Raw genomic sequence first — 55962 nt, forward strand, 5'->3', positions numbered from 1 at the left:
TCTGGCCGCACTTGAGGAAGAGCGGCATAGTGGCTTACGTCGGTGACGCCCCCGGCGCACCCCGCAAGAAGTAGAGACCCCGCAACCAGTGCCGCGCTTGCCAGGCGAGTTACCTTGTGAGCTACGAATTCCAATGAAGTAAACATGTCGATCCAGTCATCGGCACTGTCGTGCCGTCAATTGTCGAAAAGATGTCGCCGACAATCATTCGATCCACTGGATCATCAACTATCGGAGATCACACGCGCACGGGATGCGGCTTGTCTGCTATCTGTGCGAGCCGCAACACGCTGACGCGAGTATGGGAGGAACCGGCTTCGAACGCCACGCGGGAATTATGTCGAACCATGTCACCGAAGCGCTGCTGCGCGGGCATACCGCTCGCGTTTTACCGCCTGATGGGCGAGCAGCGCGTAGAGTTCAGGCCTGCGCGCTTTCAGCCCGCGCTGTCCCTCGCTGTGGGCGACGCGCGTCAGATCGAGGTCTGGCAGGCCACCCGCGACGATCCGGCGCTCGACCGGTTCGTCGACCTCGTGCGCGAGGAGCTCAGCGTGCCGCGTCGCCCATCCGGTATTCGACAGTCGCGTCGTCGAGTTGAGCCTTGAGCTGCCCGTCGAGCGCGAGATCCGCCGCGGCAAGCGTATCGGTCAGCTGATCCGGACGGCTTGCGCCAATGAGCGCTGACGTAATGAGCGGATTGGCCAGCACCCAGGCGACGGCAGTCTTTGTCAGCGATTCGCCGGTTTGTGCGGCGATGTCACGCAGTTTGTCGATCGTTTCGAATTCGCGCCGGTGCCAGTAGCGCTCCTGATACATCGCACCGGCCTTGCCCACCGTGGCGGTAAAGCGGCCGGCCGCGGGCGGCGCGTCGTGACGGTGCTTGCCGGTCAGGAGGCCGCCCGCCAGCGGGTTGTACGGAATCACGGCGAGCTGCTCTTCGCCGGCGAGCGGCAGCAATTCGCGCTCGATCTGGCGGAACAGCAGGTTGTAGCGCGGCTGGACCGACACGAAACGCGCCACGCGTAACACGTCCGCGCGCCCCAGCGCCCGCGCAAGCCGGTACGCCAGAAAATTCGACACGCCGATATAGCGCGCCTTGCCGGATTGCACGATGGTGTCGAGGGCTTCGAGCGTCTCGTCGAGCGGTGTGTCGGGATCGTCGGAGTGCAGCTGGTACAGATCGACATAGTCGGTGCCGAGGCGCTGCAACGACGCATCGATCGCGTCGAGCAGATGCTTGCGCGACGCGCCCTGGTCCCACGGCGACGGCCCGACTTTGCCCACCGCCTTGGTCGCGACGATGAACCGGTCGCGACGGCCCTTCAGCCAGCGCCCGACGATTTCCTCGGTGCGGCCGGCCAGATTTTCGCCGCCGCCGAGCGGGTAGACGTCGGCGGTATCGATGAAATTCACACCTGCTTCGGCCGCCTTGTCGAGAATGCTGCGCGACGTTTCTTCTTCGGTCTGCAAGCCGAAGGTCATCGTGCCAAGGCACAGACGAGAGACGGTCAGGCCGGTGCGGCCGAATTTGCGGTATTGCATGATGAACTCCTCGAGACGGGGGTTACATGGCGCCGGGCGCGCAAAGCGGAAAGAATAACCGCTGCGCCTGAATTCTGTGGGCCGCCCGCCGGTTTCGTTACGGATGCCTTGCACGACGCGGCCGGACGCTATTGAAACGAAAAGCATGAGATGCCGCAGGCCATTGCGACGAGGCGGCCGGGAACGTAAAGCGCGACTGCGAAGAAACAGCACTGCCACCAGTTGCCGGGAAAAGAGGATTCCCGGCCGACGCGACATAAAAAAGCCCGCTGTCACCGTGAATCGACAATCGAGTTCGACACAAAAGTCATCGTGTACCGGGGACTTTGCCCTGGCCTGCCGGGCGGCTCTTCACGTGATCGATGAACGCACGCAGCTTCGGCATGATCTGCCGACGGCTTGGATAGCAAAGAAACACACCCGGCATTACCGGCGCAAACGGCTCCAGCACGTGCACCAGTTTTCCCGCTCTCAGACCTTCAGCAGCCAACGGCTCAGGGAGCTGGGCCAGGCCTATACCTTCGACTGCCGCACCCAGCATGGTGGGAAAATCATGGGCGATGAGAGGGCCCGATACGGCGATCTCGATCGCGCGGCCGTCGTCGTTGAATGACCACGGCGCGAGCGCACCGTTGGATCGCCGCCATCGCAAACATGCATGTTGACGCAGATCGTCCGTGTGCCTGGGCCGGCTGCGCCCTGCCAAGTAGGCAGGGCTGCCGACGACGATGAGACGAAACGGGGGCGTCAACGGTACCGCGACCATGTCGGCGTCGACGAACTGACCTAGCCGGATACCGGCGTCGAACCCTTCCGCTGCAAGATCGATCAGCTCCTTGCTTGTGGCGATCTCCACTTCGACCTCGGGATAGGCCTGGCAGAAGGATGCAATCAGGGGTTCCAGCAGAATCGGCACCACCGCGCGCGGCACGGAAAGACGCAACAATCCGGCGGGCCGCTGGCCGAGTCCGCGCGCAACCTGACTGGCGGCGACAAGCTCCTCGAAGGCAGGCTTTGCGCGCGAAAGAAACCGTTCGCCAGCTTCGGTCAGGCCGACACTACGCGTGGTACGCGTGAAGAGCGCTGCGCCAATGCGCTCTTCAAGTACACGCACCGTCTGGCTGACGGCCGACGGCGTCACCCCGAGTTCCGCGGCTGCCCGGCGAAAACTGCGATGCTGGGCAACGCTCAGGAACACCTCCACGCCATCGAGCGCGCCCTGCCTGACTGTGAAGTTCTGCTTCATAGCCCGTCAACATTGTGATGAATAGTCGCTCGCGAGAGGCCATGGTACACCTACGCCTGCAGATGAGGAGTCACGCCGATGTCGACTCGCAAACCCCGAACAATCCGCCAGCACCGTGGAGGAACCTTGCAATGACTGATGCACTTGATGGCGTGCGCGATCACTATCGCGCGACCGGCCTGACCGGGCGGCTGAAGATCGCGCTCACGGTCCTTGGGCCGGAGGATCAGCGGCTCACACCGCAGCAACTGGGCGCCCTCGACCAGTTTCACACCCGTGGGCTTGCTGGCACTGCCGAGCTTGCCAAACTGGCCGGGATCACCGCCGACATGTCGGTGCTGGACGTCGGTTCGGGCGTTGGCGGGCCGGCCCGTTTTCTGGCTGCAACCTATGGCTGCCGGGTGACGGGTATCGACCTCAGCGAACCGTTCGTGGAGGCCGCACGCTATCTCACACAGCGCACAGGGCAGAGCGAACAGGTGTCGTTTCATACCGCCAGCGCGCTGGAACTTCCCTTCGACGACAGCCGTTTCGACGTCGTGTTGCTGCAGCACGTGGCGATGAACATCGCCGACCGCGCCCGGCTTTACCGGGAGATCGAACGCGTGCTGAAGCCAGGCGGCAGGTTTGCGACGTTCGACGTCGTCGCAAACGGCAGCGAACCGTACTACCCCGTTCCGTGGGCGCGAACGCCGACAACAAGTTTTCTCCTGACGGCCGACGCAACACGCGAGGCGATCGAACAAGCAGGTTTCCGCACGCTGGCATGGCAAGACGACACCGAGGCCGCCAAGGCCTGGATCACCCAACTGCGCGCGTCGGGGCCGCCGCCCTCGCTAAATCTTGGCGTGGTGATGGGGCCGGACTTCGCACTGCTTTCCGCCAACCTGGGGCGAAATCTCCTGGAAGGCCGGCTCGGTATTCTCACTGCGGTGTTCGAGGCCGCGGCCACGAAGACACGGATTCACATGGAGAACCGCTCATGAACGCCGCCCCTATTTCTGCTGGTATCGTCCCGCCGCGTCCCGCCTGGCGCAGCCTGCTTTGGCTCATCCCGCCGACGGTCCTGTGGATTGCGTTGATCTACTGGCAGCCGATCATCCCGGCTAGCGGCGTTCCGACCACGGCCCACCAGCTGACGGCCCACATGTTTATCGCGCTCGGTTTGTGGCTCGGCCTCGAAAACGCCGACCTGACGCCGGGCCAACGCCGCACAACCTGGCTGGCGGTCATGATCCCCTACACGCTTTGGTTCGCGCTCGCCTGGAGCGCGGCGATCAATGGCGTCTTTCGCATCGACGCCTCACCCCCACCTGTGCCGTTGCTGCCGTTGGCGATCTTCCTGCCGGTGATCATCGGCGCGCCGCTGTTACTGTTGTCGAAGCGGGTGGGGCAGGTGCTCGATGCGATGCCGGCGACCTGGCTCGTCGCTCTTCAGCTTTACCGCGTATTCGGCAGCTGGGCTCTCGCTGCCTGGCTGAATGGGGTGCTACCCGGCGTGTTCGCGTTGCCGGCTGGAATTGGCGATGTGCTGACCGGCCTGTTCGCCGTGCCGGCGGCAATCGCCGTGGCGAGCGGTACGGCTCAAGGGCGCAAGGCGGCGATCGCCTGGAACATTCTCGGCCTCGCCGACTTCGCCGTCGCGATTACCTTGGGGATGATCACCACGCCCGGGCGGTTCCAGTTGATCGTTCCGAATGTGCAGAGCATCGGCGCCGGCGCTTATCCGTATGTGCTGACCCCTGTTTTCGTGGTGCCAAGCTCGATCCTGCTGCACGCGCTGTCGCTGCGCCAACTGCTCCGACGACGCGCCGGCTGATCTCCTTCCTGGCCTTCAATGCGCCAGACAACACCTGACAGGAGGCAACATGTCACCGGAACTTCTCTTCCAATTGCATCTCGTTCTGGGGTACGTCGCCTGGCTGCTTTGCTTGCGCGTCTACGTCTGGCCAAGGTTCAAGTCGATGGACCCATTCGAAGCGCAACGCGCCATCGCCACCTTGCACAGTTTCCGTTTCTTCGGGCTGGTCTTCATTCTGCCGGGCGTCGTCAGTCCCGATCTTCCTGCCAGCTTCGCCGTGTTTGCCGCATATGGCGACTTCGCAACGGGAGTGCTGGCGATGCTGGCGCTACTCACGGCAAGAATACGCCCGCTCTTCTGGCTGTTCGTCGTAGCCTTCAATGTTGTGGGGGCCACCGACCTCATCCTCGACTACTACCACGCTATCCAGGCCGATCTTCCGGCGCGTGCGGGAGAACTGGGCGCCATGTACGCGATTCCGGTCATCTACGTGCCTGTGCTGATGATTACGCATGTTGCCGCCTTCTATCTGCTGCTGCGCCCTCAGCCCAAGGCGGCTCGCAGCTATTGATCTTTCCGTAACGCTGCCGCGCGCCCTGCTGCGTCTCCGGTCTCGTTGCGCCCCCCGTGACGGCTGAGCGGCTGGAACCGGGCGCACTGTCAGACTGCCAACGAATATGACCTGGTCGTAACAGTTATTAGCAGATGCGTGCCGCGCCGCGGGAGCGGATTGCGCCGTATAGAATCGCCGTATGTCTTCCCATCCTTCACCCCACCCGTCACCCCACCCGCCTCAACGCGAGCCGGACCTGCCGCTGCACACGCCCAGTGTCGCGTCCGTTTCGATGGCCGCCTTGATTGCGCTCATCGCGTGGCTCGCCTTTGCTGCGCAGACCGACGTCACGATCGGCAGATTGCTGTCGCGGGGGTTGGGCGTGCTCGACGCAGTCGAGCGCATGAGCAGCTATCTGACGAACCTGACGGTGCTCGCCGCCGCGATCTGTTTTTCCTGCGTGGCAACGCGGGCCAGCTCGCCGCCTGGCCGGTTCTTTCGCAAGCCTCCAGTGGTCACGGCGATCGTCGTCTATATCGTCTTCGTGGGGCTCGCCTATAACGTGCTGCTGCGCCATCTCTGGACCCCGTCAGGCTATCGGGCGCTTCTGAACGAATGCCTGCACACGGTCGTTCCTCTGCTGGCGGCGCTGTACTGGGTGCTGTTCGTCCCCCGCTTTCATCTGACGCTGCGCAAGTGCCTGCTCTGGCTCGTCTATCCGCTGTGCTACCTGTTCGTGACGTTATGGCGCGGCAGCACGACGGACTTCTATCCCTATCCGTTTATCAATGTCAGCGAACTCGGCTATCCGCAGGTGCTGTTTAACTCGGCACTCCTGATTCTCGGTTTTCTCACGCTCATGGCTGTGTTTCTCGCGATCAATTACCGTCGGCGTCATCCACTGGATTCGGCGTCCCGTAGACCGGACCCCAGTCTCCTCGACGACGCCAACGATCTTCGACGCTGACGGCCAGTTTCCCTGTCACACACGACGCAACCCATGCATCCGCCGGCCAGCTAAAGCGCCTGCGCCAGCACGCGCGCGACGTGCAGCGCTTCGACCTGTGCGCCGTCGTGAATCTGATGACGGCAACTGGTGCCGTCAGCGACCACGATATCGCCGGCGTGCGCCTGCCGGACGGCGGGAAGCAGCGACAGTTCCGCCATCGCCTTCGACGCCGCGTAATGCTCGGCCTCGTAGCCGAAGCTGCCCGCCATGCCACAGCACGATGATTCGATCGTCTTCACCTCCAGCCCCGGAATCCAGCCAAGCACGGTCTGCACTGGCTGGAAGGCGTCAAAGGCTTTCTGGTGGCAGTGTCCGTGAATCCAGGCGCGCGGCGCATCGAGCGGCTTGAGGTGTAGATCAAGACGGCCGGCCGTCTTCTCGCGGACAAGGAATTCCTCGAACAGGAACGCGAGCTTCGACAGTTCACGGGCCTCGTCGCCATAGCCGTATTGCAGGAATTCGTCGCGCAGAGACAGCAGGCACGACGGTTCGAGCCCGACAACCGGCACGCCTCGCTCCACGTACGGCCTGAACGTATCGAGCATGCGCCGCGCTTCGTGCTTCGCTTCATCGACCAGCCCCGCCGCGAGGAAGGTGCGCCCGCAACAGACCGGACGCTCGCCGGTGCGCGTGTTGAAATGCACCTTGTAGCCCGCCGCTTCGAGCACCTGCTGGGCCGCACGTGCGTTGTCGGGCTCGATGGTGTCGTTGAAGGTGTCGACGAACAGCATCACTTCCTTCGCCGCCCCCGACGAAGTCGCGGCGCCTGGGCCCGAAACCGCGCTCGCCAGAAACGAGCGCTGAAACTGCGGCAGCGAACGCTCGACCGCGAGGCCCAGAGCGCGCTTCACGAGGTTCGACAGCACCGGCAGGCGGTCGGCAAGCGACATCAATCCTGGCGCACGGCTCGCGTAGCGCGCATAACGCGGCATGAACGCGACCAGCTTCTCGCGCAGACCGACGCCGTGTTGCTTCGCCCACGCGGCGCGCGCCTCGATCTTGAACTTCGCCATGTCGACACCGGTTGGGCAGTCGCGTTTGCAGCCCTTGCACGACACGCACAGATCGAGTGTCTCCTTCACTTCGATGCTCGCGAGCCCGTCGGCGCCCAGTTGTCCGGACACCGCCAGCCGCAGCGTATTGGCCCGCCCCCGCGTGACGTGCTGCTCGTCTCTCGTCACGCGATAGCTCGGGCACATCGTGCCCGCGTCGAACTTGCGGCAATGACCGTTGTTGTTGCACATCTCGACGGCCTTCGCGAGGCCGCCGCTCAGGTCATCGCCGGTGCCCGGCGCGCTTTCAAGCCCGCTCAGCGGATCGCGTTCGACATTCCATGCCGACCAGTCGAGCGTGGTCGCAAGCGGCCTCTCACGATAGCCCGGCGCGAAGCGAAAATTGCTGGTGTCGTCCATCCTGGGCGGACGCACGATCCTGTCGGGATTGAAACGGTTGCCCGGATCGAAGAGCTGCTTGATCTCGCTAAAGGCCTCGTTGATGCGCGGGCCGTATTGCCAGGCCACCCACTCGCCGCGACACAGACCGTCGCCGTGCTCGCCCGAATACGCGCCCTTGTATTCGCGCACCAGCTCGGCGGCCTGCTCCGCGATGGCGCGCATCTTCGACGCGCCGTCGCGACGCATATCGAGAATCGGCCGCACATGCAGCGTGCCGACGCTTGCATGCGCATACCACGTGCCTTCCGTGCCGTGCCGGTGAAAAACCTCCGTGAGCCGGCTCGTGTATTCGGCGAGATGCTCGAGCGGCACCGCGCAATCCTCGATGAACGACACGGGTTTGCCGTCGCCCTTCATGCTCATCATGATGTTCAGGCCCGCCTTGCGGACGTCCCAGAGCGCCTTCTGCTCGCCCGCATCGGGCAATTGCACGACCGAACCCGGCAGGCCCAGATCGCCCATCAGTTCCGCGAGGCGTGTGAGCCGTTGCAGTTGCTCCCCGCGGTCGTCGCCTGCGAACTCGACCAGCAGAATCGCCTGCGGCTGTCCGGCGAGCGCCTTCGCGATCACTGGACGGAACGACGGATTGTCCATCGCCAGATCGATCATCGTGCGGTCGACCAGTTCCACTGCCGAAGGCGCCAGCCTGACGATATGTTGAGTCAGATCCATCGCCTGATAAAACGTCGGGAAGTTCACGACACCGAGCATCTTGTGCTTCGGCAGCGGCGCAAGCCGGAGAGTCAGCTGCCGGCTGAACGCGAGCGTTCCCTCCGAGCCAACCAGGATGTGGGCGAGATTCGCGATGCCGTCGTCGGTATAGGCGCGCGGATTCTGGCAGTCGAACAGATCGATGTTGTAGCCCGCTACGCGCCGTAGCACCTTCGGCACGCGCGCTGCGATCTCGTCACGCTCGCGCGTGGCGATCCGTCGCAGGCCGTCGAGAATTTCGTTGATGCGCGCGCCCTGCGGCTCCTCGCGCAGCGACGCAAAGCGTGCTTCGCTGCCGTCGGCGAGCACGGCGTCGATCGCGTCGACGTTATGCACCATGTTGCCGTATTCGATCGAACGCGAACCGCATGAATTGTTGCCTGCCATGCCGCCGATCGTGCACTGCGCGCCCGTCGACACATCGACAGGGAACCACAAGCCGTGCGGCTTCAGCCACGCGTTCAGGTGATCGAGCACGACGCCGGGTTCCACCGTCACGCTACGCGCCGCGGCATCGAAGTCGACGATGTTGTTGAGCCACTTCGACGTATCGACGACGAGCGCTTCGCCCACTGTCTGGCCGCACTGGCTCGTGCCCGCTCCGCGGGCGAGGAGCGGCGCGTTTTCGCTGCGCGCAACGTCGAGCGCCACGCGAAGGTCGTCCTGATCGCGCGGCACGACGACGCCGACCGGCATGATCTGGTAGATCGATGCGTCGGTTGCATAGCGTCCGCGGCTGGCGGCGTCGAACAGAACCTCGCCGCGCAGCGCTTCGCGCAGGCGCCGGGCAAGCGGCGTTGCGAGACGGCTCGCCGACGGCACGAGATGAACCGGCTTGACGGGCAGACCGGGGGTAGCGTCGTTCATGGCGGCCTCAGGATTTCGCGCCCAGTCCGGCAGCCGCCGAAGCGGAGGCATCCGGCCTCGGTTCAAAGCGGCTCTCCGGCTGCATGCGCAGCGCGAGGACGACACCGACCGCCATCAACGCCATGCTGCCGACGAACGGCAGTTCCCAACTGCCGAAGCGGTCGATCAGAAAGCCCGCCAGCACCGGCGAGATGATCGCCGCGAGCGCCGAACCCGTGTTCATCATGCCGCTCGCGGTGCCGGAATAAGCCGGCGCGATGTCCATCGGAATCGCCCACATCGGGCCGATCGTCATTTCCGAGAAGAAAAAACCTCCGGAGAGGCACATCATCGACAGATACACGTTGTGCGTGAACATCAGCGGCACAAGCGCCAGCAGCGCCAGCAGCATGCACACCGACACCATCCAGCTGCGCGCACGTTTCAGGCTGCTGGTGCGCTCGAAGATCCTGTCGGTGACGAGGCCGCCCAGCGTGTCGCCCAGCACGCCCGCAAAAAACACGGCGGACGCGAACACGGCGGATTTGGCGAGGTTGAGCTGGTAGTTATGCAGAAAATATTGCGGAATCCAGCTTAGAAACAGCCACAGGGTCCAGCCGTAACAGAAGTAGACGATCGTGACCGGCAGCATGCGCTTGAAGAGCGGCGAGAACGGCACCTTCGGCGCTTTGGGCTTCGGCGCGGGAAGCGCCTCGAGTTCCTCGGGCGTAATGCGAGGATGATCCTTCGGATGTTCGGTGAAGGTCAGATACCAGACGGCCACCCACACGAGGCTGATCGCGCCGCAGATATAGAACGATTCGCGCCATCCATAGCGCGCCATCACCAGCACGATCGCGGCGGGCGCCACGGCGTTGCCGATGCGCGCCGCCGCGTGGGTGATGCCCTGTGCGAAACCCCGCCGTTCTTTCGCAACCCAGCGCGACATCGCGGCGGTCGCCGCCGGGAACGTGGCGCCCTCGCCGAGACCAAGCAGCAGGCGGGCGGCGACGAGCGAAACGAAGCCGCCCGCGAAGCCTGTCAGCAAAGTCGCGACCGCCCAGAGCGCGCCGCAGACGATCAGCGTGCGCTTCGCGCCAAAGCGGTCGCTTACCCAGCCACCGATGACCTGGAAGACGAGATACGGCCACGCAAAGGCCGAGAACACAAAGCCAATCTGCGTATGCGAAAGACTGAACTCCTTGCCGAACCCGGCTGCCGCAGTGCTGACGTTCACGCGGTCCAGGTACGTGATGAAGTACATGATGCAGAGCATGACCAGAACGATACTGGTCGCACTGGTGACGCGAAATCGTTTCATCGTCTGTCTCCGTTATGTAGCGCTTGCGACGGCGCGCCCACGATGGCGCACGCGGGTCGGCTCATGACCCTCGCGCCCGGGCGGCCGCGTTCTTTGTGCGGCTCGTCGATGCCCGGGTGCGGGTTGACTCATGCTGGTTCGGTCGTGTCGGCATCCGGCATGCGCGCGGACAGGCGCTTGCCGGGCGCGACCCGATCGACCGCGGCGGTCAGGCTGCGGCCTTCAGCGATGCAGTTTTCGCCTGCGCAGTCAGCCAGGCCATGGCCTCCGGCAACCCGCTTGCCGCAAGCGGCACGCCCGCCAGTTGCAGCCCCATCTCGCAACCGGCGAGCGTCGCGAGCAGCGTCAGGTCATTGCAGTCGCCGAGGTGGCCGATGCGGAACATGCGCCCTTTCATCTTGCCGAGGCCCGTGCCGAGCGACATGTCGAAGCGCTCGTAGATCACCTTGCGCACCGCGTCGGCATCGATCCCCTCGGGCATCATCACGCCGGTCAGCACCGGGCTGTAGACAGCAGGGTCGGCGCACTGGATCTCGAGCCCCCAGGCCCGCACCGCGCGACGGCACGCTTCGGCCAGACGCTCGTGGCGCGCGAACACGTTGTCGAGGCCCTCGTCGAGAATCATGTCCAGTGCTTCGGACAGGCCATACAGCAGGTTCGTGTTCGGCGTGTAAGGCCAGTAACCGGTCTTGTTCATCTCGATGATTTCGCCCCATGCCCAGAAGCTGCGCGGCAACCTGGCATGCGCACTCGCGGCAAGCGCCTTCTGCGAAACTGCGTTGAAACTGATGCCCGGCGGCAGCATCAACCCTTTCTGGGAACCCGACACGGTGACATCCACGCCCCACTCGTCGTGCCGGTAATCGGCGCACGCAAGGCCAGAGATCGTGTCGACGAGCAGGAGCGCCGGGTGACCCGCCGCATCGATCGCGCGCCGCACCGCCGCGATATCCGACGTCACGCCCGTCGAGGTTTCGTTGTGCACGACGCACACCGCCTTGATCGTGTACTGTGTGTCGGCACGCAGGCGTGCTTCGATCATCTGTGGCTCGACGCCGCGCCGCCATCCCTCGATGCCCGGCAGGCCGAGAAACTCCGGCTTCAGGCCGAGGCTCTCCGCCATCTTCTTCCAGAGCGTCGCAAAGTGGCCCGTCTCGAACATCAGCACGGCATCGCCCGGGCTCAGCGTGTTGGACAGCGCGGCTTCCCACGCGCCCGTGCCCGACGCCGGGTAGATCACCACCGGCTGCTGCGTCTTGAAGATCTTCTTGATGCCGTCGATCACCTTCAGTCCCAACGCGCCGAACTCCGGCCCGCGATGGTCGATCGTCGGATAGCTCATCGCCCTCAGGATGCGGTCCGGCACCGGGCTCGGCCCGGGAATCTGCAGGAAGTGGCGGCCGGCGGGATGAAAGTCTAACTTGAGCATGCTGATTCTCCGTTTGAATTTTGCATGCAAAAAACTATATCAACCTGAGCCGCCAAAATCCAAGGCAAATTAGTCCGTGTTTACCCTGCCTGTTGTTCGATGTTCTTCGGGCAGCTAACCTGCGGTAAAATGCGCTCGAACCCTTTTCGCGGATTTTTGTATGCAAAATTCGGACCTTGAATCCGGCAGTCACCTCGCGCCGCTCATGCCGAAAGTGGAGCGCCAGCGCCTTCACGACACGGTGGTCGACCACATCCGGCGGTTCATCGTCGAAGGCGTGCTCGAACCGGGCAAGAAGCTCAATGAACGCGAACTGTGCGAGACGCTGGGCATCTCGCGTACGCCGCTGCGCGAAGCGCTGAAGGTGCTCGCGGCTGAAGGCCTCATCGATATCTGGCCGAACCGCGGAGCGTCGGTATCGAAGATGTCCGAAGCGGAGTTGCGCGAGACCTTCGAACTGATGAGCGGGCTGGAGGCGTTTTCAGGCGAACTTGCGTGCGAGCGGATCACGCCTGCGGAGATCGCGGAGATCAAGGCGTTGCATTACGCGATGCTCGCCTGCCGCGCGCAGAACGACCTCGCCGGCTACTACAGCCGCAATCAGGCGATCCACGACAAGATCAACGAGGCGGCGCGCAATTCGGCGCTGCGTCAGACGTATATCGCAGTGAACCGGCGCCTGCAGGCGCTGCGCTTCCGTTCGAACTTCCAGATCCCGAAGTGGGACCGCGCGATCCACGATCACGACGAGATGCTGAAAGCGCTCGACGATCGTGACGGCAAGCGCCTCAGCGCCATCCTTCGGCAGCACCTGCTGGACAAGCGCGATGCGGTGCTTCAGGTGCAGTCGCGGGAAGAGGCCTCAGGTTCGAACCTGAAGGCCTGAATGGTGGTAGCGCGCCGGCGCAGGATCGATTTGCGCGATGTCGCTCAGGAGCCGTTCATCCTGTTTCCGCGCGCGGTGTCGCCGCATTATCACGACCTGATCATCGCGCAGTGCGTGAGTGCCGGGTTCAGTCCGCTCGTCAGGCATGAGAGCGGGCGGGCGACCCGTCTTTATTGGCGCTGCGGCTCGAGCGTGAGCGAACAGGTCAGGCGTCCGGTTTCAATCCCCATCGTGTTGAGCATCCGTGGCGAGCGGTACGCTTCAAGCCGCGCGCACTGCTCCGCTGTTCCGATGTCCAGTTGCGTGAGCAGTTCGGCGACGATCGCGTACAGGACCGTCGTGTTGCCGTCCTCGACCTTCACCGCTATGCCGAGTGCGCCGCGTGCCCCGAGCTTCGCAGTCCGATCCGAAGCGCGGACACCGATCGCATAGCTCGCCTCAGCGCCGACTTTCCCGACAAGGCCACCATTGAAGGCCTGCATCAACGCGGTACAGAAGCGTCCTTCGCCCCCGACGAGTTCAGGCCAGCCCGTCATCGCACGATAGATTCGCGCGAGCGCGGCCGTTCGCGGCGAGACAGAGACCGCGGAGCGAGCGGTGGAATCGGTGGCATCGGCGAGCTTCGCGAACAGACGCGCGAGGCGATCGAGCGGAAACGCGGGCGTCGGCAGATTGCAGCCGTCGATGGACCATTGCACGCCATCGTCGGGAAGATCGCAAACCTCGGCGACCGTGTGTTTCACCCTGACCTGCAGCGGGTGGTCGGGAAGCTGGTAGTCCTTGATCGCCGCGCCGATCGCCTGTGCGCCGGCCAGCATGCCGACGTGCTTGCCGGAACAGTTGCTGCATACGGCATCGGGGACGAAATCGCGCTTGATCCACGACCGGTACACCGCTTCCGACAACGGCGGATGGCCGCCGCAGCGCATGTCGGCCGCGCTTGCGTGAACTTTCGCCAGCATCTGCCGGGTGCGCTCGATATGCCTGTCCTCACTGTTGTGCGAGGCGCACATCAGCGCGAGGTCGGCTTCGTCGAACCCGAAACGCTCGAGCGCACCGGTCTCGATGATCGCGAGCGCCTGGGCAGGCTTCGCCGCGGATCGGGCGAGCGTCACGCGTGACGGATTGCCAAACGTGTACAGCAGCCGTCCATCGGCATCGACGACGGCGACATGCGCAACGTGGGTGTTTTCGACCGCATCGCCACGATAGACGGTGGCGGCAACGCTCCTGTCAGGTTCAACCGACCCGGCTTCGAGTGGCGTCATATGCATCCTCCTGAATCAGCCGCTGGAATGCCTGGCATTTTACGCACATCTGTTGTGCAGTCGACCGTCGCTAGCCGACCGCCCTGCAAGGTTCAGTTGCCATCCGACGGAGCCACACCCGAGGTAGCCGGCGCGGCGGACTGAGCGCTCTCCGTCGCCCCTGTATCCGCCGACGGCACATCCGGCGTAGGTGTCGGCGCCGAAGCCGGCTCGCCTTCGGGGAACCCGCCGCCATTCTGCGGGGCGGCTGGCGCTTTCGGCGGCAATACAGGCAACAGCGGCGGCTCAGCCAGAACCGGCGCACTGGCTGCCTGCGGCGGCTGAACATCGGTTCGCGGCTGGATATCGGCCGGCGGCGTCGACGGACGACGCGGCGCGCGGCGAGCTTCAGTAGTCGATGGTTGAGGCTTCGGCGCCGGCGCAAAGAGTTGCTGGAACCACGTGTGAATCTTTTCAGGCAGCAGGTCCAGCAGGCCCTTCTTCTCTTCCTTCACAAAACGCACGCGCGGGTCGACGAGCCGCGACCTTAGCGATCGCTGGAAGAAGTCTCCGACGATCGGCAATGCGCTGTGCGCGCCCTGCCCCCAGTAATCGCTGCGCAGCGTGACCCGGCTGTCGTTGAAGCCCACCCATGCCCCCGCCACGAGTTGCGGATGCATCATGATGAACCAGCCGTCGGCGTTGTCCTGGGTCGTGCCGGTCTTGCCGGCCACATCGGCGCGAATACCGAACCGGCTGCGAATGCTCGACCCCGTGCCACGGTTGATCACGTCACGCATCACATCCTGCAGCGTCTGGGCAGCGTCGACCGACAGCGCCTGCTCGGACGACTGCGGCGCGAACTCCGCCAGCACGTTGCCGTTGCGATCCTCGATGCGCGTCACCATCACCGGCTCGATATACGCGCCATTGTTGGCAATCGTGCCGTACGCCGAGACCATTTCCTTCAGCGTGACAGGGCTCGTGCCCAATGCCAGCGAAGGCACGGGGTCCAGCTTGCTGTCCCTCACGCCCATGGCGCGGGCCACACGCGCCACCTTGGCGGGCCCGACCGTCTGCATCAGCTGGGCCGTGATCCGGTTGCGCGAATACGCGAGCGCGTCGCGCAGGCTGATCGGGCGCCCGCTGGGTTCGTCTTCGTCAGTGGGCCGCCAGATCTCGCCACCAGCCAGCTGGATTTCCACCGGCTTGTCGTCGAACGTATCCTCGGGCTTGTCACCCTGCTCGAACGCCGCGCCGTAGACGAACGGCTTGAACGTCGAGCCCGGCTGGCGGCGCGCCTGTTGCACGTGATCGAACGGATCCACGCTGAAGTCGCGGCTGCCTACCCAGGCCTTGATCTGGCCGTTGCGCGGGTCCAGCGCCATGAAATCGGCCTGGACCCGGGTTTTGTCCGCACATAGCTGCTGGACGAAGTCCCGATCCGACGCGAGCCGCTTCAGCGCATCTTCGTCTGGCAGGCCCGAATCTCTTGCCGCGCGATAGTCCGGCGTCTCGCGCATGAAAGTCCGGAACAGGTCCTTGTCGCCGGAGCAGCCCGAACGCGTTCCCCACGCCGCGTTCGCAATCGACTGCAGCTGGTTGCCCTGCAATACCACCGCCTGGGTCGCCATCGTCTGCAGGCGGGAATCGATCGTGGTGCGCACCACGAGGCCATCCGAATAGATGTTGTAGTCGTTGCGATCGGCCCATGCGATCAGCCACTTGCGCAGTTGCTGCGCGAAATGCGGTGCAGGTCCTGGCGGCTCGGTCTGCCGCTCGAAATCGACGCGCAACGGGCGACGTTTCAGCGATTCAAACGTCGCCTGATTCAGCTTGCCGTATTTGACCATCTGCTCGAGCACGGTATTGCGCCGCTGCAACGCCCGCTCGGGATTGATCACCGGGTTGTAGTAGCTGTTGCCTTTGAGCATGCCTGTGAGCGTCGCGCTCTCGAGCACGGTCAATTGATCGGCGGATTTGTCGAAATAGGTGCGCGCCGCCATCTCGATGCCGTATGCGTTGTACAGGAACGGTACGGTATTGAGGTAGGTTTCGAGAATCTCTTCCTTGCTGTAGACAGCTTCGATCTTGAGCGCCGTGATGGCTTCCTTGATCTTTCGCGTGAGCGTCGGCGCGCGGCCGATTTCGTCGGGATACAGGTTGCGGGCAAGCTGCTGCGTGATCGTCGAGCCACCCTGGCGCTCACCTGAGAACGTATGCAGCGCGGCCGACGCCGTGCGCCGCCAGTCAAGGCCGTAGTGCTGATAAAAGCGGTGGTCTTCGGTGGAGATCAGGGCATCGACCACGTGCGGCGAGATGTCGGCAAGCTTGACCCACTCGCGGTTGCTGGGCTTGAACTCTGCGAGCAGCTTGCCATCCGCCGACAGCACCTGCGCGGGCTGCTCCACCTTGGCCTTGCGGATATCGCCAATGCTGGGCGTGAACGGAATCAGGATCAGCACGTACAGCAGGACGATGGCCGGCACGGCGGCCAGCGCGATCGCCAGGCCCCGCCACGTGGGATGCCGCAGCCGGTGCAGCGCTTCGGCGCCGAAGGGCCTCACGCGGGCGAGCAGTTCCTTGCAATAGTCACGGACAACGGACAGATCTGGGCGCTTCACACTGACATACCATCGACGGGAAAAGGCTGCATCCTACCAAAATGGCGAAGGCATCAATATGTTGCCGGGGGCAAACCCGTGCCCAGCCCCGGCCGGACGCCGCCACCCGCCAGTCACGCGCCGAATCTGTCGTTATACGAACCCCTCACACCCGCTCGTCCTGCGGCGCCTCAGCCAGCGCATCCAGAAAGCTCCTGGACCACCAATGCACGTCCTGCTGGCGAATCCGCTTCATCAGCGCCGCGTGGCGATTGATCCGTTCCTCCTGCGGCATCGTCAGCGCACGCTGGATCGCGTGGGCCGTGCCCTGTGCATCGTAGGGGTTGACCAGCAGCGCCTCTTTCAACTGTTCCGCCGCGCCCGCGAAACGCGACAGCACCAGCATGCCGGGATCCGCCGGATCCTGTGCCGCGATGAATTCCTTGGCGACGAGATTCATCCCGTCGCGCAGGGGTGTCACGAGCGCCACGCGGCTTGCGCGGTACAGCCCCGGCAAGCGCTTGCGGGCTACGTTGCGGTGAATGTAGCGAACCGGCATCCAGTCCAGTTCGCCGTAATCGCCGTTGATCGCACCGCACAGGCTGTCCATCTGGCGGCGCAGATCGTCGTACGCCCCCACGCTTTCGCGGCTCGGCGACGCAATCTGGATCAACGTCGCGCTATCGCGGTTCTCGGGATAATGAGCGAGCAGTTCCCGAAATGCGTGCACGCGCTGCGGCAGCCCCTTCGAGTAATCGAGGCGGTCTACGCCTACCAGCAGACGCCGCCGCGAGTATTCTTCGCGCATCCGCGCGAACATGTCACGCCCTTCCTTTGCATTCGCGAGACCGACGAACTCGTCGACGTCGATGCCAATCGGATAGGCGTCGACCTGTAGCGTACGGTTGAATGCACGCAGCCGTTGCGGGCCAATCGGCATCGCATGCGCCTCGGATTCGACGTAATGCCTGAAGTGCCCGAGATCGACGTGACCCTGAAAGCCCACCAGATCGTAGGCGAACAGCGAACGCATCAGCCACTCATGCTCAGGAATGGCTGCCATGATCATCGGCGGGGGCATGGGGATATGAAGGAAGAAGCCGATCCGGTTGCCGCATCCCATCGCCCGCAACTCCGCTGCGAGCGGAATCAGATGGTAGTCGTGCACCCAGATCAGATCGTCGGGCTTGAGCAGAGGCAGGAGCTTGTGCGCGAACAACTGGTTCACGCGCCGGTATCCGGCCGAGAAGCGGGTATCGAAGTCGGCGAGGTCGAGCCGGTAATGAAATACCGGCCACAGTACGCCGTTCGCATAGCCCAGATAGTAGGTGTCGTGATCCTGCTGGGTCAGGTCGACCGTCGCGAGACTGACATTGCCGAACGTTTGTATATGAACGCCGCTCTGCCCATCGATGCCATCCGGATCGCCCCGGATTTTTCCGCTCCAGCCGAACCACAGGCCACCTGTACGCTGCAGACTTTCCCGCACCGCCACCGCCAGTCCGCCGGCTGCAGTCTTGCGCGGATCCGCCGTACGATTTGAAACAACAACGAGACGACTCATGCGATCTCCATGTTCATCCTCCCAGAACATGTCTTCCTGCGGTCAAAATGTCAATATCATCGTACATTCTGCAGCGCTGCCGGATCGGGTTGTATCAGTTCACGCTTACCGTCACTCCCGCCTGTAAGCCTCCTCCAGCACGTTGATGTCGAGCTTGATCATCTTCATCATCGCCTCCATGACGCGCTTTGCCTTCGCGGCATCCTTGTCCTGCAGCATCCGGCCGAGCGCATTGGGAACGATCTGCCACGTCAGGCCAAAGCGGTCCTTGATCCAGCCGCACTGCATGGGCTCGCCGCCGTCCATGAGGCGGTCCCAGTAGCCGTCGATTTCCTGCTGCGTTTCGCACTTCACGAAGAACGAGATGGCAGGCGTGAACGCAAACTCCGGACCGCCGTTCAACGCCATGAACTCCTGCCCTTCGAGCTGGAACGTCACGGCCATGACGCCTCCCTTCGGGCCCGGTCCGGCTTCGCCGTAACGCATGACGTCACCGATCCGCGAGTCCCTGAAGATGCTGGTGTAGAACATTGCGGCCTCTTCAGCCTTGTCGTTGAACCATAGAAACGGGGATATCTTCTGCATGGCAACTCCTTGTTCGGGCCTTAAGGTCGAACAGCACACAGTAGCCAGCGGGTAAAGTACAGTAAGCCGGCACACAATGCCTTTCGTCCACGACGCCGCCAATGCGCGACAGCCGCGTCCCCGGGCTGCGAACGCCCGGGCACGCGGCCGCTCGCCCTACTGCCCCATCTTGCGCATCGCTTCCTGCATTTCCTCCGGCGTCACATCGCGTTTGTGCGTTGCGACAGACCAGCGGTGCCCGAACGGATCCTCCAGTTGCCCGTAACGGTCGCCCCAGAACATGTCGGCGACCGGCATCGTCACCTTGGCCCCGGCCGCGACGGCCTGTTCGACCGTGGCATCGGCGTTCTCTACATACAGGTGAATCGTGACGGGCGAGCCTTTCAGCGCCTTGGGTCCGAGCGCCCCGTGCTCGGGCATTTCATCGACCAGCATGAGCGTCGAATCGCCGATGCGCAGGCTGGCATGCATCAATCTGCCTTGCGGGCCCGGCAGGCGGACCAGTTCGACGGCGTTGAAGGCTTTCTTGTAGAACTCGATGGCGTCGGCGGCGCCGGCGCAGACCAGATGCGGGGTAAGCGCGTGCATCCCCTCCGGAATGGCCTTGACGGCAGGCGTAGACATGGTTGCAGCTCCTTTGGTGGGTTTCGTCAGTTGAGAGAGGCCGCCTGAAGCGCAGACCTCCACCCGTACGACGCGCCAGCGGCTGGATATTCGACACGTTTCGAAAAAAAAAGATTTGCCGGGAAACGGCTGCACCCCGACATGTTCGATCGTTTCGAACGTTTCGACCTGCACCATCGCCCCGCAAACGGAAGCGCAGGCCAGCGTGCGCCCAGACGCAATCAGGGTTTTCCTCCAAGGGTTTTTCTCCACGCATCCCCGCCCCGTTTCTGCCGACAACCCATAGAGGTGGTCACGCCGAGGCGCGTCGCCCACACGACCGCGCTACCCGGACGCGATCGCGACACACCCGGTTCTCCAGATGTTTTCGACAGGCATACGAGGTTGCCGCAATGCACAAACTCAGCTTCAGGAAGAAACTCTGGCTGCCCCTTGCGATCAGCCTGATCGCCCTCTTCATCGTGACGATATCGGCAGCATGGATGTCGCGTGAGACGCGCATCGAAGAGCGCAAGAACGATCTCGTCAACGTCGCGCATATCGGCCTCAGCATCGTCGAAGAATATGCTGCACTCGCAAAAAGCGGCGCACTCACCGAAGCGGAAGCGCGCAAACAGGCACTCGAGCGGCTCCGCGACGTGCGTTACGGCGAGGACGGCTACTTCCTCGTGATCGACTCGACCCCGCGGATGGTGATGCATCCGATCAAGCCGGCCATGAACGGCAAGGATCTGAGCAGCAACGCCGACGCCGATGGCCGCCACCATTACGTGACCTTCGCCAGAGCGGCCCAGGCGCCGGAAGGCGGTTTCGTCGACTATGTGTTTCCGCGCCCCAAGGCGGCTTCGACGGAAGCAGTCGGCAAGCTCGGCTATGTCGTGCGCTACGCCCCATGGGACTGGATCATTGCGACAGGCGCCTATGTCGACGACATCGACGCCGCGCTGGTGCGCTCGCTCTGGTTCGCCGGCGGCGTGTTCGTCGTGCTGGCGATGCTGCTGGCAACGCTGGTAGCGTTCGCCAATCGCAGTATCCACCGCACGATAGGCGGCGATCCAGGCCATGCGGCGCAGGTCGCCGATACGATCGCTTCGGGCGACCTCGGCTTCGCCATCGAAACGCACGCCGACGACACCGCGAGCCTGATGGTAGCGATGCGCCGCATGCGCGATGCGCTGGCCCGCACCATCGGCCAGATCCGCAACGCCGCCGATCACGTCGCCACCGCGTCCCGTGAAATCGCCACCGGCAACGCGGATCTGTCGGCACGCACCGAGAGCCAGGCGGCATCGCTTGAAGAAGCGGCTTCGAGCATGGAGGAGATCACGTCGATGCTGCGCCAGACCGCCGATAACGCCAGCACGGCCAGCCATCTCGCGACCGGCGCCGTGCAGATCGCCGATCGCGGCGAAGCGATGGTCATGGAAGTCGTCACCGCCATGCGCGCCATCTCAGACGAGTCGCGCAAGATGGCGGACATCGTCGGCGTCATCGAAGGCATTGCGTTCCAGACGAATATCCTCGCGCTCAACGCCGCCGTCGAAGCCGCCCGCGCCGGCGACGAAGGACGCGGCTTTGCCGTGGTCGCCGGCGAGGTCCGCACGCTCGCACAACGCAGCGCGACGGCGGCGAAGGAGATTCGCGGCCTGATCCAGAGCGCAGTCGGCAAGGTGGGAACAGGTGCCGAACTCGTCGAACGCACAGGTGAGACGATCCAGGAGACCCGCGCCGCCATTGCGCGCGTGACCGGCGTCGTGCAGGAGATCGCGGCGGCCGCGGCACAGCAGAGCAGCGGCGTCGAACAGGTCAACAGCGCGGTCGCACAGATGGACACGATGACGCAGCAGAACGCCGCGCTGGTCGAGCAGGCCGCGGCGGCGGCAGCGTCGCTGGAGGAACAGGCGCGGCATCTGCAGACCGCGGTCGTCAGCTTCCGGATCGGTTCGGCGGATGACGGCAGCGAACGGCGCATGGTTGCGGGCTCATCAGGAACGGCGTCAGGCGGTTCCGGCAGAGCCCTTATAGCGACGCCCGCTCCAGAAACTTTCTGATCTCGAGAGAGTAGGCGCCAGGATGCGAAAACCTGAACATGTGACCGGTGCGCGGCATGATTACTTCCTGCGAACCCTTTATGCCCTTCAGGAGGATCCCCGCGGCTTCTTTGCCGATCAGCTTGTCTTCCTCGGGAGTCAGGATCAGCGTGGGGACGTCGATCTTCTTCAGCAGGGCCGTATAGTCCGTCGTCTCGATCGAGCGTATGCGGTTGACGTAGGCCTTATGCGGCGTCTCCCTGATGAAGAAAGCGCGACTCTTGCCGGTTGACCAAGGTATCTCCCCCTCCTTGTCAAACGACGAAGCCAACTGCGCTGCGTGGACCGGAAGGGTTACCTGTCGATAAAAGGGCCCGGGGAAGAACGGTGCAAGCGCTGCCAGCGTCTTGAGCAAGGGTGAAGTGATCGGGCTCCTGGCAAAACCGCCAGAGAGCACCAGGCCCTTCAGGCCCTTCGGCTGCCGCGTCGCAACCGCGATCGAGGAGACCGCGCCGTACGAATCGCCCACTAACACATAGCTCTCGAGGTCCTTCACCTGGTCAGCGATGAAGTCAGCCAACGTTTCCAGCTCGCACACGTCGTCCGGCAAACGAAGTGTACGCATGGTGCGACTCTGCAAGCAGGTTAACTGGTCAAGCTGCCACGGAGCTCCTGCGAAGCAAGGGATCATGACCAAGGTGGGGTCTGTTTTCATGGCGTACTCCTGGCGGGTTGAATAAACGACAACCGAACTCTAGGAGGCCCGAGGCATTCGATCCAATGGCATTTACACACCATGTCGATGCACAAGATTCATGGCCCCTTGGTCGCTCCAACGGCAGCAAGCCCCTGCCGAGGCTTAGTCGGCGATCATCATGTTCGTAATCCACTGAACGGCGGGTTCGTTGGCGCGCCCCCGGGCTCGAATAACGAGCACCTCCCACGTTGGTAACGCCAAGGGGAGCTCAAAAAGGCTCAACTGCGCGGTATCCTGCATCCGCAGTGCGACTCGCTCGGCGATAACGGCAATCGATTGCGAAGCGCCGACCAGGAAAGGAACAGCCAGAAAGCTGGGGCAGGTGGTGATCACCTTGCGGGTACGACCGAGGGTCTCCAACGCATCGTCGACAGCGCCCCGCGTATCGCCGCGCGGCGAGACCAGAATGTGGGGCAGCCGAGCGAAGTCATCTAATTCTATGTGGAGCTTCTTGCCTCGCTTGACCAGAGCTGGGTGACCCTTGCGCGCAATGCCGACGAAACGCTCCTTATGGACAAGCTGGCAATCAAAACGCTGCGGGATCTGGGCGAAAGAGCCCGACCCTATTACGATGTCGAGATCGCCGGTGTCTAACATGCGCAGAGCGGATTCGATATCGGCCGGCCTGAGCCTCAGCACGGCACCCGGCGCAGCGGCTTGGATCTTGGCCAGAACAGGGGCGATGACGGTCAATATGGCGTGATCAGTGGCTGCCACTGAGAGCATCGCTTGCAAACGACCTGGATCGAACGGGCCACGTGGACTGGCGACGAGCCTGACCGACTCGAGCACCGCCGCCACTCGGGGCATTAACTCGATCGCCAGCGGCGTTGGCTCGATCCCGCGGGGGTTACGAATGAAAAGCTGATCAGCAAAAGCAGTACGCAGCCTCGATAAAGCGTGGCTGGTTGCGGACTGGGACAAATGCAATCTTTCGGCGGCGCGGCCGACGTGCCTTTCGGCCCAAAGCGCCTCAAGTACAACCAGAAGGTTGAGATCGAAACGCGTCAGATCTAGGGGCTTCATGCTGTATCAGGCTCTGCTTACGTTTTAACGTAAGACCCGAACGCGCAGGCAAGGGACGCAAACACGAGATAGCTGTCCGCGAGCTTGTCGTAACGCGTGGAGACTCGACGAAAATGATTGATACGGTTGAAGAAGCGCTCAACAACAACGCGTGTGCGATACAGCGTGCGATCGTAGCGGCGTTTGGTCTTGCGATTCGAGCCAGCCGCATCCACGGCCAGATGCAGCTTGGTACTCACTCCACCTCGGGAACGTCCGAGCGCTTGCGGACCGCTTTTTGTGAGGCACCAGCCGAATGCTGGTGGGCTCGTACGATAGTTGAGTCGATCAGGATGTGCTCGATTACTGTCTCGCCTGCGAGCGCATGGACAATCCGTTGCCAGAGTCCCTTGGGTCGCCAGCGGGAGAGCCGGATATACACCGTATGCCACCGGCCGAATTCGGCTGGAAGGTCGCGCCACGGGCTGCCAGGACGAGCAATCCAGAGAACGGCCTCCAGGAACCAGCGGTTGTCCGCTGCTGTGCGTCCCTTGTCCCCTTCCTTGCCTGGCAAGATCGCATCGACTTTCTTCCATACATCGTCACTCAGTGGTGTGCGAACCATCCTGTCCTACTCGTGCAAAAGACAAGATGTAAACACATTTCAGTAAATGTAAACAGAGCCTAGTCTTTCGGGTCGTACTGATGGTAACCCAGATAATTACCAGTATTCTCGACCTTGATTATTTTCCAGAGACTCGCCTCCTTCCTCACGAAGACCACCACGTCCGTTTTTTCCTTTGCTCCAAAAGTAACAGGTATAACCGCTACCTCGCCAAGCATGATGGTTGGGTGCAGAACCATGTTGTGAAGCCACTCCTTTTCGTCGTAATCCTGCACCTTTGTAAAGTAATCGCTTTCACCTGGCAGCCGGTTATGCCTGAAATCGTCCCTTAGGTTATCGACGGTTGATTTTGCCACATAGCGATATATGGCGTTATCCGTCAGCTGGTAAGGCCCGGCCTGCCTTTCAAAATACCAGGTGTAAAACGCCCTGACGGTCGCCTCGGGCGCGTTTGGCTCGCCGGCCGTGGCGACTTTCATCAGGCACAGACCGGCAACCAGCGCGAGCGCGGCCAGGAAAAACGGAAAATATTTTCTCATTCTCAGTCGTGCCGATAGATTTTATAAGACGGCGTATTAGCCCTGTATTCCGGTCCCGGATATAAAAGCCGTGCATCTGCCTGAAATCAGAGATCCAGATCTGCCCGTCGAACATCGCCATATGTCCGTCATGGTGAATGCCGGTCGCCTGAATGACCACTACATCGCCCCTTCGCGGTTCTCCATGTACTTCATAAAAACCAGCGCTGACCAGCGACGCGCCGTTGTTTTTCGCTGATCCAGTGCGCATGAGCCAGATGCCGCCCCGCTCGATCGCCCTTCGGGTATATTCCGCACACCGACCTATGCTGTGGGGCTCTGCGTGTGAACGAAGGTAATGTACAGCACCGGCTTTGTCCCATGCCATTTTTATTAGACTCCTGCAACACGAAGGAGCCTTACCTTTATTGCCATCCCGAAACAAAGTCTAAGATCTGACAAAAAATTGACGTTGGAAAGTTCTGTTAAAGCCGTAAATTTCGCTGGTCAGAACGTTAATCTTTGTCACGCACCAGATAATTTGCAGAACAAAGCTGCTATAAGTGGCCCTCCTTTCTCAAATCAGGAGCACTTATATGGCAAGTCCCTTGCATTTGTGGTTGAAAGTTGCGGACGGTACCCCGATACGGGCATCAAGCGAAGTGCTCGGCCGCGAAGGCAGTATCGAGGTATTGAGCATCGCGCACGGCATGCATGCGCCCACCGATGGACACACCGGAATGCTCACTGGCTCGCGCATTCATCACCCGCTCTCGATTGAAAAGGATATCGACAAATCCACGCCCATTCTCTATCGCGCAATCGCACGCAGTGAAACATTTAGCGAGGCCGTGTTGAGGTGGTCCACACATGACCGTTTTTTGCACCTTCACGCTCAATAATCGAGAAACATCACAATTGACGTGCGCGGGCTTCGGCTCGGTCGAAGCCTATTCGGGGCAAAAGCAGGGGCGAGACAATCCGAACGCTGTTGATATGCCCGATATGGGTGCACTGCCACCAGGCACCTACTATCTGGTCGACCGGCAGTCAGGCGGGCGACTCGGGTGGCTGTGGGACTGGATCAAGGCGCACATCACCAGCACCGATCATCGTACATGGTTCATGCTGTGGAATGCCCACGGCGGTGATACCACGATCATTCACGGCATCAGGCGCGGAGCCTTTCGCCTGCACCCCGAAGGCGATATGCGCCTAAGCGAAGGATGTATTACCGTGAAGAATCCGAAAGACTTTGAGCGCCTGCAGCACTACATACGGCTTTCTTCACCTTCGATGCCAGTGCCAGGCAATAGCGATCTGAAGGCATATGGCAAGGTTGAAGTCCGATGAGGCGCATCACGGTGCTCGGGTGGTGGCTCGCATCATTCGTGGTGTGGTTCCTTCTCGGCCATCTGCTCGCAGGGCTCTTTCTGCATATCTCATGGGATGTGCCGCTTTGGCTTCAGCACGGCATTGAATGGGTGCTGCGCAAGGTCGAGCCCGACCCACACTATTACCCCGATTCGTACGACATTGAAGGCGCATTAAGCCTGCTGCTATTCATCATCGCCTATCTGTTCGCCACCGTGATCGTTGTTCCCGCAAGCGTCATTGCATGGCGATGCACTCACCCACACTGACTATCCCAAACACAAACCGAAGAGTACATGGCTGATATGTTTATCAAGATTGCTGGCATTGCTGGCGAATCACAGGATGAGGTCCATGAAGGCGAGATTGACGTGACTGGTTGGCACTGGAAAATGTTCCAGCCATCGTCAATGATGTCGGGCTCGGGCGGCGGCGCTGGCAAAGCCACTATCAACGATCTTCAGTTTCTCCACCAGATCGACCGCGCAAGCCCCAATCTCATGCGCTACTGCCTCACAGGCCGCCATATCCCTGAGGTCATTCTCTGTGTACGCAAGGCAGGCGGCGTGCCGCTTGATTTCCTCAAAATCACGATGGGCGATGTGATCATTAGCGGTGTTGAGCCGGACTGTGTGGGAGGCAATTATTGGGAGCGTGTAACGCTCTCATTTGCGCGGGTCAAACAGGAATACACCATACAAAGCCGACTCGGCACAAGCAATGGCACCGTTACCGCTTCATTCGATATCAAGGAAAATCTGGATCGGTGATAGTCAGTGATGGCCCCCCGCTTGTTAGTGTACGAAAGCAGTTGACCGGCAAGCCTCGCGGTCACCTGCCTTCAGCGGCTCAACGCCCCGCCGGATAGTCCTTGCTGCGCAGTGCGGCGGGCACGCCGTACAACAGGATCAGCGCACAGATCAGGCTCATCGCGCCGATCACATAGAGCGCCGGCGTCGTGCTTCCGGTCACGTCCTTGATGCGTCCGACCATCACCGGGCTCACGATCCCGCCCAGTTGTCCCAGCGTGTTGATGAGCGCGATGCCGCCCGCCGCGCCCGCCCCGGTCAACAGCTTCGGCGGCAGCGCCCAGAAGGCCGGAATCGACGCCACCACCCCGGCGCCCATCACGCCAAGCGCAACGATCAGCAAGCCGGTCTGTTTGTCGAAGAGGCCCGCTGCGAAGAAGCCAAGCGCAGCCATCACGAGCAGGCCGCATACAAACTTCCGTCGCTCGCCCGATGCATCGGACATCCGGCCGACCACCACCATGCAGATCGCGCCGCACACGTAGGGGACCGCCGTCAGCAGACCGATCACCGTGGGATTCTGCGTGCCTGCGGCGCGGATCAGATGCGGCGCCCAGAAGTTGAGACCATACGAGGCGACCTGGATCAGGAAGTAAATGAGCCCAAGCGTCAGGAAGCCGGGCGTCCTGATCGCCCCGAACAGCGAATGACCGCCGGTGTGGCGCGGCTGCTGCTGCGCGATCCGTGCAGAGAGGTACACCTTCTCCGCACCCGACAGCCAGCCGGCATCCTCGATGCGGTCCTTCAACAGCTTCAGGACCAGCACGCCGAGCAGAACGCACGGCAGGCCGCCGAGCAGGAACAGCCAGTGCCAGCCGGGCATACCCCATACGCCGCTCAGATGACTGAGAACGAGCCCGGAAAGCGGCGCCCCCACCAGCCCGGAAAACGCCGAAGCGAGGAACAGCAGCGATGTGATGCGCCCGCGATAGCTGGCCGGAAACCACAGCGTCAGGTAGTACAGCACGCCGGGCGCAAAGCCCGCTTCCATCGCGCCGATCAGAAAACGCAGGCCGTAGAACTGCCACTCGTGGCTGACGAACACCATCGCCGCCGTCGCAAGCCCCCACGAAATCATGATGCGCGCGATCCATCGCCGCGCGCCGACCTTGTACAGCATCATGTTGCTCGGCACTTCAAAGAGCACGTAGCCGATCACAAAGAGGCTCGCGCCAAGGCCATACGCGGTATCGCTGAAGCCGAGATCCGTCTGTAGCTGGAACTTTGCGAAGCTGATGTTGATGCGGTCGAAGAACGCGAACAGGTAGCAGATCATGATGAGCGGCATCAGCCGCCACGCGACCTTGCGAATAATCGCGCTCGTCCCCTCGCTGGTTTCCGGAAGAATGTCTGCCTTGACGGCACTCAGGTCGCTCATGCTTGTCTCCGTGCCGGACTGGCTGACGGGCCGTCCGGTCGTATCTTTGCTGAAGAAAGTTGCGGGTTCAGACGATGCTGCGCACGTACTCGGGCGCAGGGTGCAGATCGCCATTGCGGCCGGCTTTGGCCAGCTGTCCGGGTACGTCATGCCCCAGCAACGCGGGCAATCCGCGTGACAGCCCGATCAGCCTGGCCAGATCGATGCCGGTCGGAATACCCATTTCGTTGCACAGGTTCACGAGATCTTCCGTGCAGATGTTTCCCGACGCGCCGGGCGCAAAGGGGCATCCGCCGAGGCCGCCGAGCGCCGCATCGAAACGGCGCGCGCCCGCCTCGTAAGCCGACAGCACATTGGCAAGCCCAAGGCCGCGCGTGTTGTGAAAATGCAGGGTCAGCGCATCTGCCCCGATGCGCTCGAGCACCCGCGCGACGAGCCGCGCAACCTGACGCGGATTCGCCATGCCGGTGGTATCGGCGAGCGTGATGCCGTGCATGCCGAGTTCGAGATACGCATCGACAATGGCCAGCACACGGTTTTCGTCGATCGTTCCTTCGAACGGGCAACCGAACGCGGTCGCCACCGTGCCGTTGAGTGTGACGGGCGATCCCTTGGCAAGCGCGACGATATCGCCGAAGCCGCTCAGCGAGCGCTCGCAGCTCATCCGCATGTTCGCGCGGTTGTGCGTCTGGCTGGCGGACATCACCAGATTCAGCTCGTCGGCGCGGGCGGCGATCGCACGCTCGGCACCCTTCACGTTCGGAATCAGCGCAATGTAGATCACGCCCGGAGCGCGCCTGATGCGCTGAAACACGGCCTCGCCGTCCCGGAGCGCCGGAATCGCTTTCGGCGAGACGAACGAGCCTGCTTCAATGCGCGTGAAACCGGCCGTCGAGAGGCTGTCGATCAAGGCGATCTTGTCGTCGGTCTCAACCCATGTGGGTTCGATCTGAAGCCCGTCACGCGGCGCGACTTCCTGGACGATGAGCCGGTCCTGCAGTGTGTGATTGAACGCGTTCATTGCACGGCTCCTTCGCGGCGAAGCCGCTCGATTTCGTGAGGATCGAAACCGAGTCCAGCGAGCACCGTGCCGGTGTGTTCGCCGAGCGTCGGTCCTGGCCACCGCACTTCGCCCGGCGTGTCCGACAGCTTCGGCACGATGCCCGGCATCTTCACGGATGTGCCATCCGGCAGGCTCGCCTGCAACAGCATCCCGCGCGCCTGATAGTGCGGATCGGCGACGATGTCCTCGATCGAATAGATGCGGCCGGCGGGCACCTGGGCCTGTTCCAGCGCGGCGAGAATGTCATCCGTCGAGTGATGCGAGGTCCACGCGGAGATTGCCTGATCGAGCATCGTGCTTTGCGCCGCGCGCCCATCGTTGTGCGCCAATGACGGATCGTCGGCAAGGTCCGGGCGGCCGATCAGGTTCATCAGACGGCGGAAGATCGGATCGCTGTTGCCGGCGATCACGACATAACCTCCGTCTTCGCTCGGATAGGTATTCGATGGCGCGATGCCGGGCAAGGCGCCGCCGCTGCGTTCGCGCACATGGCCAAGCAGGTCGTACTCGGGTACGAGGCTTTCCATCAGGTTGAACACGCTTTCGACGAGCGAGACATCGACGACCTGTCCGTCGCCCTGCCCGGTCTTCACGCGCAGGAGCGACATCAGCGCGCCAATGACGCCATGCAGCGACGCAAGCGAATCGCCGAGACTCACGCCGACGCGCGCCGGTGCACCATCCGGCTCGCCTGTCGTGTAGCGGATGCCCCCCATTGCTTCGCCGATCGCGCCGAAGCCTGGCCGGTCGCGATACGGGCCGGACTGACCGTATCCGGAGATACGCACCATCGTCAGCTTGGGGTTGAGTGCGTGCAGCACGTCCCAGCCGAGACCGAGCCGTTCGAGTGCGCCGGGACGAAGATTTTCGATGACGATGTCGGCGTCCGCCGCGAGCCGCTTGACGACGTCGATGCCATCAGCCGATTTCAGATTGACGCAAATCGATTTCTTGTTGCGCGACTGCAGATACCACCACAGCGACGTGCCTTCATGGAGTTTGCGCCACTTGCGCAGCGGATCGCCGTCATTCGGCGCTTCGATCTTGATGACTTCCGCGCCGAATTCCGCAAGCATCCTGGCGGCGAACGGTGCGGCGATGAGCGTGCCGATTTCGATGACACGGATACCCTCGAGGGGGCCACTCATGGTGCTGTCTCCTGACTGTATCTCGAATGGGAGACAGCTTAGGAGCGCACCCGTCACCGCGTCCAACCGCATTTCGGCAAGCAGCGTTCGCGAAACGCGAACGCTCGCTCAGCGAAGCGGGGTGCGGCTCGTGCGTCCTTCGACGGTACTCAGGTGGTCGAACAGCAGGCGGCTCACAGGCGAGAGCGCGTCGACATCGCGCACAACGATGATGAGGCTGCGCGCGGCCCACTCTTCATCGAGCGTCACGGCCGTCAGACCCAGCGAACGCCCGATCGCGTTGTAGACATCGAGCGGCAGCACGCCGAGCCCCATGCCCGCCTGCACCATGCGGCACACGGCGTCGAACCCCGGCACATGGATGCGCAGCCGCAAGGGCCTGCCTGCCTGACGCGCGGCGAGATGGGTGCGCATGTTGATCGAACTGGCCGCGTGCAGGCCGACGTGGTCGCTGTCGAGCGTGTCTGCAAACGTCACGCTATCCCGGCCAGCAAGCGGATGGTCGTCGCGCATCACAATCACGAGGCGATCGTGCCGGTAGTGCGTAACGTGCATTCCGCGAGTATCCGCATCGCCGGAGCAGATGCCGAGGTCGACCAGACTGCCGGCGACGGCCGCAATCACGCCGCCGCTCGGCCGCTCTTCGAGTTCGATCCTCACCCGGTCGTTGATCGCGAGAAAGGCGCGCAGATCCTCAGGCAGAAATTCGACGATCGCCGACAGGTTCGCCATCATGCGCACGTAGCCGATCACGCCCGTTGCATGCTCGGCGAGTTCGAGGCCGATGTTCTCGATGTCGCGCAGCACGCGGCGCGCGTGGTGCAACAAGGTCTCGCCGGCAGGTGTGAGTTCCATGCCGCGCGCCTTGCGCACGAACAGTGCGGAGCCCACCGCGTGTTCGAGTTCGAGCAGCCGCTTGCTCGCGGCGGACACCGCGATTGCCTCGCGCTCGGCCGCGCGCGTGAGCGTGCGCTCTTCGTAGACCGCCAGAAACAGTTGCAGCGTCGTGAGGTCGAGCTTTCGTAACAGGTTGTTCAGCGCCATGCTCTGACTGGAGTCGGTCGAAACAGATCGGTAAAAGGGGCATTTTGGCCCAGATCGCTGCGTGCCGCGCGATACGCTCACAAGACCCGCTCATGGCGCGCGGCGAAAATTTCGACGATCGGCTAAAAATGCGCCTCAGTACGCCTGTCGCTCGTTGACGCGGATTGTTATGCTGGTGGCTCACTTTCCGCGCAGGGGTGCCCGTGGCCGATCCGGATCGTCTCGCCAAGCCGCGCCGCGTAACGCACGCCGTCGCCGCGCAAGCCACCCCGTGCGATGAACTCGTCATCCGCACGCAACCGACCACGGTGGATCGCCCGTGCATGCGCAAGCGACTGGCGCTCGCCTCGACCATCCTCGGCTCAAGCATGGCGTTCATCGACGGCTCGGTCGTCAACGTCGCGCTGCCGTCGATTCAAACCGAACTGGGCGCGAGCGTCGCGGCGATCCAGTGGGTCGTCGACGCTTACCTGCTCTTTCTCGGCTCGCTGGTGCTGGTGGGCGGTTCGATGGGTGACCTGCTCGGCCGGCGCACGGTGTTCGTCGCAGGCATCGGACTCTTCACGCTCGCCTCGGTGGCATGCGGCGTGGCGCCGGGGTCCGGCACGCTGATCGCCGCGCGCGCCGTGCAGGGCATCGGCGCCGCCATGCTGGTGCCGAGCAGTCTCGCGATCATCGGCGCCGTATTCGATGATCGCGAACGCGGGCAGGCGATCGGCACATGGGCGGGCGTCGGCGCGATCACCTCGGCAGTCGGGCCGGTCGCGGGCGGCTGGCTCGTCGACGCGTTCTCATGGCGCGCAATTTTCTTTCTCAACGTGCCGCTCGCGTGCGTCACGATCCTGCTGGCTGTCATGTCGGTGCCCAACAGTCACAAGGCCGATGGGCCACGTCAACTCGACTGGCCCGGCGCGCTCACCGCCGCAGGCGGGCTTGCCGCGCTCACCTATGGGCTGACGATCGCTTCGTCGCGCGGCCTCGTTCATTCGCTGGTGCTCGGTTCGATCGGGATCGGCGTGCTCGTGTTGATCGCGTTCATCGCGATCGAATGGCACAGCAGCAATCCGATGATGCCGCTCGATGTGTTTCGCTCGCGCGACTTCGTCGGTGCGAATGTCGTCACCCTGCTGCTTTATTTCGGCCTGAGCGGTGTGTTCTTTTTCCTGCCGTTCACGTTGATCCGCGCGCATGGCTTCAGCGCCACGCAAGCCGGCGCGGCGCTCTTGCCCGTGCCGGTGATCATCGGCCTGCTGTCGCGCTTCACGGGCGGGCTCACGGCGCACTTCGGACCGCGCGCGCTGCTGACCGTGGGACCCGTCGTTGCAGGTGCAGGCTTCGCGATGCTCGCGTTGCCGTTTGCCAGCGGAACATACTGGAGCGGCTTCTTTCCCGCGATGGCCGTCATCGGGCTTGGCATGACGATCACCGTCGCGCCGCTCACGACCACCGTGATGACCGCCGTCGCGAGCGAGCGCACCGGCGTCGCCTCCGGCATCAACAACGCGGTGGCGCGCGTGGCCGGGTTGCTGGCGATTGCGGTGCTGGGCATCGTGTTCGTGTGGTCGCATAACGCAGTGCTGTCGACGCGGCTTCATGACCTGAACGTCCCACTCGACACGCACCGAAGCGGGCAGTTGCTGGAGCCGCAAGCCGCCGCGCTCCCTGCCGCCGGCGGCCTGCAGGCGCCCTCTCACACGCCGCTGGCGGTCGCGCAAGCCGATGCGATCAGCGCCGCGCTGCGGGCTGTGGCGCTGGTATCCGCGGCATGCGCATTCGCCGGAGCAGCCTGCGCGGCGGCGATGCTGCGCTCGCATAAGCGGTAGCGCACATTCAAACACTGAATATGCGATTTGCATTGCTGTAAACCTTTGATTCGATGGGATACTTTTTCGATCGCGCGCTTGCGGCGTTCCAGATAGACTTCGCAGCGAAGAACAGCCGGTCAGCCATCGCCTCGGGGATTCAGAAAAGGGCGGGCAAGACGGCCGTTGCACTGTCGTGACACCAGCGCGGGACGACTTGCGCTTTCGTCAGCCAGCATCAACGAGGTTTCAAAATTACAAAGAACAACACTCCGCCCGCCCGCCGACGGCCGAAGCAGGCGCGCTCGACATTTGCGCGCGATGCCATCCTCGAAGCCGTTGCGCGGATACTGGAAAACCACGGCAGCAGTAGCGTGACCACGCAGCGCGTCGCGGACATCGCGGGCTTCAGCATCGGTGCGGTCTATCAGTACTTTCCGAACAAGGAAGGTCTCGTCGAAGCGCTCGCGCTGCGCGAACTCACACGCCTTACGTCGATGATGGAGACAGTGCTCGAAAACCCGGCGCACTTCGGCACAGGCGTCAACACACGACGGATGATTCGCGTGATGACGGAGTTCATTGGCGAGCGCCCACGCCTTTACGGCATTCTGCGTGCCGAGTGGGCGGATGCGCCCGCGTACACTGAACTGGCGCAAGGCATGCGCAACTATTTCGCGTTGATCTCGAACGCGCTCAAGAACGAAAACCCGGAACTCGGCGAGCGGATCGCATCCGATGAAGCGCGGTTCGTGCTGTTTCGCGCGATTTCCGGGGTCGTGCTTGCCACGTCGCTCGAACGGCCGGAATTGCTCAGGACCGCGGCATTCGAGGATCAGATGGTGCGGCTGATTCTTGGCTTCATTGCGTTTGACGTGCCACCGCACGATGAAAAGGCGGACTCCGACAGCGGCGTGTCCGCGCCGGACGCTGGTTCGAACGCCCCTGAATCTCCAGACTGACTACAGGTTGGCGGATTCGACATCCATGCTTCAGCTTCGCGTGAAACGTTCCCGTTCTGCGGTGCGCATACTGCAAACATGCCCGGACACCTGCCGGGCCGGTCCCAGGGGAGCGCACACATGACCATCACCTGCTTCATCCGTTACCAGATCGACCCTTTCCAGCGCGATGTCTTCAAGGAATATGCCGAGCAGTGGGGCCGCATTATTCCGCGCTGCGGCGGCCATCTGGTCGGCTACTTCCTGCCTCACGAAGGCACCAACGACATCGCGTGGGGCTTGATCGCCTTCGACAGTCTCGCGGCCTACGAAGCCTATCGCGCGCGGCTGAAGACCGATCCCGAGTCGCTCGCGAACTTCAGGCTGGCGCAGACGAAGCGCTTCATTCTTCGCGAGGAACGTACGTTCGCGGAGGTGGTCGACGGTACGTTCGGCATTCCCGCCGGATCGGTTGCAGGGTAAGATCGCCGCTCCAGAACGTCGCTTCCCGGCAAGTCAGCGTCGCATTGGTGCGATGCCGCCGCGCCAGCAGCCAGTACAGTCGGAAGCACGACCCTCACTGTCCGGCACAAGGCGCTCACGATGAAACCGGCGAACGAATCATGGACCCGCGACCAGGCGGGCATGTCCTCCTTGCCGGACGACCTGCAGCCATCCGCATCGGTCAAGCCGTTCGGCGCAAGCGACGTGCCGTTCCCGGCCGGCGACCTGCCCCTCGACGCCGCGCCGCCGGCCGCACCCACTTCATCGGCCGCCACGCCGGACAGCCTGCAATCCACAGTCAGCCTGCTTGTCGGCTACGCCATCCTGATTACCGGCAACGGCCTGCTCGGCACACTGATTTCGCTGCGTCTGATCCAGCAGCAGACGCCCTCGATCGTCGTCGGTATCGTGCAGTCGGCGTACTACGTGGGGTTTCTGATCGGGGCGCTGTGGGGCGGCGTCCTGATCGGACGGGTGGGCCATCATCGGGCGTTCGTGACCTTCGCTGCCGCGTCGGCGTGCTGCGCGCTCGGCTATCCGCTCTGGAGCGAGGCGGCCGTATGGGTCGCACTGCGGTTCATTACCGGGTTCTGCCTTGTCGGTATCTTCACGGTCGTCGAAAGCTGGCTGCATGCGGTGGCAAGCAATGCGCAGCGTGGCCGCGTATTTTCCGCGTATCTGATCACGAACTATCTGGGCGTCGGCACGGGACAGTTCCTGATCGGTCTTGCCGATACGTCCAGCTTTATCCTGTTCAGCGTGGTGAGCGCGCTGTTTTCGGCGTCGCTGATTCCGGTCGCGCTGGCCAATACCGCGCCGGTCGCGCATGCGGATCACGACAGCCCTACCGGCACCGCACGGCTCGCGCTCGGCTTCTCCGGTTTGCGCACGGCGTTCCGGCTCGCGCCGCTCGGCGCGTTCGGGTGTCTCGCAGCCGGCATGCTCAACAGCGGCTTTTACACCATGCAGCCGGTGTTCATGCGGCACGTCGGCTATCCCGTAGCCGATGTGTCGCATTTCATGGGCTTTGCGCTGCTCGCCGCGCTCCTTCCGCAATGGCCCGTCGCGCGTCTTGCGGACCGCTTCGACCGCCGGCTGATCATGCTTGGCATCGCGTTGCTGTCCGGGACGTGCAGCGTGCTGCTGTTTCTGTTCCATAGCGGCGCGTTCGCCGAAGCGATCGGGTACCTCTATGTCAGCGTCGTGTTTTCGCTCTATGGCGTCGTTACGTCATATGTCAACGACAGCATTCTTGCATCGCAGCGGATTGCAGTCAGCGCGGGGCTCCTGATGATCTTCGCGATCGGCGCAAGCTGCGGCCCGACGCTCGCATCGGCGATGATGGGACTCACCGGGCCCGCGGGCCTCTATCTGTTCACAGCTATCGTCACCGGCACGCTCGCCACGTTGACATTGCGCAGCCTGCGCGCCGGGCGGGTTGCATGGCGGCTGGAGTAATCAGCCTCGCTCCCGCCAGTTGACGCAGATGAACAGCGATTGCCTGGGAGCGCGAACCCTTCCGGCATCCGCAAGCGGCGCTGAAACCCGATACACACCGATGGCATTTGCGGTCGAGCGGCCCGGAACGCTCGACCATGTCGGATTCTTATCGCAGATATATCCGATCATGCTTTGCGGTAATCACCGCGTGCGCGCAAGCTTTCCCGTGTGATGCACCGAGGGAGTGAGCGATGCCTGCCAGACAATCTCCGCCTGGTCCCTGCACCGGCCCGCACGCGAGCGACATGCACCCTGACATGCATGCCGATGCGCCCGGTCCGTTCGATCGGCCCGATCCCTCCGATCCGCTCGACGAACGCGCCGCGCTCACGGTGCATCTGTTCGGTCCTGGTTTTGCGGCCGTCATCATCGTGAGTCTCTCGCTCACCTTGACAGTGCTGATTCGATGGTTCATCAGCGCATGACGCGGCGACCAGTCCGAACACTTACGCAAGCTGTTGTGCCAGCGTCTTCGTCAACGGAGTATCGACGTCGCCTGTGTGCTTCGTGGTAACCGTCTCGATCAGGACGATCCAGCATTCGTCGTCGGCCATGGGTTTGTGCAGCGTGCCGCGCGGCACCACATGAATCGACCCGGCCGCGAGATTTACCGTGCGGCCGTGCTCGTACTCGATCTTCAGATTACCGCGCACGACGCAGAACAATTCGTCCTCCCCATCATGGCTGTGCCAGACGAACTCGCCCTGCACCTTCGCCACCTTGACGTACTGGTCGTTGACCTGCGCCACGACCTTCGGCGACCAGTGCTCATGGACCGCCTCGAAGGCGGCCGACAGATCGACTGTTTCCGCAAAAACGGACTTGCTCATCATTTGCTCCACATGGGAATAATCGACACGGCCAGCAGCAAGCCCAATGCGATATTGAGCATCCGCCATTGCCGCGGGGTTTTCAGAACACGGGCGAGCAGCACCCCGGCGACGCACCACAGGCACAACGACATGGCTGCCGCCAGACCCAACGCCGAGCCGAGCAGCGCCGCGAGATGCAGCGGCCCGTCGGCCAGCACCGAAAACGAAGCCGCCGCGCCGAACGCCATCGCCCAGCCTTTGGGATTCAACCAGAGCACGCAGGCGCCGCCGATGAAGGTGGGCGGCACCGCCACGTCGGTATCGAATTCAGGTGCGCCGCTGCGGCCGATCTTCCAGGCGAGCCACAACAGATAGGCGCTGCCGGCCAGCCTCATCGCCAGTTGAAGCGATGGCGCGGCGAGCAGCACGCCCGCGAGTCCGGCCGCGACTGCCGCCGCGAGCAACGCCAGGGCCGCCGCGGCGCCAGCCATCAACGGCACCGAGCGACGGAAACCGAACCGCGCGCCCGAGGCGGTCGCGAGCGTGGTCGCGGCGCCGGGTGTCAGCGTGGACACGACAGCAAACAGGATCAACGGTGCGACGGAATTGACGGGGAGCATGGCTGCGCGTGGTTATTGACACGATGTCAGACTGTAGGCCGCCGCCCAGCATTAGGGAAACCATATTCTTGAATGTCATGCATTAGTAAATATAATGCTGAGCATGGCAAGGAACCTCGATATCACCCTCGTCCGCACGTTCGTCACGGCCGCCGACAGCGCGAGCATGACGGTCGCGGCCAACAGCCTGCACCTGACGCAGGGCGCGGTCAGCCAGCAGATCAGGCGGCTTGAAGAAGCGCTGGGCTGTACCCTGTTCGAGCGCGACCGGCGCGGCCTCAGGTTGACGCCGGTCGGCGAGCGGCTACTCGGCAAGGCGCGGCGCCTGCTCGGCATGAACGACGAAATCTGGGCAGAGATGAGCGCGAGCGCAATGCAGGGCTGCGTGCGGCTCGGCGTACCGTATGACCTCGTTGGCACGACGCTTGCGCCGGTGTTCAGGGCATACACGGAAGCGTGGCCGCAGATCGACATTTCGCTCGTCTGCGGGTCGTCGCCGGAACTCGCCGATGCGCTCGCCGCAGGGGACATCGATCTCGCGATCATCGAAGAACCGGTTGGTGCGACAACCGGCGAATGTCTGCGCGTCGAGCCGCTGGTGTGGGTCGGCGCACGCGGTGGCCGTGCGCGTCTGAAACGCCCCCTTCCCGTGTCGATGGTCACCGACACCTGCGCGTTCCGCCCGGTGGTGCTTGCCGCGCTGCGCGACCAGGGTTTCGAATGGCGGACAGTGTTCGAGAATGGCAACATCGAGGCGACGACCGCGACAGTGCGGACGGATCTCGCCGTCACCGCATGGCTGGCCTCGACGGTGCCCGCCGACCTCGACATCCTCGGCGCGGACGCCGGCCTGCCCGCGCTGCCGAACTTTTCGATCAACCTGCATTTGCCCCGCCACGGCGGTGAAGCCGCCGCACAGGAATTCGCGCGATATCTGCGCGAAGGCCTCCTCCGACAGCGGGAAGCGGCCTGATTGCCGCCCGGCGGACCGCACGCGATAGCCGCCGCCGGACCCCGCCCGAGGGCCGGATCAGGTCAATCCGGCAGGAACTTGTGTGCGCGGGCCGTTGTCGGTTGAATGGGCAGGTGTACCGGCCCGCACTCCGGCGCGTACGTCGCGCATCTGACTCCCCGTCTTCTCCACACCATGCGTAAATTACTGATTGCCTGTTTTCTGGTCACGTTCGCGCTGTCAGCGTTTGCCGCTTCGTCAACGTCGGCGGCTGCTGCCGCTGGCGGCGCTTCGGCCACGCCAGCGGTCGCACTGACACCCGATCAGGCCCGCCAGGCACTCGATGTGCTGAACGACCCGCAACGGCGCGCCCAGATCGAGGACACGCTGCGCGCGGTTGTCGCGGCTGGCGCGCTCAGCGCCGTGCCGGCGTCGGCGTCGGCGCCGGCGGGGGCTTCCGCCGCCGAACCGGCGAGCAGCACGGCCAGCGGCGTCGCAGAGGCACTTCAGCGGAACGGCCTCGCCTCGCAACTTGCGCGCCAGGGCGCGCACTGGCTCGCCAATGTCGGCTCGGCGCTGCGCCGCTCGGTGGCAGCGCTGCTCGACGTGGCGTCGGTACGCGCATGGTGGCATGACGAACTGGCCAGTCCGCAAGGACATGCGATGCTCGGCCGGGTCACATGGACTCTGCTCGCCGCGCTGCTGCCCGCCCTCGCGCTCGAATGGCTGACTGGCCGTGTGCTTCGCAAGGCGTCTGAGTCGACGGCCAGGCGCAGCGCGAACAACCTCCGTGAAGCAAGGGAAAGTGAACAGGAGGCGGACGCGCACGCCTTGGCCGTCGCGACCGCCGAAGCAGTCAGCGGCGCGCCCCATCCCCTTGACGAAAAAGTCGAAGGCGCGAGCGGCAAATGGCGCATCACACACCCCTTGTCGGTGTTACGGCGGTTGCCCGGCGCACTGCTGCATACGCTGTTCCGGCTGATACCGCTCGTCGTCTTCGTGATTGTGGCGAGCGCGCTGATGTCCGTGCTCTCCGATGACGGCACGCCCGCTGGCAGTGCGCTCGACGCGCTGATCGACATCTACGTCGCGTGCCGGGGGGCCGTGATCATCAGCCGCTTTTTCCTGCAGCCCGACGCACCGGCGCTGCGTCTGTGGCGAATGGGCGACCGCTGGGCTGCGCTCACGCATCGCTGGGTCGTCTGGATTGCGGTCGTGATCGGCGTCGGCACGGGTGTGGCGGAAGTCGCCGTGCACCTGGGCATGAACGACGACGCCCATCTCGCGATCGTGAAAACCGTCGCGCTCGTCACGCACGTGATGGTGTCGATCCTCATCCTGCAATGCCGCCGCCCCGTTGCCGCGCGCATCCGCGAACGCAGTGCGGCGCTTCCTTCGCTGGCGTTCATCGGCAACTGGCTGGCCGACGTGTGGGCCGGCCTCGCCGTGTTTGTCGTGATGGCGCTCTGGTTCGTGTGGGCGCTCGACGTGCGCAATGGCTATGAGGCGTTGCTGCATCTCGGCGGGATCTCGATTGCGGTGCTGGTCGCTGCGCGAGTCGTTTCGATCGTCGTGTTCGGCGCGCTCGGCCGCGTGTTCAATGTCGAAGAGGAAGACGAACGGTCGATCGCCCAGCAGCATGCGTATCGCTACTATCCGCTGCTGCGCCGCGTGCTTTCTACGCTGATCGTGGTCGTCACCGCGCTCGCGCTGCTGCAGGTATGGGGTTTGAACCTGTGGCAACTGTTTCATCCCGGCACGATCGGCCACCGGCTCGCGTCGGCGCTCGTGACGATCGCGATCGCCGCGGTGATCGCGCTCTTCGTATGGGAAGCGGTCAACGCGTCCGTCGAACAACGGCTCGCGCTCTGGACGTCGAGCGGTGATTTCGTGCGCGCCGCGCGCCTGCGCACATTGTTGCCCATGTTGCGCACCGCGCTCTTCGTCGTGATTGCGCTGGTGGTCGTGCTGACGGGTCTCTCCGAGCTTGGCGTCAACACCGCGCCGCTGCTCGCAGGTGCGAGCATCTTTGGCGTCGCGCTCGGCTTCGGCTCGCAGAAACTCGTGCAGGACTTCATCACCGGCATCTTCCTGTTGATGGAAAACGCCATGCAGGTCGGCGACTGGGTCACGCTGGCGGGTGTGTCCGGCACGGTCGAATATCTGTCGATCCGTACGGTGCGTCTGCGCGGCAGCGACGGCTCGCTCTACACCGTGCCCTTCAGTTCGGTGTCGACGGTCAACAACACGAACCGGGGGCTCGGCAATGCGGCGGTAAAGGTCAGCGTCGCGTACGGACAGGACGTCGATCTCGCGATCGCCACGCTGAAGGAAATCGGTGCCTCGCTGCGCAACGACGACAGGTTCAAAAACGGCATCCTGTCCGACTTCGCCTTCTGGGGCGTCGACGCGGTGGACGGCGCGTCGGTCACACTCACCGGACAGATCCAGTGCCGCGACACCGCGCGTTGGGGGGTGCAGCGTGAATTCAACCGGCGCGTCCTCGACCTCTTCCAGCAACGCGGGATCGAGATCTCGAATCCACAGCGCAGCGTGCTTGTACGGGGCGAAGGGGCTTTGACTGCGGCGGCTGACGGCTCACAGGAGCCGACGCCTGCGAAGCAGCCAGGCGCTGAGGCAGTAGAGGAACAGCAACCGCCCGCAGAAACACAAAAGGCCAAAGGCGCACGCGCCCATTGATGTCGCTTCGGCGAACGCTTCGTCACGACGTAACGGCAACCCGCAATGACGACTGGCAAGCGTGGAAACCCGTCAACGGGAGACGCCTGAACTCATGCCGCACGCGGCGCGAAGCCCCGGAAATCATCGCTCCTCAGGGTGAGCGCCAGCATAGTAGGCAGCCGCGGCCTCGACCTCCTGCGGCGTCATATGCCGTACGACATTGCGCATCTGCTCGCTGATGTCGTTGTGGCGCGTTCCTGAAGCAAAAGCCGTCAACTGCGCCTTGATGTACGCCGCTGGCATCCCTTCGAGCCATGGGCTGCCTGCCTTGTTGTCGACGCCGCCGTGACAGGACGCACACGGCGCGATGTTACGCATCGGCGAACCGTGCGCAACGATGTCCGGCATCGGCGGGTTCTCGCCGGGAGCCAGCCTCGGGCGCGGCAGCGATGCGTAGTACGCGGCGACGTCGCGCATCTCCTCATCGCTCAGATTCTTGACCATCGGCGACATCACCGCATTGGTCCGTGCGCCCGACTGAAAATCGAGCAACTGCTTGTAGATGACTACCGCATACTGCCCGGCGAGATTCGGCGAATTCGCGTCGCTCATGCCGCGTTCGCCGTGACACATCGTGCAGCGCATCGCCAGCGTGGCGCCCCGGCCGATCGACAAGGCAGTCGGATGCGTCAACAGTTGCGGCGTGATTTCAGCGGTGCTGGTGTGGAAGGCCGGCTCGATGGTTTCGACGCCCGCCATCCATTTCTGCGGCACCCCGGCCGCGCTGCAGATCGCGTTCCACAGCCCCTGGAACGGCGCATCCTGCTTGACCGAAGGCAGCCATATGAAGCCCACGACCAGCGAGAACACCACCACCGCGATCGTCGCGCCAACCGTCACCCTGAACCAGGGATTGCGCAGCGAGAACAGTTGTTCGTTGCTCATCGCGGTCCTCCAATCGGCACGGCCGGCACCGAGGTCTCGGGATGCGACAGCAGTTCTCCGATCGGATAGCCGTAGTTCGCAATTGTGAGCCCGATCATCAGCGCAAGCCACAGGCCGAAGCTGTTCAAGGCGACAGGCAGCGTCTTCGGCTCATGCACGGCGGTCGCGAAACGGTATTCCGTAACTGTGATGCGCGGCCCGCGTTGCGTGCGATACAGGATCACAAAGAACAGGATCGCCGAGATCACCAGGATCACCCCGCCCACCGCCGACATCGCCACCCAGACCGCCTGAGCCGCGATCTGCGGATCGGTGTAGTCGTAAAACGCCATACGGCGCGGCATGCCGAGGATGCCGACGTAATGCCACGGGAACGTGGTCACGATCATGCCGATGAACCACAGCCACAGTTGCAGGCGCATCAGCTTCAGGCTCGTCACCGCGCGGCCCGTCAGATGCGGCCACAGGTCGTACGCGATCACGAAGTACATGATGACGATCGCGCCCGCGAAGATCAGGTGGAAGTGCCCGGTGATCCACTGCGTGTTGTGGATCGTCGAATCCATCTGGTAGCTCATGTTGATGATGCCGCCCGCGCCGCCGAAGCCGAGCATCACGAACGAGAATGCGACCGCCAGCATCATCGGGTTGTCCCAGGGCAGCGCCTTGAGCCAGCCGAACGCGCCCTTGCCGCCGCGCAGCCGCGCCGCGATCTCAATCGACGCGCTGATCGTGAACACCGTCAGGAGCGTCGGCACGGTGACGAGCGCGGTGAACACCGAGTGCATGAACTTGAAGCCGGAGCCGACCTGCGGATCGGCAAACAGATGGTGAATGCCGATCGGCATCGACACCACGAGGAACAGGATGAACGACACGCGCGCCATCGAATCGCTGTACAGCCGCCCGCCGATCGCGCGCGGAATGATCGTGTAGTACGCGATATACGCCGGCATCAGCCAGAAGTAGACGATCGCGTGCAGCGTCCACGAGAAGAACACGCGGGCCAGACCGGAGTCGATCGTGGTCGTGAAGCCAAGCGCGACAGGCAGGATCTGAAACAGCAGTTCGAGCGCCGCGCCCACCGCCGTCCAGCCCCACAGGTAGGCGCCCGCCACGGTGGCGAACATCGCGAGCGGCACCGGCTTGCCGGGATTCTCGCGCTTCCAGACGCTCATGTTGATGCCCATCAGCGCGACCCAGATCCACGAGCCGACCACGACCAGCACGACGCCAATGTAGTAGAACGCGTTGCCGATCATCGGCGGATAGAACGTGTACAGCACCGACGCGAGGCCCATTGCGACCGGCACCAGCGCCGTGACTGTGCCTACCAGCACCAGCCAGAAGCCAGCCCATGCCCACTTCAAACCGACGAGCGGGCGCTTTAACGCCAGTTCGGACACCGCGTAGCCGAAGCCCATCGCGATCAGCGTCGGAAACACGTAGCCCATCGCCGTACCGTGCGCGGTCACTGAGCGGTAGTACAGCTCGGGGTTTTTCAGCCACGGATGCAGCGGGCTGCGAACGATCATCTGCCAGGCGCCGAGCAGCAGCGCCAGGCCGAACGACGCGAAGGCGAGCCAGAAATGCGCGAGAACGACCCGTTTGCTATTGAACACAGCTGACCCTCCGCGAAGCGGCCGCCATCTGCGCGAACTTCGCCTTGTCGACGACCTGCACGTGCGCCCACATGTCCTGGTGGCCGACGCCGCAATATTCATGGCACGGCATCAGGTGTTCACCAGGCTGATCGAAGGTCGTCCTGAAGGTCGAGATGTAGCCGGGTTCGAGCATCGAGTTGAGATTGGTGTGGGTGATCAGGAAACCGTGCACGACATCGGCGCTGGTCGCACGAAACGTCACCGGCGTGTCGGTCGGCACGACGATGCATTGCGGCGTGAACGAATACTGCTGCGCAATCAGACGCACGGTCACCGAGCCATCGCTTTCGCGCGCCGTACCGAGGTTGCTTTCGATGAATTCGCCGGAGACATGCAGCGACGTCGGGTCGACGGTCTCGACGCGCGACGGCGGCATCATCGCCCAGTGCAGGCCGGTGAAGATCACCATCGCGACCAGCACCGCGATGATGCTGACGACCAGAATGGCCCAGCGTCGCTCGATGCGCGCTGCGACCTCTTCGGCGTCGGGGCTGTGGGGTGCGGGGTTCATGGCCATGCAGGGCGCCTCACTGAATCACGCCGCGAGGCAGGAAGACGAAAAAGTAAAACGCAAACCACAGCCCGATGACGATCGCGGTCGCCGTGCCCGCCAGCGCGATGGCGCCGCTCGGGCCACGCCTCACGATGTCGTCGACCGCCTGATCTTCGGCGCTGTGCGTCCGGTCGGAGGGGGAATCGCTCATGGCTGCCTCGTTGTGCTCACTCAGTGACATCAATACAGGGGGGCGCTACGCAACTGGTTCGCTTCCCTCGCCGTGATCGGCGCGCCGCGATTGCCCCACGCCGTGCGGATGAAGGTGACGACCGCCGCCACTTCCTCGTCCGACAGCGTCTGTGCGAACGGCGGCATGCCGTACGGCTCCGGATTCTTCTCGGTGCCCGGCGGGTAGCCGCCGTTCAGCACCATGCGGATCGGGTTGACCGCCGACGTCATCAGGATCGACTGGTTCTGCGCAAGCGGCGGGAAATGCGGCGGCTTGCCCTTGCCTTCGGCGCCGTGACAGACCGCGCACTGCGCTTCGTAGATCTTCTTGCCGAGCGGGAACAGGAGGTTCTTTTCCTCTGCCACTGCGGTGCTCGGGCTCGTGGCCGTCTGACCGCTGCGTTCCGGCAGGCTCTTCAGATACACCGCCATCGCGCGGATGTCCTCATCGCTCAGGTACTGCAGGCTGTCATAGACGACTTCCGCCATCGGTCCATACACCGCGCCGCGCTTCGAGACGCCGCTCTTCAGCAGATCGGAAATATCCTCGATGCTCCAGTCGCCGAGGCCCGCCTCCCTGTTCGAGGTGAGCGAAGGCGCGTACCAGTTCTGCATCGGGATCAGGCCGCCCTCGAAGGCCTTCGATGCCGAACTGCCGCCCAGCGCATTGATCGCGGTGTGGCACATCGCGCAGTGACCCGGGCCTTCGACGAGATACGCGCCGCGATTCCATTCGGCAGACTGCGTGGGATCGGGCTTGAATTCGCCCTGCCGGAAGTACAGCGTGCGCCAGCCAAGCAGCAACTCGCGCTTGTTGAAGGGAAAGCGCAGCGCATGCGGCCGGTTCGGCTGATGCACCGGCGGCACCGACATCAGGTACGCAAACATCGCATCCGAATCGGCGCGCGTCATCCGCGTATAGGACGCGAACGGCATCGCCGGATACAGCAGCGAGCCATCCTTCGACTTGCCCTCATGCAGCATCCTGTAGAAGTCGTCGGCGGACCACGTGCCGATGCCGGTTTCCTTGTCCGGCGTGATGTTCGGCGTATAGAGCGTGCCGAACGGCGTGTCCATCGGACGCGTGCCCGCGAACAGCTTGCCGGCCGGCATGGTGTGGCAGGCGATGCAGTCGCTTGCGCGGGCGAGATATTCACCACGGGCAATCAGCTCGGCGTTGTGCGCAGGCGTTGCGCCCTGTGCATGCGCGAGCGTGAATGCCGCACAGAAGAGCGCCGCGCTGCGGCCGGCGGTGCGTGCGAGCGTCCTGAGCGTCCTGAGCATCCTGAGCGTGCCAGAGGGTGTGACGGGTCGGAGAGCGGACAATTCGGTTCTCCGGTTAGTGAGGGACGCTGCCGCACTCAAGCGGCATCTTCAGCGACCCAGCCGCGGCCGGCGAGGGGTTCGCAGGCGCCTGCTGCGACGCCAGCCATGCCGCGACCGCCGTGATGTCACGCTCGTTCAACCGCGTGGCGACCGTCTTCATGCAATCGGGCGCAGCCGCACTGCGGGTGCCGTAGCGCCATGCACCGAGCTGCGCGCTCAGATAGTTGGCGTGCAGGCCGAGCAGGCCCGGAATGGCCGGCTCCATGCCGGTCAGCGCACCGCCGTGACAGCTTGCACAGGCGGGAATCGTGCGGGCGGGGTCGCCATGCGTCACCAGTGTCTGACCGAGTGCGAGCGTCGCGGCATCGACAGTGGGCGTGGCCGGCTGCGGGAACGGCGGCCGTTCAGCAGCGAAGTGATCGGCGATCTTTTTCAGGTACGCGTCGGGCAGGTACGCAAGCAGATAGTTCATCGGCGGGTACTTGCGCCGACCGTCGCGGAACGCCAGCAGCTGGTTGTACAGATAGCCCGCGGGCTTGCCGGAGAGACGCGGGAAGTAGTCGTTGTCGGTACCCTCGCCGTGCGCGCCATGACATGCGGCACATGCAAGCACGCGAGCCTGCATCGTGTCGGGCGCCTGCTCGGCGGCGGGCTCCGCCGCAGACGCTGTGAGGCTCGCCGTCAGGCTCGACCACGCGAGAAGCGCGATCGCGATAGATGTCCGCCGTGCAGATGTCCGCCCTTGAGCCACCTCGACCCTCTCACTCTGGTTGTGCATGCCTGATACGCGAACGGCAGCCAACAACGTGGCGAAGCTTGCTGGAACCGTTTATGCGCGACTCTTTTTTCATCGCCAGATGACACGGCGCGCATTCGCGATCCAGAACATCCGGCGCATTCTAATGGTGCTGAACGGCACTACGAGCTGCGGAGATCAGAGTGGAAATTACCACAGGCGTCGAGCGCCAGGTTAATCAAATAGATAGGCGACAGGCAGCGAAACAATCCGGCGTATTTTTTTCAGCCTGACAAATATGGAAGCGCTACCGACGTTTTTCAGGCCCGTCACTGGTTACCTGCAAAAAGTCAAAACCGGTCATTTTGCTGAACCAGTGAGTAGCCTAATCTTCCTCATGTCGCGTCGCTGCACGCACAACCCAAACCGAGGAATCCATCATGCAATCCCGTCTCGACTTCTACAAAGCCAACCCGAACGCCATCAAGGCCCTCCTCGCGCTGGAAGAACGCATCGCGAAGTCCAGCCTCGAAAAGTCGCTGACCGAACTGGTCCGCCTGCGTGCATCACAGATCAACGGCTGCGCGTTCTGCGTCGATATGCATACCACCGATGCACGAAAAGGCGGAGAAACCGAGCGTCGTCTTGCAACGGTCGTGGTCTGGCGCGAAACGCCGTTCTTCACGGATCGCGAACGCGCCGCGCTCGAATGGACCGAAGCCGTCACGCTCGTGTCACACGGGCACGTGCCCGACGCTGTCTGGGAAGCGGTGGAGCCGCACTTCAGCGAAGAGGAACTCGTCGACCTGACGCTGCTCGTCAATGCGATCAACAGCTGGAACCGCTTCGCGATCGCGTTCCGCAAGATGCCGGCCTGAGCGGGATGCGAACGATGAGCGGTTTCAACTGTTCATCGGTTATCTGGCCGTGCGTACCGTGGCGAAAATGATCAGCCTCGGAGAGGCAAACGAGGCGCCCCATGGCCGCCTCCGGTGAGGTGGCGCAGCGCAGCGCGCCGACGTGCGAGTGGGGCGCGCCAGCCCGTGCTACTTCAAGCCCAGCCGTCTTGCGAGCCGGTTGAGGTTCGCGCGGTCCATACCCAGCTCGCGTGCGGTGGAAGCCCAGTTGCGTTCGTTACGCGCGAGCGCTTCGCTGATGAGCGTCCGTTCGAACGATGCGACAGCCGTGCGGAAATCGTCGCCGGGCTGCGCATTGCCATCGGCAGCGGCGGCCTCCGACGTCATGGCTGCCCGCCCAGCTTCGGAAAGCGCGAGATCGGCCGCCGTCAGCGTCAGAATGCGCGGCCGCTCGCGATGACGCGCGAGCGCCTTCAGCGCGCTGCGCCCGATCAGATGTTCCAGTTCACGCACATTGCCCGGCCACGGATAGGCGAGCAGCGCGGCCTGCGCGTCGCTGGAGAGGCGCAGACTCAGGAGGCCGAGGCGCGAACGGTTTTCTTCGAGGAAGTTACCGGCGAGCAGCAGCACGTCGCGCCCGCGCTCACGCAATGGCGGCGCCCACAACGGATAGACGCTCAACCGGTGATAGAAGTCGGCACGAAAGCGGCCTTCACGCACCTCTCCCGCAAGGTCACGGTTGGTCGCCGCAATCAGCCGCACGTCGACCTTGTGCTCGCTGTCCGAGCCGATGCGTTGCAACTGGCCGTTTTGCAGCACGCGCAGCAGCTTGGCCTGCACACCGAGCGACAACTCACCGACTTCGTCGAGAAAGAGCGTGCCACCGTCGGCCAGTTCGAATTTGCCGCCCCGGTCGGTCGACGCCCCCGAAAACGCACCCTTCACGTGCCCGAACAGCTCGCTTTCGACGAGCGTATCCGGCAGCGCCGCGCAGTTCAGGCTGACCATCGGCTTGCCCGCGCGCGGCGAGAGCGCGTGAATGGCGTTTGCGACGAGCTCCTTGCCGACGCCGGTCTCGCCGGCAATCAGTACGGTCAGATCGCTATTCGCGACGACACGGATCTCGTCCATCAGACGTTTGTACGGCGCGCTGCTGCCGATCATCTCGCGACGGCTCTGGCTGCTCGCGAGCCGATACGCTTCCGCGCGCCGGCGCTCCTCTTCGGAGCTGCGCGCGAGCGTGTCGATGCGCTCCACGACGCTCACCGTCGCTGCCGCAAGACTCAAATAGGCCTGCAGCGACGGCAGATCAATCGAATCGAATTGCGCAGGATCGAGCGCGTCGAGCGTGATGAGCCCCCACAGCCGGTCATCGATATACAGCGGGCAGCCGAGGCAGTCGTGCACTTCGAGGTTACCTTCGACACCCTGCACGAGGCCGTCATAGGGATCGGGCAAACCGGAATCGGCGGCGAACCGCGTCGGCTCACGCTGGTCGAGCAGTTGCGCGAAGCGCGGATGATCGTTCACGCGAAAGCGCCGCCCGAGCGTATCGCTGCTCAAGCCGTTGATGGCGAGCGGCACCAGCGTGTCGCCCTCGAGCCGCAGCAACGCCGCGGCGTCCCCGGGAAAAAGCGTGCGCAGGGTTTCAAGCAGACGCCGGTAACGCTCCGTGTGCGGCAACTCCCGCGACAGGTCTTCGACGAGTGGAATCAACGCGTCCAGCACCGCATGAACAGTCAATGTGACTACATCAGTAGTCTTTTCGACTCGGGTCATATTCACCACGTAAATTCAGATGTGACTGATTTTAAAAGACTTTCAAGCTGGCACGGAACCTGTATATAGCAGTGTGAATCAGCGGAACCGGTAGCTGCCGGTTTCCCCTCTTCCACTCACGCATGATAAGGAACCACCGATATGCTGACCGCCGAACATCGCACCATCGTCAAGGCTACCGTGCCGCTTCTCGAAAGTGGCGGCGAAGCGCTGATCACTCACTTCTACAAAATGCTGCTCGACGAGAATCCATCGGTCCGGCCGCTCTTCAACCAGGCCCACCAGGCGAGCGGCGCGCAACCACGCGCGCTTGCCAACGGTGTGCTGATGTACGCCCGTCATATCGACGAGCTCGAACAGCTTGGCGGCCTCGTGTCGCAGATCATCAGCAAGCACGTCGCCCTGCAGATTCTTCCCGAGCATTATCCGATCGTAGGCGGCTGCCTGCTGCGCGCCATCCGCGAAGTGCTCGGACCGGAGATCGCCACCGATGCCGTCATCGAAGCCTGGGCCGCGGCTTATCAGCAGCTCGCCGACCTGCTGATCGGCCTTGAAGAAAATATCTACGCCGAAAAGGAACAGGCTCCTGGAGGATGGCGCGGTGCGCGTACCTTCCGCGTCGTACGCAAGGTGGCCGAAAGCGAGGAAATCACGTCGTTCCATTTTCGACCGGTCGACGGCGGCGAAGTGCTCGAATTCGATCCGGGCCAGTACATCGGGATGCGCGTGATCGTCAACGGTGAAGAGCTGCGCCGCAACTATTCCCTTTCCGCTGCCGCGAACAGGCACGAATACCGCATCAGCGTGAAGCGCGAACCGGGCGGCAAGGTGTCGAACCATCTGCACGACAACGTCCACGAGAACGACACGCTGGAACTGTTCGCACCGTCCGGCGACTTCAAGCTCGAACACAACGACAAAACGCTCGTGCTGATCAGCGGCGGCGTGGGCATTACGCCGACTCTCGCGATGCTGCAAGCCGCGCTCGCCACGCAGCGCCCGGTGCACTTCATTCACTCCGCGCGCCATGGCGGCGTGCACGCGTTCCGCGACTGGATCGATGGGCTGGCGGCACGTCATCCGCAACTGAAGCACTTCTATTGCTATGAGCATCAGCGCACCGGCGACGCAAAAGCCCATGCGTACGGTCTGCTGGACGCGCAACAGCTGGACGAATGGCTGCCGGAAACGCGTGATGTCGATGTCTACTTCCTTGGGCCACTGGGCTTCATGAAGGCCATCAAGAAGCATCTGAAAGCGCTGGGTGTACCCGCGAAACAGAGCCGCTACGAATTCTTCGGGCCGGCCGCTGCACTCGAATAACGCGTTTTATCCCTTCACACGCCAATCAGGATATTGCGGGTAGCGGCCTCACAGGGGCGCGCGGTTGAAGCTGCGCGCTCCTTCACGACACGCCAGATCGCGCTGACGCAGGCCGGCAAACGCTACCTCTCGCGCTGCCGCGCGATTCTACGCGCGCATTCTTCATATGCCGCCATCACGAGCCGCATGTCGCGCTCGCCAGCGGTCTCACTTCGAAATATCCTCGAGAGCGATGTCGCGCGTACGCGGACCCAGCGTCGCTATCGCCAGAATCACGATCAGCATGGCGCCGGAGATGAACACGAACACGCCATTCACGCCGAAGTGCTTCAGGCAGGCCGCAATCAGAAACGCGGAGAACACTGCGGAAATGCGGCTCCATGAATACACGAAGCCCACTGCGCGCGCCCGGATGCTGGTCGGAAACAGTTCTGCCTGGTACGCGTGATAGCTGTACGAAATGATGTTGCCCGCCAGCACGAGACACACCCCAAGACTCACCAGCAACACGGTTTCGCGTGCCTGACTGAACAGCAGACCGCACACGACATTGATGGCCGCCATGCAGATGATCACTGTCTTGCGCTCGAATCGGTCCGCGATCAAAAGGCCGAGAAGCGGCCCGAGGGGAGCTGCAATCGCGATGATCGACGCATACATGAGGCTCGTCGTCACCGTAATGCCCTGCTTGATCAGCAGTGTCGGAATCCAGTTCGCGAAACCGTAGTAGCCCATCGTCTGGAACACGTGGAAGATGATCAGCATCAGCGTGCGGCGGCGATAAGGCGGGGCGAGCAGGTCGCGAAACTTCGCCTTCGAGCGGACCGGCTCGGGCATCGCAGGGGTCGGCAATGGGCGGCCATACTCCGCCTGCACGCGCGCTTCGAGCCGCTCCATGACCGCGTTGGCTTCGTCGATACGTCCTTTCTGCGCGAGCCAGCGCGGGCTTTCCGGCAGACGCAGACGGATCCACCAGACGAACGCCGCGCCCACCACCCCCGTCATCACTACCCAGCGCCAGCCGTCGATGCCGAACGGCTTCTGTGGCACGAGCAGATACGACAGGAAGGCGACGATCGGCACCGCCGTAAAGCCGACTGCCTGCGAGCACGCGGAAGCGCGGCCGCGGATGTGCTTCGGGACGAGTTCGGAAATGTATGTGCCGATCGTCACGATCTCGAGCCCCAGGCCGACGCCTGCGACGAAGCGCCAGAGGTTAAGGCCGAACGCGGTGTCCTGAAACGCCATGATCACGTTGGCGGCGGTGTACCAGAGCAGCGAATACGTGAACATCGCGCGCCGTCCGAAACGGTCGGCGAGAAACCCGCACGCTGCCGTGCCGACAAAGAGGCCCGCGAACAGCGCAGCGATGAAGCTCGCGATGCCGCTCGTGCCGAACAGGCCGCGCGTCGTGGCGGTCAGAATGCCGCTGCGCACGAGCCCCGGCGCGATGTAGCCGGAGAACATCAGGTCGTACAGTTCGAAGAACAGCCCCAGGCTCAGCAGCATCACCAGCTTCCAGATCGCCGCCGTGGCCGGCAGCCGGTCAAGTCGCGCGGAGATGCCGGCAGCGCCCTGGGCGATACCGTATTCGCGCGCGGCATCGAGTGTGTCCTGATCGGTCGGGGCGCTGCCCGCGGCGGCGTCGGCATGTCCCGCCGCGGCGCTCGACGTAAAGATAATCTGGGGGGACGATCTCATCGTCTGTCTCCTTGATGTCCAGTCTGATGCCGGATAGGGTTGGGTGCTGCTGCGTCGCTTCGTTTCTGACTTCTGCCGGTACGCTTGCTGGCGGGTTGCGTGGTCCCGATGGTTCGAACAGTCACCGTGGTCCACGCGCGTTCGCGAGCGGGTCAGGCTGCTTTCTGAGGCGCGTCACCGCTCCCGAGCAGCGCGGCGATTTCCGCGTCGCCGTAGCCGATGCCGCGCAGCACTTCGCTCGTGTGCTCGCCGATCTTCGCGATCGGGCGACGCGGTTGCAGACGTTCGCCGTCCATCGAAATCGGCAGCAGCGGCATCGCGGTTTCGCTGCCGTCATCGAGCGTCAGGGGCGCAAGACCGCCGCTTTCGATCAGATGCGGATCGGCAAAGAGATCCTCCGGGCGTGTGATCGAGGCGAACGGAATGTGATCGCGCTCGAACTGCGGCACGAGCGCCGCGCCTTCCAGACTGGCCAGCGTCTCGCCGAGCGTTTTCAGAAGCCACTCGCGCGCCAGCACCCGATCGTTATTGGTCGAAAGGCGCGCATCGGCGAGCAGGTCAGGACGGTCGAGAATCGCGCAAAGCGCACGCCACTGCCCGTCGCCGGTGGCGGCGATGAACATCTGTTCGCCGCCCGCGAGCGTGAACACGTCGTAGACCGCCCACGCGCTGATCCGCTCGGGCATCGGCGCAGCCGCCACGCCCGTCGCCGCAAACTGCTGCATATGCTGGGCCGACAGCAGCACGCAGTTTTCGAACAGCGCGCTCTGCACTTCCTTGCCCGTGCCGCTTGCATGGCGTTCGTGCAACGCGGCCAGCACGCCGATCGCGCCGAACATGCCGCCCATGATGTCGTTGACCGAACTGCCCGCGCGCAATGGGCGTCCGACGGGCCCTGTCATGTACGCCAGGCCCGCCATCATCTGCACGACCTCATCGAGCGCGAGCCGATGCTCGTAAGGCCCGTTGAGAAAGCCCTTGTGCGAGACATAGATCAGCTTCGGATTGCGCTTGCGCAGCGTCTCGTAGTCGAGGCCAAGACTTGCCATGCGGCCCGGCTTGAAATTCTCGACGAAGACATCGGCCGTATCGACGAGCTTATGCAGCGCATCGAGGCCAGCCTGCGAATCGAGGTCGAGCGCGATGCTCTTCTTGTTGCGATTGAAGGTACGGAAAAAGCCCGCGCCGGTGCCGAGCAGCCGCCGTGTGCCATCGCCGCGCGGCGGCTCGACCTTGATGACTTCGGCGCCGAGATCGCCGAGTATCATGCCGCACGTCGGCCCCATCACCATGTGCGAAAGCTCGATCACGCGAATGCCGTCGAGCGGCAGTTTCTGCGCGGCAGCGCCACTCGAGCCAGCTTGTGAAGATACGGACGGGTTCATTGAGCCACCTCTTGTGTTGCGCGATGTGCCGCGGCGGAAAACTGTTTCGGAAGACCTGCACGGGCGATGTAGCCAAAGAGCGGCTCACCGGGTAACGCGTCGGCCAGGACGCTGCGCGACGCGACGAGCTTTTCGATATCGATACCGGTGTCGTATCCCATGCTTTCGAGCATGAAGACCAGATCCTCGGTATTCACGTTGCCGGTCGCGCCGGGCGCATGCGGACAGCCGCCGAGGCCGGCGAGCGACGCATCGAATTCGCGGATGCCGTGCTGCAACGCGATCACCGTGTTGGCGAGCCCGAGGCCGCGCGTGTCGTGGAAATGCAGCGAGCGCAGCTTGCTGCCAGCGATGCCCTGCACGAGCGTGATGATCTGCGCAACCTGGCGCGGCGACGCCTCGCCGGTCGTGTCGCCGAGGGCGATCACGTCGGCGCCTGCTTCGAGCGAGGCCCGCGTGATGCTGGCGATGTCTGCGAGAGGCACCTCGCCTTGCAGCGTGCACCCGAATACCGTCGACAGCCCTGCGACCAGTTCCGGCTTGTTCGCGCGCAGCGCATCGATCAGTGCGCGCATTTCGGCAAAGGCATCGATCATTTGCGCGGGCGTCCTGCGCACGTTGGCGATGCTGTGCGCGGTACTGACCGACACCGGTGCAATGATCCGATGCACACCGGCGTCGAGCGCGCGTTGTGCGCCCTTTACGTTCGGCACCAGCGCGGCCACGGTCAGGTCGGCGAAGGTCAGCGCATGCGCGATCACTTCGTCGGCATCGGCCATTTGCGGCAGCAGTTTCGGCGGCACGAAGGACGCCACTTCCATATGACGCACGCCGGCCGCATAGGCGGCGTCGATCCAGCGCTTTTTCGCAGCGGTCGGCATGGTTTGCGCGATGCTTTGCAGGCCGTCGCGCATCCCGACTTCCGTCACGATCACGCGCTCATTGGGAGAATTCATCGTCTGGTCTCAGCTTGGGGGAGAACTGAGCGTGATGCTGCCGCGCCGTGAGCGCGCAGAAAAGACTACTTTGACGATGCAGTCCATCGCCGGGCGCGATGGCTGGGGAGGCTTGCGGCGCGGGCCTGCCGCGCCGCACAGGGGAAACCCGTAAGGGCTATTGGGTAGGTGCCGTGGCGGGCGCACCGGCAGGCGTCTGCGCCGTTTTCAGCAGGTGATCGAGCAGACGGGCTGCTGGCACAGTCAGCGCGGCCCGGTCACGCACGCAGATCACGAAGCGCCGCTCGGCCCATGTTTCGCGCAATGGAATCACGGCAAGGCCGTACTGCTGCCGGATATGCGGAGCGATCGCCTCACCGGGCAGGATCGACACCGCGAGGCCCGCCTGCACGAAGCGGCACGCTGCATCGAAGGTGGACACGTAGCTGCGGTACTGCAGCTCACGTCCCTTCTCGGCCGCGATGCGCTGCATCAACGCGTTGACCGACGCATTCGACGCCAGACCGAGGTGATCGAAAGCGAGGGTCTGCTCGAAGCTGATTTCCGCCTCTGCGGCGAGCGGATGATCGTTCGGCACGACGAGCGCCAGGTGATCGGAACGGTAGGGCAAGACGTCGAGTTCGCCGGTCGGGACGACATCGCGGCAGATGCCAATATCCGCGACGCCCTCTTCCAGTCCGCGCACGATATCGACGCTCACGCGCTCTTCAACGTCGACGCGGATCTGCGGATTGGCGTTCAGAAACACGGACAACGCCTCCGGCAAAAACTCCACCATCGACGACACGTTCGCCAGCACGCGCACATGTCCGCTGGCACCTGCCGCAAACTCGCCGAGTTCGGCCTGCAGGCGCTCGTAGCTGCGCAGAATGATCCGTGCATGTTTGAGAAGCGCGATGCCCGCCGCCGTAGCGCGCACGCCGCGCTGACTGCGCGACAGAAGCGCGACGTCCACCAGCGCCTCGAGGTCGGCGAGCCTTTTGCTGACGGCCGAGGGCGCGATGAACTCGCGCTCGGCCGCGCGCGCAATCGTGCCCTCCTCGCACACGGCGATGAAGAGCCGCAATGTTGTCTGATCGATTTGCCACATCGGTGAAGCGTCTCCTGAATGCCCGAATCTAGCATGAGCAATCCGATGTGCTACCCAGAGCGTCGCATCGTGCGAGAGGGGGAAGACGGGAAAGTTCTGGCGGAATACTGCACGGCAACGCGGAACAGGCTCAAACCACCTGGGTAACGGCGCGCCGCGGCTGTCCGTCACGCACCTGCAGCACGTGCCCATCTGGGGCGATCTTGCGTGGAATATCCGTGTTCGGATCGAGCGGGCGGACCTTCACGCGCGCCGACGCGGGAGGCGTCGCCCGCGCGGTGTTGGCGGCGGCCGGATCGGTGACCTTCTTCGCGATGGTTTGCGGCGATTTTCTTGCGGCGACCTTGTGGCCGGTCTTCTTCTGCGCCGCAGGCCGTGCCGGCGCCATGCGCGCTTCGGGCGGGTTCCAGACCTCGACGTACCGCTCCCCCGCGAACGCGCTCGACGTGAGGCTCAACAACGCTACGGGCAGAATCAAAGGGTGCACGACA

General features: G+C 63.4%; 53 protein-coding genes and 2 pseudogenes (1 of these 55 running past the window's edge). 22 read left to right on the forward strand and 33 right to left on the reverse strand.

The features are described from left to right. Positions 1–146: the start of a DUF4410 domain-containing protein gene (locus P3T23_RS16905; protein WP_429317306.1), read on the reverse strand. 616 nt of this gene lie to the left of the window's left edge; 146 of the gene's 762 nt are visible here — the first part of the coding sequence; the start codon lies at positions 144–146; the stop codon falls past the left edge of the window. Between the two features lie 201 nt (positions 147–347). Here P3T23_RS16905 and P3T23_RS16910 point away from each other — a divergent pair, with 201 nt between their 5' ends. Then, positions 348–605, forward strand: a complete 258-nt coding sequence (locus tag P3T23_RS16910; RefSeq protein ID WP_429317307.1) for a hypothetical protein — start codon at positions 348–350, stop codon at positions 603–605. Here the strand turns inward: P3T23_RS16910 and P3T23_RS16915 are convergent. Together P3T23_RS16915 and P3T23_RS16920 are read right to left on the reverse strand one after the other, a co-directional pair. Further along, positions 547–1542, reverse strand: a complete 996-nt coding sequence (locus P3T23_RS16915) for an aldo/keto reductase (protein WP_429317308.1) — start codon at positions 1540–1542, stop codon at positions 547–549. The genes P3T23_RS16910 and P3T23_RS16915 overlap by 59 nt on opposite strands. A gap of 307 nt (positions 1543–1849) precedes the next feature. Continuing rightward, on the reverse strand, positions 1850–2788 hold the full coding sequence (locus P3T23_RS16920) for a LysR family transcriptional regulator (protein WP_429317309.1): 939 nt from the start codon (positions 2786–2788) through the stop codon (positions 1850–1852). 131 nt (positions 2789–2919) lie between these two features. Between P3T23_RS16920 and P3T23_RS16925 the strand changes: the two genes are divergently transcribed. The 4 genes from P3T23_RS16925 to P3T23_RS16940 all read left to right on the forward strand — a co-directional run bounded on the left by P3T23_RS16925 (position 2920) and on the right by P3T23_RS16940 (position 6109). Beyond that, complete coding sequence (locus tag P3T23_RS16925; RefSeq protein ID WP_429317310.1) at positions 2920–3774, forward strand: class I SAM-dependent methyltransferase; 855 nt, start codon at positions 2920–2922, stop codon at positions 3772–3774. After that, positions 3771–4607 carry an MFS transporter gene (locus tag P3T23_RS16930; protein ID WP_429317311.1) on the forward strand — a complete coding sequence of 279 codons (837 nt, stop codon included), beginning with the start codon at positions 3771–3773 and terminating at the stop codon, positions 4605–4607. The genes P3T23_RS16925 and P3T23_RS16930 overlap by 4 nt, the downstream gene beginning before the upstream one ends. A gap of 49 nt (positions 4608–4656) precedes the next feature. Beyond that, positions 4657–5160, forward strand: coding sequence for a hypothetical protein (locus P3T23_RS16935; RefSeq protein WP_429317312.1), 504 nt, complete (start codon positions 4657–4659; stop codon positions 5158–5160). A gap of 181 nt (positions 5161–5341) precedes the next feature. Next, the gene (locus tag P3T23_RS16940) at positions 5342–6109 is read left to right on the forward strand and encodes a Pr6Pr family membrane protein (RefSeq protein WP_429317313.1); all 768 of its coding nucleotides are present in this window, start codon (positions 5342–5344) and stop codon (positions 6107–6109) included. 50 nt (positions 6110–6159) lie between these two features. Here P3T23_RS16940 and P3T23_RS16945 read toward each other — a convergent pair whose 3' ends face one another. From P3T23_RS16945 to P3T23_RS16955, 3 genes are all read right to left on the reverse strand, one after another. Then, positions 6160–9183 carry an FAD-binding and (Fe-S)-binding domain-containing protein gene (locus P3T23_RS16945; RefSeq protein ID WP_429317314.1) on the reverse strand — a complete coding sequence of 1008 codons (3024 nt, stop codon included), beginning with the start codon at positions 9181–9183 and terminating at the stop codon, positions 6160–6162. 7 nt (positions 9184–9190) lie between these two features. Further along, the gene (locus P3T23_RS16950) at positions 9191–10483 is read right to left on the reverse strand and encodes an MFS transporter (protein ID WP_429317315.1); all 1293 of its coding nucleotides are present in this window, start codon (positions 10481–10483) and stop codon (positions 9191–9193) included. Between the two features lie 208 nt (positions 10484–10691). Then, positions 10692–11912, reverse strand: a complete 1221-nt coding sequence (locus P3T23_RS16955; RefSeq protein WP_429317316.1) for a pyridoxal-phosphate-dependent aminotransferase family protein — start codon at positions 11910–11912, stop codon at positions 10692–10694. 160 nt (positions 11913–12072) lie between these two features. Between P3T23_RS16955 and P3T23_RS16960 the strand changes: the two genes are divergently transcribed. Then, a complete protein-coding gene (locus tag P3T23_RS16960) occupies positions 12073–12798 on the forward strand; it encodes a GntR family transcriptional regulator (RefSeq protein WP_429317317.1) in 726 nt (241 codons plus the stop codon). A 9-nt stretch (positions 12799–12807) separates the two neighbouring features. Further along, positions 12808–12951: pseudogene (locus P3T23_RS16965) on the forward strand (LysR family transcriptional regulator); the annotation flags it as partial. A gap of 17 nt (positions 12952–12968) precedes the next feature. Here the strand turns inward: P3T23_RS16965 and P3T23_RS16970 are convergent. The 5 genes from P3T23_RS16970 to P3T23_RS16990 form a co-directional block, all read right to left on the reverse strand. Then, positions 12969–14066, reverse strand: a complete 1098-nt coding sequence (locus tag P3T23_RS16970) for an asparaginase (protein WP_429317318.1) — start codon at positions 14064–14066, stop codon at positions 12969–12971. Between the two features lie 92 nt (positions 14067–14158). Continuing rightward, positions 14159–16669 carry a transglycosylase domain-containing protein gene (locus tag P3T23_RS16975; protein WP_429317319.1) on the reverse strand — a complete coding sequence of 837 codons (2511 nt, stop codon included), beginning with the start codon at positions 16667–16669 and terminating at the stop codon, positions 14159–14161. A 145-nt stretch (positions 16670–16814) separates the two neighbouring features. Then, a complete protein-coding gene (gene otsA / locus P3T23_RS16980) occupies positions 16815–18212 on the reverse strand; it encodes an alpha,alpha-trehalose-phosphate synthase (UDP-forming) (RefSeq protein WP_429317320.1) in 1398 nt (465 codons plus the stop codon). Positions 18213–18323: 111 nt separating this feature from the next. Then, positions 18324–18797, reverse strand: coding sequence for a VOC family protein (locus P3T23_RS16985; protein WP_429317321.1), 474 nt, complete (start codon positions 18795–18797; stop codon positions 18324–18326). A gap of 156 nt (positions 18798–18953) precedes the next feature. Next, on the reverse strand, positions 18954–19421 hold the full coding sequence (locus P3T23_RS16990; RefSeq protein ID WP_429317322.1) for a VOC family protein: 468 nt from the start codon (positions 19419–19421) through the stop codon (positions 18954–18956). A gap of 392 nt (positions 19422–19813) precedes the next feature. Here P3T23_RS16990 and P3T23_RS16995 point away from each other — a divergent pair, with 392 nt between their 5' ends. Beyond that, positions 19814–21472, forward strand: coding sequence for a methyl-accepting chemotaxis protein (locus P3T23_RS16995; RefSeq protein WP_429317323.1), 1659 nt, complete (start codon positions 19814–19816; stop codon positions 21470–21472). On the opposite strand, the gene P3T23_RS17000 is transcribed toward P3T23_RS16995, so the two are convergent. The 4 genes and pseudogenes from P3T23_RS17000 to P3T23_RS17015 form a co-directional block, all read right to left on the reverse strand. Then, positions 21441–22166 carry an alpha/beta fold hydrolase gene (locus P3T23_RS17000; RefSeq protein WP_429317324.1) on the reverse strand — a complete coding sequence of 242 codons (726 nt, stop codon included), beginning with the start codon at positions 22164–22166 and terminating at the stop codon, positions 21441–21443. The genes P3T23_RS16995 and P3T23_RS17000 overlap by 32 nt on opposite strands. Positions 22167–22310: 144 nt before the next feature. Beyond that, complete coding sequence (locus tag P3T23_RS17005) at positions 22311–23234, reverse strand: LysR family transcriptional regulator (protein ID WP_429317325.1); 924 nt, start codon at positions 23232–23234, stop codon at positions 22311–22313. 17 nt (positions 23235–23251) lie between these two features. Next, a pseudogene (locus tag P3T23_RS17010) lies at positions 23252–23838 on the reverse strand (IS5 family transposase). A 59-nt stretch (positions 23839–23897) separates the two neighbouring features. Then, positions 23898–24377, reverse strand: coding sequence for a DUF3828 domain-containing protein (locus tag P3T23_RS17015; RefSeq protein ID WP_429317326.1), 480 nt, complete (start codon positions 24375–24377; stop codon positions 23898–23900). A gap of 70 nt (positions 24378–24447) precedes the next feature. On the opposite strand from P3T23_RS17015, the gene P3T23_RS17020 reads away from it, so the two are divergent. From P3T23_RS17020 to P3T23_RS17040, 5 genes are all read left to right on the forward strand, one after another. After that, positions 24448–24615, forward strand: a complete 168-nt coding sequence (locus P3T23_RS17020) for a hypothetical protein (protein WP_429317327.1) — start codon at positions 24448–24450, stop codon at positions 24613–24615. A 337-nt stretch (positions 24616–24952) separates the two neighbouring features. Continuing rightward, the gene (locus P3T23_RS17025) at positions 24953–25258 is read left to right on the forward strand and encodes a type VI secretion system tube protein Hcp (RefSeq protein ID WP_429317328.1); all 306 of its coding nucleotides are present in this window, start codon (positions 24953–24955) and stop codon (positions 25256–25258) included. Then, positions 25227–25709 carry a DUF2778 domain-containing protein gene (locus tag P3T23_RS17030; RefSeq protein ID WP_429317329.1) on the forward strand — a complete coding sequence of 161 codons (483 nt, stop codon included), beginning with the start codon at positions 25227–25229 and terminating at the stop codon, positions 25707–25709. The genes P3T23_RS17025 and P3T23_RS17030 overlap by 32 nt, the downstream gene beginning before the upstream one ends. Continuing rightward, positions 25706–25999: a hypothetical protein gene (locus tag P3T23_RS17035; protein WP_429317330.1), complete on the forward strand. Its 294-nt coding sequence runs from the start codon at positions 25706–25708 to the stop codon at positions 25997–25999. Before P3T23_RS17030 ends, P3T23_RS17035 begins: the two co-directional genes overlap by 4 nt. 27 nt (positions 26000–26026) lie before the next feature. Beyond that, the gene (locus P3T23_RS17040; RefSeq protein WP_429317331.1) at positions 26027–26500 is read left to right on the forward strand and encodes an Hcp family type VI secretion system effector; all 474 of its coding nucleotides are present in this window, start codon (positions 26027–26029) and stop codon (positions 26498–26500) included. A gap of 79 nt (positions 26501–26579) precedes the next feature. Here P3T23_RS17040 and P3T23_RS17045 read toward each other — a convergent pair whose 3' ends face one another. The 4 genes from P3T23_RS17045 to P3T23_RS17060 all read right to left on the reverse strand — a co-directional run bounded on the left by P3T23_RS17045 (position 26580) and on the right by P3T23_RS17060 (position 31172). Further along, positions 26580–27917, reverse strand: coding sequence for an MFS transporter (locus P3T23_RS17045; protein ID WP_429317332.1), 1338 nt, complete (start codon positions 27915–27917; stop codon positions 26580–26582). 67 nt (positions 27918–27984) lie between these two features. After that, positions 27985–28938, reverse strand: coding sequence for a hydroxymethylglutaryl-CoA lyase (locus P3T23_RS17050; protein ID WP_429317333.1), 954 nt, complete (start codon positions 28936–28938; stop codon positions 27985–27987). Beyond that, positions 28935–30128 (reverse strand): CaiB/BaiF CoA transferase family protein, encoded by a 1194-nt coding sequence (locus P3T23_RS17055; protein ID WP_429317334.1) that lies wholly within the window; start codon positions 30126–30128, stop codon positions 28935–28937. Before P3T23_RS17055 ends, P3T23_RS17050 begins: the two co-directional genes overlap by 4 nt. 108 nt (positions 30129–30236) lie before the next feature. After that, positions 30237–31172, reverse strand: a complete 936-nt coding sequence (locus tag P3T23_RS17060; RefSeq protein WP_429317335.1) for a LysR family transcriptional regulator — start codon at positions 31170–31172, stop codon at positions 30237–30239. Between the two features lie 203 nt (positions 31173–31375). Between P3T23_RS17060 and P3T23_RS17065 the strand changes: the two genes are divergently transcribed. The 5 genes from P3T23_RS17065 (at position 31376) to P3T23_RS17085 (ending at position 36344) form a co-directional block, all read left to right on the forward strand. After that, on the forward strand, positions 31376–32995 hold the full coding sequence (locus tag P3T23_RS17065) for an MFS transporter (RefSeq protein ID WP_429317336.1): 1620 nt from the start codon (positions 31376–31378) through the stop codon (positions 32993–32995). 233 nt (positions 32996–33228) lie between these two features. Continuing rightward, positions 33229–33936, forward strand: a complete 708-nt coding sequence (locus tag P3T23_RS17070; RefSeq protein WP_429317501.1) for a TetR/AcrR family transcriptional regulator — start codon at positions 33229–33231, stop codon at positions 33934–33936. 120 nt (positions 33937–34056) lie between these two features. Then, positions 34057–34398 carry an NIPSNAP family protein gene (locus P3T23_RS17075; RefSeq protein ID WP_429317337.1) on the forward strand — a complete coding sequence of 114 codons (342 nt, stop codon included), beginning with the start codon at positions 34057–34059 and terminating at the stop codon, positions 34396–34398. Positions 34399–34518: 120 nt separating this feature from the next. Continuing rightward, on the forward strand, positions 34519–35877 hold the full coding sequence (locus P3T23_RS17080) for an MFS transporter (protein WP_429317338.1): 1359 nt from the start codon (positions 34519–34521) through the stop codon (positions 35875–35877). 233 nt (positions 35878–36110) lie between these two features. Further along, positions 36111–36344: a hypothetical protein gene (locus P3T23_RS17085; RefSeq protein ID WP_429317339.1), complete on the forward strand. Its 234-nt coding sequence runs from the start codon at positions 36111–36113 to the stop codon at positions 36342–36344. 21 nt (positions 36345–36365) lie between these two features. Here the strand turns inward: P3T23_RS17085 and P3T23_RS17090 are convergent, their stop codons facing one another. Further along, positions 36366–36749, reverse strand: a complete 384-nt coding sequence (locus P3T23_RS17090) for a cupin domain-containing protein (protein WP_429317340.1) — start codon at positions 36747–36749, stop codon at positions 36366–36368. Continuing rightward, positions 36749–37351 (reverse strand): LysE family translocator, encoded by a 603-nt coding sequence (locus P3T23_RS17095; RefSeq protein WP_429317341.1) that lies wholly within the window; start codon positions 37349–37351, stop codon positions 36749–36751. Before P3T23_RS17095 ends, P3T23_RS17090 begins: the two co-directional genes overlap by 1 nt. Before the next feature lie 103 nt (positions 37352–37454). On the opposite strand from P3T23_RS17095, the gene P3T23_RS17100 reads away from it, so the two are divergent. Together P3T23_RS17100 and P3T23_RS17105 are read left to right on the forward strand one after the other, a co-directional pair. Continuing rightward, on the forward strand, positions 37455–38324 hold the full coding sequence (locus tag P3T23_RS17100; protein ID WP_429317342.1) for a LysR substrate-binding domain-containing protein: 870 nt from the start codon (positions 37455–37457) through the stop codon (positions 38322–38324). A gap of 174 nt (positions 38325–38498) precedes the next feature. After that, positions 38499–41003: a mechanosensitive ion channel domain-containing protein gene (locus P3T23_RS17105; protein WP_429317343.1), complete on the forward strand. Its 2505-nt coding sequence runs from the start codon at positions 38499–38501 to the stop codon at positions 41001–41003. Between the two features lie 123 nt (positions 41004–41126). On the opposite strand, the gene P3T23_RS17110 is transcribed toward P3T23_RS17105, so the two are convergent. The 6 genes from P3T23_RS17110 to P3T23_RS17135 are packed head-to-tail and all read right to left on the reverse strand — an operon-like array spanning position 41127 to position 46269. Continuing rightward, the gene (locus P3T23_RS17110; protein WP_429317344.1) at positions 41127–41930 is read right to left on the reverse strand and encodes a c-type cytochrome; all 804 of its coding nucleotides are present in this window, start codon (positions 41928–41930) and stop codon (positions 41127–41129) included. Beyond that, positions 41927–43552 carry a b(o/a)3-type cytochrome-c oxidase subunit 1 gene (locus P3T23_RS17115; protein WP_429317345.1) on the reverse strand — a complete coding sequence of 542 codons (1626 nt, stop codon included), beginning with the start codon at positions 43550–43552 and terminating at the stop codon, positions 41927–41929. The genes P3T23_RS17110 and P3T23_RS17115 overlap by 4 nt, the downstream gene beginning before the upstream one ends. Further along, complete coding sequence (locus P3T23_RS17120) at positions 43542–44111, reverse strand: cytochrome C oxidase subunit II (RefSeq protein WP_429317346.1); 570 nt, start codon at positions 44109–44111, stop codon at positions 43542–43544. The genes P3T23_RS17115 and P3T23_RS17120 overlap by 11 nt, the downstream gene beginning before the upstream one ends. Before the next feature lie 10 nt (positions 44112–44121). Beyond that, entirely contained in the window at positions 44122–44298 is a 177-nt protein-coding gene (locus tag P3T23_RS17125) for a hypothetical protein (protein ID WP_429317347.1), read from the reverse strand. A gap of 29 nt (positions 44299–44327) precedes the next feature. After that, positions 44328–45602, reverse strand: coding sequence for a c-type cytochrome (locus tag P3T23_RS17130; protein ID WP_429317502.1), 1275 nt, complete (start codon positions 45600–45602; stop codon positions 44328–44330). A gap of 55 nt (positions 45603–45657) precedes the next feature. Then, positions 45658–46269 carry a c-type cytochrome gene (locus P3T23_RS17135; protein WP_429317503.1) on the reverse strand — a complete coding sequence of 204 codons (612 nt, stop codon included), beginning with the start codon at positions 46267–46269 and terminating at the stop codon, positions 45658–45660. Positions 46270–46820: 551 nt separating this feature from the next. Between P3T23_RS17135 and P3T23_RS17140 the strand changes: the two genes are divergently transcribed. Next, the gene (locus tag P3T23_RS17140) at positions 46821–47258 is read left to right on the forward strand and encodes a carboxymuconolactone decarboxylase family protein (protein ID WP_429317348.1); all 438 of its coding nucleotides are present in this window, start codon (positions 46821–46823) and stop codon (positions 47256–47258) included. A 168-nt stretch (positions 47259–47426) separates the two neighbouring features. On the opposite strand, the gene norR is transcribed toward P3T23_RS17140, so the two are convergent. Further along, positions 47427–49016, reverse strand: coding sequence for a nitric oxide reductase transcriptional regulator NorR (gene norR, locus P3T23_RS17145; RefSeq protein WP_429317349.1), 1590 nt, complete (start codon positions 49014–49016; stop codon positions 47427–47429). Positions 49017–49157: 141 nt separating this feature from the next. Here norR and hmpA point away from each other — a divergent pair, with 141 nt between their 5' ends. Next, a complete protein-coding gene (gene hmpA, locus P3T23_RS17150; RefSeq protein WP_429317350.1) occupies positions 49158–50339 on the forward strand; it encodes an NO-inducible flavohemoprotein in 1182 nt (393 codons plus the stop codon). A 207-nt stretch (positions 50340–50546) separates the two neighbouring features. On the opposite strand, the gene P3T23_RS17155 is transcribed toward hmpA, so the two are convergent. From P3T23_RS17155 to P3T23_RS17175, 5 genes are all read right to left on the reverse strand, one after another. Then, positions 50547–52040, reverse strand: a complete 1494-nt coding sequence (locus tag P3T23_RS17155; protein WP_429317351.1) for an MFS transporter — start codon at positions 52038–52040, stop codon at positions 50547–50549. A gap of 152 nt (positions 52041–52192) precedes the next feature. Then, a complete protein-coding gene (locus P3T23_RS17160; RefSeq protein ID WP_429317352.1) occupies positions 52193–53425 on the reverse strand; it encodes a CaiB/BaiF CoA transferase family protein in 1233 nt (410 codons plus the stop codon). Further along, the gene (locus P3T23_RS17165) at positions 53422–54381 is read right to left on the reverse strand and encodes a hydroxymethylglutaryl-CoA lyase (RefSeq protein WP_429317353.1); all 960 of its coding nucleotides are present in this window, start codon (positions 54379–54381) and stop codon (positions 53422–53424) included. Before P3T23_RS17165 ends, P3T23_RS17160 begins: the two co-directional genes overlap by 4 nt. Before the next feature lie 157 nt (positions 54382–54538). After that, positions 54539–55471: a LysR family transcriptional regulator gene (locus tag P3T23_RS17170; protein ID WP_429317354.1), complete on the reverse strand. Its 933-nt coding sequence runs from the start codon at positions 55469–55471 to the stop codon at positions 54539–54541. 130 nt (positions 55472–55601) lie between these two features. After that, positions 55602–55958, reverse strand: coding sequence for a hypothetical protein (locus tag P3T23_RS17175; RefSeq protein WP_429317355.1), 357 nt, complete (start codon positions 55956–55958; stop codon positions 55602–55604). Positions 55959–55962 lie beyond the last annotated feature (4 nt).

It is taken from the genome of Paraburkholderia sp. GAS448 (assembly GCF_050435685.1).
GTDB lineage: Bacteria > Pseudomonadota > Gammaproteobacteria > Burkholderiales > Burkholderiaceae > Paraburkholderia.

What these genes read in the sequence shown, in the direction of transcription:
- P3T23_RS16910 (WP_429317307.1), top strand. Translation starts at nt 348, where the DNA reads ATGTCACCGAAGCGCTGCTGCGCGGGCATACCGCTCGCGTTTTACCGC.
- P3T23_RS16915 (WP_429317308.1), bottom strand. Translation starts at nt 1,542, where the DNA reads ATGCAATACCGCAAATTCGGCCGCACCGGCCTGACCGTCTCTCGTCTG.
- P3T23_RS16920 (WP_429317309.1), bottom strand. Translation starts at nt 2,788, where the DNA reads ATGAAGCAGAACTTCACAGTCAGGCAGGGCGCGCTCGATGGCGTGGAG.
- P3T23_RS16925 (WP_429317310.1), top strand. Translation starts at nt 2,920, where the DNA reads ATGACTGATGCACTTGATGGCGTGCGCGATCACTATCGCGCGACCGGC.
- P3T23_RS16930 (WP_429317311.1), top strand. Translation starts at nt 3,771, where the DNA reads ATGAACGCCGCCCCTATTTCTGCTGGTATCGTCCCGCCGCGTCCCGCC.
- P3T23_RS16935 (WP_429317312.1), top strand. Translation starts at nt 4,657, where the DNA reads ATGTCACCGGAACTTCTCTTCCAATTGCATCTCGTTCTGGGGTACGTC.
- P3T23_RS16940 (WP_429317313.1), top strand. Translation starts at nt 5,342, where the DNA reads ATGTCTTCCCATCCTTCACCCCACCCGTCACCCCACCCGCCTCAACGC.
- P3T23_RS16945 (WP_429317314.1), bottom strand. Translation starts at nt 9,183, where the DNA reads ATGAACGACGCTACCCCCGGTCTGCCCGTCAAGCCGGTTCATCTCGTG.
- P3T23_RS16950 (WP_429317315.1), bottom strand. Translation starts at nt 10,483, where the DNA reads ATGAAACGATTTCGCGTCACCAGTGCGACCAGTATCGTTCTGGTCATG.
- P3T23_RS16955 (WP_429317316.1), bottom strand. Translation starts at nt 11,912, where the DNA reads ATGCTCAAGTTAGACTTTCATCCCGCCGGCCGCCACTTCCTGCAGATT.
- P3T23_RS16960 (WP_429317317.1), top strand. Translation starts at nt 12,073, where the DNA reads ATGCAAAATTCGGACCTTGAATCCGGCAGTCACCTCGCGCCGCTCATG.
- P3T23_RS16970 (WP_429317318.1), bottom strand. Translation starts at nt 14,066, where the DNA reads ATGACGCCACTCGAAGCCGGGTCGGTTGAACCTGACAGGAGCGTTGCC.
- otsA (WP_429317320.1), bottom strand. Translation starts at nt 18,212, where the DNA reads ATGAGTCGTCTCGTTGTTGTTTCAAATCGTACGGCGGATCCGCGCAAG.
- P3T23_RS16985 (WP_429317321.1), bottom strand. Translation starts at nt 18,797, where the DNA reads ATGCAGAAGATATCCCCGTTTCTATGGTTCAACGACAAGGCTGAAGAG.
- P3T23_RS16990 (WP_429317322.1), bottom strand. Translation starts at nt 19,421, where the DNA reads ATGTCTACGCCTGCCGTCAAGGCCATTCCGGAGGGGATGCACGCGCTT.
- P3T23_RS16995 (WP_429317323.1), top strand. Translation starts at nt 19,814, where the DNA reads ATGCACAAACTCAGCTTCAGGAAGAAACTCTGGCTGCCCCTTGCGATC.
- P3T23_RS17000 (WP_429317324.1), bottom strand. Translation starts at nt 22,166, where the DNA reads ATGAAAACAGACCCCACCTTGGTCATGATCCCTTGCTTCGCAGGAGCT.
- P3T23_RS17005 (WP_429317325.1), bottom strand. Translation starts at nt 23,234, where the DNA reads ATGAAGCCCCTAGATCTGACGCGTTTCGATCTCAACCTTCTGGTTGTA.
- P3T23_RS17015 (WP_429317326.1), bottom strand. Translation starts at nt 24,377, where the DNA reads ATGAGAAAATATTTTCCGTTTTTCCTGGCCGCGCTCGCGCTGGTTGCC.
- P3T23_RS17025 (WP_429317328.1), top strand. Translation starts at nt 24,953, where the DNA reads ATGGCAAGTCCCTTGCATTTGTGGTTGAAAGTTGCGGACGGTACCCCG.
- P3T23_RS17030 (WP_429317329.1), top strand. Translation starts at nt 25,227, where the DNA reads ATGACCGTTTTTTGCACCTTCACGCTCAATAATCGAGAAACATCACAA.
- P3T23_RS17035 (WP_429317330.1), top strand. Translation starts at nt 25,706, where the DNA reads ATGAGGCGCATCACGGTGCTCGGGTGGTGGCTCGCATCATTCGTGGTG.
- P3T23_RS17040 (WP_429317331.1), top strand. Translation starts at nt 26,027, where the DNA reads ATGGCTGATATGTTTATCAAGATTGCTGGCATTGCTGGCGAATCACAG.
- P3T23_RS17045 (WP_429317332.1), bottom strand. Translation starts at nt 27,917, where the DNA reads ATGAGCGACCTGAGTGCCGTCAAGGCAGACATTCTTCCGGAAACCAGC.
- P3T23_RS17050 (WP_429317333.1), bottom strand. Translation starts at nt 28,938, where the DNA reads ATGAACGCGTTCAATCACACACTGCAGGACCGGCTCATCGTCCAGGAA.
- P3T23_RS17055 (WP_429317334.1), bottom strand. Translation starts at nt 30,128, where the DNA reads ATGAGTGGCCCCCTCGAGGGTATCCGTGTCATCGAAATCGGCACGCTC.
- P3T23_RS17060 (WP_429317335.1), bottom strand. Translation starts at nt 31,172, where the DNA reads ATGGCGCTGAACAACCTGTTACGAAAGCTCGACCTCACGACGCTGCAA.
- P3T23_RS17075 (WP_429317337.1), top strand. Translation starts at nt 34,057, where the DNA reads ATGACCATCACCTGCTTCATCCGTTACCAGATCGACCCTTTCCAGCGC.
- P3T23_RS17080 (WP_429317338.1), top strand. Translation starts at nt 34,519, where the DNA reads ATGAAACCGGCGAACGAATCATGGACCCGCGACCAGGCGGGCATGTCC.
- P3T23_RS17085 (WP_429317339.1), top strand. Translation starts at nt 36,111, where the DNA reads ATGCCTGCCAGACAATCTCCGCCTGGTCCCTGCACCGGCCCGCACGCG.
- P3T23_RS17090 (WP_429317340.1), bottom strand. Translation starts at nt 36,749, where the DNA reads ATGAGCAAGTCCGTTTTTGCGGAAACAGTCGATCTGTCGGCCGCCTTC.
- P3T23_RS17095 (WP_429317341.1), bottom strand. Translation starts at nt 37,351, where the DNA reads ATGCTCCCCGTCAATTCCGTCGCACCGTTGATCCTGTTTGCTGTCGTG.
- P3T23_RS17100 (WP_429317342.1), top strand. Translation starts at nt 37,455, where the DNA reads ATGGCAAGGAACCTCGATATCACCCTCGTCCGCACGTTCGTCACGGCC.
- P3T23_RS17105 (WP_429317343.1), top strand. Translation starts at nt 38,499, where the DNA reads ATGCGTAAATTACTGATTGCCTGTTTTCTGGTCACGTTCGCGCTGTCA.
- P3T23_RS17110 (WP_429317344.1), bottom strand. Translation starts at nt 41,930, where the DNA reads ATGAGCAACGAACAACTGTTCTCGCTGCGCAATCCCTGGTTCAGGGTG.
- P3T23_RS17120 (WP_429317346.1), bottom strand. Translation starts at nt 44,111, where the DNA reads ATGGCCATGAACCCCGCACCCCACAGCCCCGACGCCGAAGAGGTCGCA.
- P3T23_RS17125 (WP_429317347.1), bottom strand. Translation starts at nt 44,298, where the DNA reads ATGAGCGATTCCCCCTCCGACCGGACGCACAGCGCCGAAGATCAGGCG.
- P3T23_RS17130 (WP_429317502.1), bottom strand. Translation starts at nt 45,602, where the DNA reads ATGCTCAGGACGCTCAGGACGCTCGCACGCACCGCCGGCCGCAGCGCG.
- P3T23_RS17135 (WP_429317503.1), bottom strand. Translation starts at nt 46,269, where the DNA reads ATGCAGGCTCGCGTGCTTGCATGTGCCGCATGTCATGGCGCGCACGGC.
- P3T23_RS17140 (WP_429317348.1), top strand. Translation starts at nt 46,821, where the DNA reads ATGCAATCCCGTCTCGACTTCTACAAAGCCAACCCGAACGCCATCAAG.
- norR (WP_429317349.1), bottom strand. Translation starts at nt 49,016, where the DNA reads ATGACCCGAGTCGAAAAGACTACTGATGTAGTCACATTGACTGTTCAT.
- hmpA (WP_429317350.1), top strand. Translation starts at nt 49,158, where the DNA reads ATGCTGACCGCCGAACATCGCACCATCGTCAAGGCTACCGTGCCGCTT.
- P3T23_RS17155 (WP_429317351.1), bottom strand. Translation starts at nt 52,040, where the DNA reads ATGAGATCGTCCCCCCAGATTATCTTTACGTCGAGCGCCGCGGCGGGA.
- P3T23_RS17160 (WP_429317352.1), bottom strand. Translation starts at nt 53,425, where the DNA reads ATGAACCCGTCCGTATCTTCACAAGCTGGCTCGAGTGGCGCTGCCGCG.
- P3T23_RS17165 (WP_429317353.1), bottom strand. Translation starts at nt 54,381, where the DNA reads ATGAATTCTCCCAATGAGCGCGTGATCGTGACGGAAGTCGGGATGCGC.
- P3T23_RS17170 (WP_429317354.1), bottom strand. Translation starts at nt 55,471, where the DNA reads ATGTGGCAAATCGATCAGACAACATTGCGGCTCTTCATCGCCGTGTGC.